Source organism: Actinoplanes sp. NPDC051346, from assembly GCF_040682215.1.
In the GTDB taxonomy this organism is placed as follows: domain Bacteria; phylum Actinomycetota; class Actinomycetes; order Mycobacteriales; family Micromonosporaceae; genus Actinoplanes.
Genome location: NZ_JBFBAJ010000011.1, coordinates 89,149 through 144,625, shown reverse-complemented (window position 1 = coordinate 144,625; position 55,477 = coordinate 89,149). Strand labels below are relative to the sequence as shown.

Here is a 55,477-nt window from a genome sequence, read left to right as displayed (position 1 = left end):
CTCGGAGGCGCCCGGCATGCGTTCACCGCCGGGTCCGGCGCCCAGCGGGTCGTGCTCGGCCGGATCGTCGCCGGCGTGCAACAGGCGTCCGTACGAGGTGAGCGCGCCGAGCCCGGTCAGGCCCAGCGCCGCCGCGCCGGCCAGGGCGTCGCGGTGCACCAGCTCCCGGCCGCGGGCCCGGCGCGGCGCCTGCCAGGCGAGCAGGCCGAGCAGATCCTCCGGCCGTGGGGCGGTTCCCTGGGGCAGCTCGAACAGCGCGGCCAGGACCTCCCGGCGCGCCTGCGGGGCGCCCGCCCGCTCGGCGTCCGGCGCCAGCGCGTTGATCGGGCGGTCGCGGTCGTCACGCTGCCCCACCAGGCCGGGCTGACGCGTCATGGCCAGCCAGGAGTTGGCCAGCGCCTCCCAGCGCTGGGCGATGCTCAACGCCCGCCACAGGTCGAAGGCTCCGGTGGGAAGGAAAATCTCGTCGGCCGCGCCGGACGCCCTGCTGGCCGTGACGCCGCGGCCGGTGCCCGCCACGTCGGACTCGCCCAGCAGGCCGGCGGCGTGCGCGACCTCCAGCAGCAGGGCCGTGCTGCCCTCGTCGAGGCCGGCGGTGCGGGCCAGGCGCTTGAGATCTCGGACGCCCAGGCCACCGGTCTTGAGCACCGTGGCGGGCTCGGCCGCGAGGGCCTCCAGCAGCGTCTCGGTCGTGCGTACGGTCTCCATGGCCTGCCCGGCCCCCGCCGAGTCGACGGCCTTCGGATCGCGGACCGGCCCGTCCGGGGCCGGCGGAATCGGCCGGAGCGGGCCGAGCGGTCCCGAGTCACGGCGCAGCAGCTGCCCGATCTCCCGGGGCAGTTCGACCAGCTCACCGTCGGGGCGAGGGGCCCGCCCGGCCTCGGTGACCGGCACCAGGATGTGGTTGTCGATCAGCCACTGCACCGGCTCGGCGACACCGCCGCCCGAGGTCAGCGCCCCGACCGGCGGCCCGGCCGCGAGGCGGTCCAGCACCGCCCGGGAGCCGGCGGGCGCGGCCAGCACCGTACGACGGAGCTTGGCCTTGTCCGCGCAGAGCGCCGCCGCCTGCGCGTCCAGGTAGTCGGCGGGACGGCCGAGACCCGCCGGGTACGGCGAGGTGACCTCGTCGACCGCGCCGACCACCTGCATGCCCTCCTCGGGACCGTGCAGCAGGAAGCGGCTTCGCAGGCGGCCGACGGCGACGCGCACGTCGTCGGGCGGGGCGGCCGAGGCCAGCGCCAGGATGGCGGAGACCGAGGTCAGCGCCGTGTCCTCGGCCCGGCTGAGCCGTGCCGCGTCGAGCACGGCGAGGGTGAACTCGTCCAGGGCGTCCAGGCAGCGAGCCACCGAACCCCGGGACTGGGCGCGGACGGCGAGCGCGGAGACGTCGGACGGCACGGGTACGACGAGATCGGGGCGCAACTGGATGAGCGCGCCCAGGGCGTCGTCGGAAAGCGACCGGAGCTGGTCGGCGAATGCGGTGGCCATCGCAGTCAACGCTAGCCGCCATGGGACCATTGGCGGGGGTCCGGGGCGTGGCCGGACCGACACAGAGACCAAGGGGAGTGACCTGTGGGGGCAAGCAACAAGATGCCGGGTACGGCGGTTCCGGCCGGTCGGGCCACCCAGAAGCAGGGCCGGGAGTCCTCGATCAAAGAGGGCCACCTAGCCGTGTCGGAGCTGGTGAGCGACCGTGCGGCCGCGCCGTCGCCGTTCGGTGACGACCAGACCTTCCCGCTGCCGGTGGAGCGCCTGACCTACACGCCGACCACCACGCCGTGACGCAGGTCTCCCGGTCAACTTGGTTGTCTCGGCCTTTCCGGCGTCCTCAGGGCTCTCGGCGCTCTCGGTCATGACGGCGGCGGTCGGGTTCGACCTGGACATGACCCTGATCGACTCCCGGCCTGGCATTCACGCGGCCTACCGGGCGCTGACCGCCAAGACAGGCGTGCACGTCGACGCCGACCTGGCGGTCACCCGGCTGGGGCCACCGCTGCGCACAGAGTTGCGGGAGTGGTTTGCCGAGGCGGACGTGGAGGAGGCGGTCAGCACCTACCGGGCCCTCTATCCGGACTACGCCATCGCGCCGACCGTGCCCATGCCGGGGGCGGTTGCCGCGCTGGCCGCCGTACGCGAACAGGGTCTTCGGGTCGTGGTCGTGACCTCCAAGCTGGGCCGCCTCGCGGAGCTGCACCTCGCCCACCTCGGCATGGAATATGACGAGCTGGCCGGTGACCTGTTCGCGGAGGGCAAGGCGACGGCGCTCGCCGAACACGGCGTGCGCTGGTACGTGGGCGATCACGTGGCCGACATGGTCGCGGCAACCACGGCCGGGATCCCGGGAATCGGCGTGACGACCGGTCCCTGCACGTCGGAAGACCTGGCCGGGGCGGGCGCGGCGCACGTGCTGCCGGACCTGACCGGGCTGCCCGTTCTGCTCGGCGAGATTACGGTTGGGTCCTGACCCGGCCGGTCGATAACCTAGCCGTGAGCAATCGAGTCCATTGAGTGAAGTTGAGGTCAGCGTGCCCACGGGTCGAGTGAAGTGGTACGACGCGGCGAAGGGGTTCGGGTTCGTCACCAGCGACGAGGGCGGGGACGTGTTCCTGCCCAAGGGCGCCCTGCCGGCCGGGGTCGCTGACCTGCGGGCAGGTCAGCGCGTCGAGTTCGGGGTGGTGGACAGCCGTAAGGGAGCCCAGGCTCTAGGCGTGAAGGTGCTGGACGCCCCACCGTCGGTCGCCGAACTGAGGCGTCGACCGGCCGACGAACTGCACGGCCTGGTGGAAGACATGATCAAGGTGCTGGAGGCAAAGGTCCAGCCGGACCTGCGGCGCGGGCGGTATCCGGACAAGCGGACCGCGCAGAAGGTTGCCCAACTCGTGCACGCGGTGGCGCGCGAGCTCGAAGTCTGAGGTTGTAGTTCGCTTGGCGAAGGCCGCCCTTCGGGGCGGCCTTCGTCGTTCCCGGCTATCCCAGCAGGCTCGGGGTCGTGGGCGTGAGGCCGGCCGCGGCGGCCCGGCCCAGTAGGGCGTCCGCCGCCGCGAGGCCCTCCTTGCCCAGGTCGAGGGTGAACTCGTTGACGTAGAGCGCGATGTGCCGCTTGACCACGTCGGGCTCCATCTCGTTGGCGTGAGCCAGCACGAACTCCCGGCTCGCGTCCGGATCGGCCCACGCCATGCTCACCGACGCGCGGATCCAATCGGTGGCGGCTCGCGGATCGACGACGCCCTTGCGGGCGAGGATCGCGCCCAGCGGAATGGGCAGACCGGTGTCCGACTCCCACCACTCGCCGAGGTCCGCGAGCGCGGTCAGGCCGTAGCGCGGATACGTGAACCTCGCCTCGTGGATTACCAGGCCGGCGTCGTACGTGCCGTCAGCCACGCCCGGCATGATCCGGTGGAACGGCACGACCTCGATCCGCTTCGGCGCGTTGTGCTGCGACCAGAGGCGGAAGAGCAGATAGGCCGTCGTCCGGTCACCGGGAACCGCGACGGTGGCATCGGTGAGATCACCGTCATGGCCGTCCCGGGTGAGCACGAGCGGGCCACAGCCTCGCCCGAGCGCCCCGCCGCAGGGCAGCAGCTCGTAGTCGTCGAGCAGCCACGGCAGGGCCGCGTAACTGACCTTGACCAGGTCGAACTCGCCCCGCTCGGCCGCGGTGTTCGTCACGTCGACGTCCGCGAACGTCAGATCGACGGTTGCGGCGCCGGGGATCAGGCCGTGCACGAGGGCGTGGAATACGAAGGTGTCGTTGGGACAGGGCGAGACCGCCAGTGAGAGCGCCACGTCTCTCACGGTAACGACGGGAGCGGTGGGAAACCCGTACCGGACGGTGTCTGCATCGCCACACCGTCGCCGGCTTCGGTAGATCCGGGAGCTTGTTGGCGATCGGCTGGATCGGTCGGCGGCGTCGCGTCGGTCAGACAGCCGTCGCCCGATTAGCGCGGGAGGCGCCGGATTGGCGCGGGAGGGGTGTCGCCGGATTGGCGCGGGAGGGGTGTCGCCGGATTGGTGCGGGAGGGGTGTCGCCGGATTGGTGCGGGAGGGGTGTCGCCGGATTGGTGCGGGAGGGGTGTCGCCGGATTGGCGCGGAAGGGGCGTCGCCGGATTAGCGGGACGGGTATCGCTGGATTAGCGCGGGATGGTCGTTGCCCGATCAGCGCGGGCCAGGCGTCGCCGGGCAGGCGTCGCGGGTTCGTCCACAGGGCTATCCACAGGGTTATCCACAGGCCTTCGCGGCGGCGGCGGTGAGGGCGGAAAATGCTTCCTTGAGGCGCCAGGAGGCCCGATCGCGGGGACCGATCGGGTTCGAGATCGTCCGCAGCTCGGCGAAGGGCACCCCGGCGGCCCGGGCGGCGCAGGCTACTCCGTAACCCTCCATCGCCTCGGCCACCGCCCCGGGGAAACGGGCGCTCAGGGCTGCGGCCGTCCCGGCGGTGCCGGTGACCGTGGCGAGGGTGAGCACGTCACCGATGACGGCGTGCGGCAGAGCGGCAGAAAGGGTGGCGAGCAGGGCGGCATCGGCCTCGGCGATGCTGCTGCCGAAGCCGAGCTCTTCGATGGGCAGGAAGCCGTCCGGTGTCTCGGCCCCGAGGTCGGCGGCGATGCTGCGGGCGGCCAGGACGGTCGCGCCCACCTCCACCCGCGAGACGAAACCGCCCGCGATGCCGGCGCTGAGCACGGCCCGGTAGGGGACGCCGCGCGCCTCGGCAAGCGCGAGCAAGCGCGCGGTGCCGGCGGCCGCGGCGGCGGGCCCGACCCCGACCGGCGCGACGTCGACGGTGACGGAACCGCGTCCGGCTTCCGGCCCGGAATGGGGACCGGGACCGGGTCGGAAGCCGGCGGTGGGATCCGAGCCGGGGCGGGGGCCGGGACCGGGTCGGGAGCCGGTGGCGGGATCCGAGCCGGGGCGGGGCCCGGGATTGGAGCCGGGCCCGGGATTGGAGCCAGGCCCGGGATTGGAGCCGGGCCCGGGACTGGGGCCGGGACTGGGGCCGGGACTGGGGCCGGGGCCGGGACTGGGGCCGGGGCCGGGACTGGGGCCGGGAGCGGGATTGGAGCCGGGCCCGGTTTTGGCATCGACTCCGGCCCTGACTGCGGCTGCCTCGGCCTCGACCGCAGTGACGATGAGCAGGCGTGGCGTAGTCATCGTCTGGTCTCGGGCGTTGGCGGCCCGCTCTCGGTTGACGTTGTTCATCGACCGGCCTCGTCGGGGTGCGCCTTGTCTTTGACGGACGACGGCCGGTAGACGTGGAAGCCCGGCGGAGCGAGGTCGTCGTGAGGTTGGTCCGGGGCCGGCGCCGACGGCGAGGACGCGGACGCGGGCGCCGATGGCGGGGACTCGGACGCGGGTGTCGATGGCGCCGCAGAGGTTGCCGATGGTGGATGTGCGGGTGGCGACAGGTCTTGGGGGGCGGCGCTGGAGCGGGAGAACAGGCGGCGCTTGCGGCCGGCCGGTTTTCTCGGCGACGGGGGTGCGGCCGGACGGGATGCCGGGGACGCGGACGGATGTTGCGGGGATGGGGCCGCTCCTGGGAACACCGGGATCGGTTCCGTGGGTGGTTCGGCGGTCCTGGGTGGTTCGGAGGCCCTGGGTGGTTCGGGGGCCCTGGGTGGTTCGGCGGCCGTGGGTGGTTCGGCGGCCGTGGGTGGTTCGGCGGCCTTGGTGGGTTCCTCCATTGCGAGGGTGTCCTCCGCGGCGATGTCTGGGCGACCGTGCAGTCGCTCGCCGCGGAGGCGGGTTGCCGCGATCGTGCCGCGGATCGCCGCGGCTACTGCGAAGAGGGCGGCCACGAGGATGCCCAGGCGGCCGTTGAGCGGGATGATGCCGACCGCGCCGCCGACCACCCAGGCGATCATCAGCACGGTTTCCGAGTGGGCGAACGCGCTGGCGCGCAGGCGTTCGGGGACGCGTTCCTGGATGCTGGCGTCGACGGCGAGCTTTGAGATGCCGCTGAAGACGGACGCCACCAGGGACAGCAGGGCCACCATCGGCAGGGTGAAGAAGAGCGCGGTCAGCACCGCCACGGCGGCCGTGATGGTGAGGCCGATTGATTGCAGGGCTGCCGGGCGGTGGATGTGCAGCCGGGTGCCGATCGCGGTGGCGAGGAACGTGCCGACCGCCAGGGCGCCGCCGACCAGGGCCACAGCTCCCTGGCTGCCGATGTCGCGTCCGAAGAGTTCGGTGCCGAGGCCCTCGGCCTTCACCGCGAACGCGAGATAGAGCAGGAGGAAGCCGTACAGGCAACGGAAGCTGGCGCTGCCGATCAGGGTGCCCACGACCAGGCTTCCCGACAGCGGCCGGTCGGGGCCGCGGCGCAGGCGCAGCATGGCGCGGAACGGGCGGGGCACCTCCTCGGGGGGATCCGAGTCGGCCCTCGGCGGCAGGCGCAGCGCGATCACCATGGCGACCAGGAAGATGATCGATGAGACCCGCAGCGGCCACTGCGGACCGATCTTGAACGCGAGCAGGCCGACTGGTGCCACCACCGCGCCCGCGAAGGTGCCGTAGACGCTGGCCCGGGCGCCGACCTGGGAGAGACCGACGCCTTCCGGCAGGAGGCGGGGGACGGCCGCGGACCGGGCCACACCGTACGCCCGGGAGAGCGCGAGCACGCCGAATGCCGCCGGATAGAGTCCCCAGCCGAGCAAATTGTCGGAGATGACGTATGCCAGGAATGCGCGGCCGAGCATCGCCGCGGCGAGGGCATACCGCCGGCCGTGGCGGAAGTGGTCGAGCAGCGGGCCGACCACCGGCGCCAGCAACGCGAACGGCACCATCGTGATGAGCAGGTAGAGCGCCACCTTGCTGCGTGCCTCGCCGAGCGGCACGTTGAAGAAGATCGTCCCGGCCAGGCCGATGGCGATCAGGGTGTCGCCGGCGCAGGAGAGCGCGTGCAGGTCGAAGAGGCGGATCATGCCGATCTCGCCGGCCGCGCCACGGGCTCGGGCGGCGCCCACCCGGCGGGTCGCCCAGGCGCTGCCGCGCAGCCCGCCTCGCACCAGCATCCGCAGAGCCTTGATGCCGGTGCCGACGGTGCGTCCGAGTGTAGGAAGCAGCGGCATCGCCCCATCCTGTCGCATCGCCGCGACCCGCGTCGCCTCCCCCTGCCCGACCCCGCGCCCGCGCCGGGCGTCCGCGCCGTCGCCGTGCCATACCCCAGTGCCGGACGTCTGCGCGTGGTCTCTGAGCCGGACTCCCGTGCGTGGCCTCTGGGCCGGACTCCTGCGCTCGATCCCCGCGCTCGATCCCCGTGCTCGATCCCCGCGCTCGATCCCCGTGCTCGATCCCCGTGCTCGATCCCCGTGCTCGATCCCCGTGCTCGATCCCCGTGCTCGATCCCCGTGCTCGATCCCCGTGCTCGATCCCCGTGCCAGACCCCCGTTCAGACGTCTGTGCTGTTGCCGTGCCGGACACCCGTGTGGGACGTCTGCGTCGATACCGTGCCGGATTTACGCGGCCGGTCCCGGTGCCGGGCTCCCGTGCCTGGCGTCTGTGGTTGCCGTGCCGGACGCCTGCGTTTCCGCCCTTGCCGGGCGTTCGCGGAGAGCGCTCACGGCGTGCCGGCACCCATGTGGGGGAGTCGTTGCCACGGAGGTTGGTCGGTGGGGGACAATGAGCCGGTGACGACCAGGACCGCTGCGAACCGTGCCGCTCGACTCGACCAGGTCTGTGCCGACGCGGTCGGTGTGGCGCGAGGTGCCATCACCGATGTGGACCAGGCCGACATTGGCGAACATCTGGAGGCGGTGGCCGAGGGCGACCGGATCGTCACCCACTTCTTCGAGAGTCACCTGGCCGGTTATCAAGGCTGGCGGTGGGCGGTCACCGTGACCCGGGTGCCCCGGTCGCGACACGTCACCGTCTGCGAGACCGTGCTGCTGCCCGGCCCCGACGCGCTGATGGCCCCGGGCTGGGTGCCGTGGAACGAGCGGGTGCAGCCGGGCGACCTCGGTGTCGGCGACCTCATGCCGACCTCGCCCGATGACGACCGGCTCGCGCCCGGCTATGTGCTCAGTGACGATGCCGCGGTCGAGAGCGTCTCGTGGGAGCTCGGGCTGGGCCGGTCCCGGGTGATGTCGCGCGAGGGCCGCATCGAGACGGCTCAGCGGTGGTACGAGGGCGACTCCGGCCCGGAGGCCCCGATCGCCACCGCGGCGCCCCGCAACGCCCGCTGCGGCACGTGCGGCTTCTACCTGCCGTTGGCCGGGGCCATGCGGTCGATGTTCGGCGTGTGCGGCAACCTGTATGCCCCCGACGACGCCCGGGCGGTCAGTGCCGACCACGGCTGCGGCGCCCACTCGGAGGCGCTGCTCGGCGCGGCGGAGCAGCCGGTCGAGGAGCTGCCGACCGTCTACGACGACAGTGAAGTCGAGGCGGTGGCCGTGAGCCGCGGCCACGGCTCCGTGGAGGCGAGCGAGCCCGCCGAGGACTACGGCCACAGCTGACCCCGGAGCCGGCCACAGCGAAAGCGCCAGCACCGTCCGAGGCAAGACCGGTCCGACCGCAGCGACTAAAGCCCGCACTGCGGCGACTAAGCCGGGGCACCGCAGCGGTCAAAGCCGGCCGAGGCCGGCGCCATGAGATCGGTCGGGCGTCATGAGATCGGGCGGGCGCCTTGAGGCCGGGCGGGTGCCAAGACGGGCGCTCAGCCCTGCTCGGTTACCTTGAACTCGGGGTGGCTCAGGGCACGCCGGCGACGGCGGTTGGCGTCGTGTCGGAGCATGGTGAGCAGGCCGGGGATGCCGAGGAGGAAGCCCGCCAGGCAGGTCCACTGCCAGTCGTCGGGTGCGTCGGCCAGGAGCAGGATCACCCCCACGACGGCGAAGGCCGCGATGCCGCCCAGGGCGAAGGGCACCATCGGCGGGTCGAGGGGTTCGGGCCGTGGCTTGGTGCCGGTCACCGCGTCCAGCCCGGGCACGTGCGACTCCTCGGCGGTGCCGGGTGGGGCTGCGTGCGGTGCGGGGGACAGGTCGGCCACGAGAATGAGGGTACGTCCCGTGAGATCGCCCGTCAGGAGTCGTGACGGTTGTAACAGTTCTGATCTTCTGTCGGGCCCGAGGTTCTGCTTCGATGCGCCTAACACCCGCTACTGCCGTGTGGAAGGGCTCCGATGTCCACTGCCTCCGCCGATGCGAATGACGACACTTCTCCGCGTACCCATCGCAATGGTTTTGATCGGTTTTTTGAGATCTCGGCCCGTGGTTCGAATCTTGGCCGGGAGGTCCGTGGCGGCCTTGCCACCTTCTTCACGATGGCTTACATCGTGGTGCTCAACCCGCTGATTCTCGCCGCGGGCGTGGACGCGACCGGTGCGCGGCTGCCGATCGCGGCCCTCGCCGCCGGTACGGCCCTGGTCGCCGGCGTGATGACGATCCTGATGGGCGTCGTGGCCCGGTTTCCGTTGGCGCTCGCGGCGGGGCTCGGGGTGAACGCGCTGGTCGCGTACGAAATCGCGCCCGAGATGACCTGGGCCGACGCGATGGGTCTGGTGGTCATCGAGGGCGTGGTGATCGCGGTCCTGGTGTTGACCGGGCTGCGGACCGCGGTGTTCCGGGCGGTGCCGACCCCGTTGAAGACCGCGATCGGCGTGGGGATCGGCCTGTTTCTGATGATGATCGGTCTGGTGGACGCCGGGTTCGTGCGGCGGATACCGGACGCGTCAGGCACGACAGTGCCGGTCGAGCTGGGCATCGGCGGCAAGCTGACGACCTGGCCGCTGCTGGTGTTCTGCCTGGGGCTGCTGTTCACGCTGATCCTTTTCGTCCGCCGGGTGAAGGGCGCGATCCTGATCGGCATCCTGGCGACGACCGTGCTGGCCGTCGTCGTCGAGGCGATCGCGCACGTCGGCCCGTCCTTCGTCGATGGGAAGCCGAACCCCGATGGCTGGTCGCTGAACGTTCCTACGCTGCCGGACAAGGTTCTGGCCGTCCCGGATCTGTCGCTGCTGGGCGAGTTCAACGTGCTGGATTCGTGGAGCCGGGCGGGCTGGCTGGTCGTCATCATGTTCGTGTTCACGCTGCTGATCACCGACTTCTTCGACACCATGGGCACGATGGTGGCCGTGGGTCAGGAGGGTGACCTGCTGGACGCGGAGGGCATGCCGCCGCGGACGCGGGAGATCCTGCTGGTCGACTCCGTCGCGGCGGCGGCGGGCGGCGCGGCGAGCGTTTCCAGCAACACGTCGTTCATCGAGAGCGCGTCGGGTGTGGCCGAGGGGGCGCGTACGGGCGTAGCCAACCTCGTGACCGGCGTGTTGTTCCTGCTGGCGATGTTCCTGGCGCCGCTGGTCACCGTGGTGCCGTTCGAGGCGGCGTCGACGGCTCTGGTGGTGGTCGGCTTCCTGATGATGACGGCGGTGCGGCAGATCGACTGGACGGATCCCGAGATCGCGATCCCCGCGTTCCTCGCCATCACGCTGATGCCGTTTACCTATTCGATCTCGAACGGCATCGGCGCGGGCGTCGTCTCGTACGTCGTCATCAAGCTTGCCGTCGGCAAGGCCCGGCAGGTCACACCGCTGTTGTACGGCGTGGCCGTACTCTTCGTCCTGTACTTCCTGCGTGGCCCGCTGGAATCGGCGCTGTTCTGAGCGCCGGGCCCGGTGACTACGGTCATAGTCGAATCAGATGTCGTTAGCCAAGCTCATTAGCTAGGCTAATCAACGTGATGGAGCGGTCGGTCGTGGAGCTTTCAGCCGAGCAACTGGCCATCTCGCTGCGCGAGGCGATCACCCGGCTCAGTCGCCGGGTGCGCCAGACCCGGCCCATCGGTGATCTCACGTTCAGCCAGCTCTCGGCGCTGACCAGCCTTCAGCTGTCCGGGCCGCTGACTCCGCGTGAGCTCGCCGATGTGGAGCGGGTGCAGCCGCCGACGATGACCAAGATCGTCGGCAAGCTGGAGGAGCGCGGCCTCGTGGCGCGTACGCCCCACCCGACCGATGGCCGTCAGGTGTTCCTGATGGCGACCGAGCGGGGCCGGGTCGTCTACGCGCAGTTCGAGGAAGCGCGCAACGAGTGGCTGGCGAGGCAGCTGGCCGAGCTCACCCCGGAGGAACGCGACACGCTCGAGCGGGCCGCGCGGATCCTGCAGCAGGTCGCCCGGTCCTGAAAGACCCCGCTCCTGTCGTTCCGTCACATGGCGATGACGCGTACGACACCGAGGGGGAGGCGCAGCCGAGTGCGGGCAGTGCTGAGCACGACATTCCGGTCCTTGCAGGTTCCTAACTACCGCATCTTCGCGACCGGTCAGCTCGTGAAGCTGGTCGGCGTCTGGATGATGTTCACGGCGCAGGACTGGCTGGTGCTCGACCTCTCCGGCAACTCGCCGGGCGCCCTGGGCCTGGTCACGGCCGTGCAGTTCCTGCCGGTGCTGCTGCTGACCCTCTGGGGCGGCAAGCTCGCCGACCGGTACGACAAGCGCGCCCTGCTGATCGTCACGAACGCGATCTTCGCAGTCACCGCGATCGTCTTCGCCGCCCTCGTGGCCGGTGGCGTCGTGGTGCTCTGGCACGTGTTCCTGTTCGCCCTGTTGCTCGGCGCCGCCAGTGCCGTCGAGACCCCGGTCCGGCAGGCGTTCGTGTCCGAGTTGGTGGAGCTGCCGCTGCTGCCGAACGCGCTGGCGTTGTCCGCGGCGACGTTCAACACCGCTCGGATCGGCGGGCCGGCGCTGGCCGGTGTCGCCCTCGCGCTGTTCGGCACCGGCCCGGTGTTCCTGATCGCCACGGTGCTGGCGATCGCGCCGGTGTTCAGCTACTGGCGGATGCGCCCGGCGGACCTCCACCGCTCCGGCAAGCCGGTCAAGGCCGGCGACGCGAAGATCATCGACGGTCTTCGGTACGTCTGGAAGCGGCAGGATCTGTTGCTGCCGATCGGGCTCATGGCGGCAATCGGCATGATCGGTTTCAACTTCCCGGTCACCCTGGCCGCCCTCGCGAAGATCAACTTTCATGCCGGGCCGTCGACGTTCGGCCTGCTGACCACGGCCCTGGCGGCCGGAGCGCTCGTCGGGGCGCTCGCCGGCAGCGGGCGGCGCAGCAGGCCGGGTGCCTACCGGGTGCTCGGCGCGGCGCTGGCCTTCAGCGTCTTCGAGGTGGCGGTGGGCTTCGCGCCGACGTTCGTCGTCGCGATGATCCTGCTCGTGCCCACCGGCTTCTTCTCGATCTACCTGGCCCAGGCCTGCAACCACCGCGTGCAGATGGGCGTGGACGCGCGCTACCGGGGTCGCGTGATGGCGCTCTACGTGCTGGTATTTCTGGGTACGACACCGCTGGGCGCGTCGCTGTCCGGCTGGTGGGGCGAGCACTTCGGGGTGCCGTCGAGCATCTGGGCGGCGGGCGTCTTCTGCCTCTTGGCGACCGTGGCGGCCCTGCTCTGGCAGCTGCGGGCCAGCGGTGACCGGTTGAGCGTGCAGGCCGACCCGCGGCCTCGGCTGACCCTGATCCGCACCCCCGAGGCGGAGGAAGACCGGCCCGCCGTCGCTGCCTGATCGCTCAGTGGGTGGTCTCGCAGGATGACGTGTACGAGGCGGCTTCCGCGGTGGCGATCGCGGCCTCTCCGGCGCGGATCGCCGCGAGAAGGGTGTGGTGCTCCTTGTATTCGTCCGGGCTGAGCGTGGCGCCGAAGTGGCCACGCAGCGACTCCCTGATCACCTGGCCCAGGTCGGCGTAGAGCTCGATCAGCACCTCGTTGTGGGAGGCCGCCACCACGGCCTGGTGGAATGCCGCGTCGGCGTCCACGAACGCGTCCCGCTCGCCCGCCGACCAGGCCCGCTCCCGCAGGGCGTAGAGCGTCTCCAGCCGGCTCAGGTCGTCCTCGGTGCGCCGGCGTGCGGCGAAGCCCGCGGCGGCCGCCTCGAGCGTGCCGCGGAGCTCCCGCACGTGGGCCGGGTCGGCGGTGGCGAACCGGCGTTGCATGACGCCAGCCAGCTCGCTGGTGGCCACGACGTAGGTGCCCGAGCCCTGCCGGATGTCCAGGAGGCCGTTGTGGGCCAGCGCCCGCACGGCCTCGCGGACCGTGTTGCGGGCCACGCCGAGCAGGGTGACCAGCTCGGGCTCGGTGGGGATGCGGTGGCCGACCGGCCACGCGCCCGAGGTGATCTGATGCCGCAGCTCGGCGATGACGCGGCCGGACAGTGATTCCGCTCTCGGGACCGGACCCAGATTCATCCCATGATTCTATGATGGGTCCATGACGTTGACCAGTACCGTCCGCCCGGTTGTCGGCAGCATTCCCGCCGCCGATAGCAGTTCCATCGCGAGCGGTGGTGGTGGCGGCCGCTTCGCGGTGCGCGGCCGGGGCCTGGCCATCGCGGCGCTGGTGCTCGCGGCGATCAATCTGCGTCCCGCCGTGGCCAGCCTGGGGCCGGTGCTTGCCGAGGTGCGGGAGAGCTTCGGCATGAGCGCGACCGTTGCCGGTCTGCTCACGTCCGTACCGGCGCTGTGCTTCGCGGTGGTCGGTGCGACCGCGCCCCTGCTCGCCCGCAGGTGGGGCACGGCCGGAGCCGTCGCCGTCGGCGCGACGGCCCTGGCGCTTGGATTGGCGGTGCGCCCCTGGGCCGGCGGCACGCCGCTGTTCCTGGCGATGTCCGCGCTGGCGTTCGCCGGGATCGCGCTTGCCAACGTGCTGCTGCCCGTCGTCGTCAAGCAATGGTTCCCGGACCGGGTCGGCGCCATGACGGGCCTCTATTCGGTCGCCCTCAACCTCGGCGCGTCCACCGCGGCCGCGGTCACGGTGCCGCTGACCGGGGCGTTCGGCGGCGACTGGCGGCTCGGCCTCGGCGTCTGGGCGGTGGCGGCGGCGCTGGCTCTGCCACTTTGGATCCGGCTCGCGCGCGACCGCACCCGGGAACGCCCGCTGCCGGCGGCCGCCGGAACCGTCGCGGCCGCCCGACCCGCCGGGCCGCGGCTGTGGCGTGAGCCCGTGGCCTTGGCGCTCGCCGTCTTCTTCGGGCTTCAGTCCACCGCGGCGTACGTGATCATGGGCTGGCTTCCCCAGATCTTCCGGGACGCGGGCCTGCCGGCGAGCACCGCCGGCCTGTTGTTCGCGGTCATCGCGCTGCTGGGAGTGCCGTTGTCGTTCGGGCTGTCCGCGGTGGCGGGTCGGCTGCCGCGCCAGAGCGGGGTCGCCGTCGGCCTGGGGCTGTTCGGCCTTGCCGGTTTCGCCGGACTGGCCGTCGCGCCCGCCGCGGCGCCCTGGGTGTGGGCGGTTCTGCTGGGCATCTCCAACAGCGCGTTCCCGCTCTCGCTGACGATGATCGCGCTGCGCGGTCGCGACGCCTCCGTCGTGGTGCGGCTGTCCGCCTTCGCGCAGAGCGCCGGATATCTGCTGGCGATCCCCGGGCCGATCGTCGTCGGCGCGCTCTACCAGCACAGCGGGAGTTGGCGGGTGCCGCTCGCACTCATGACGGCCCTCATGGTGCCGCAGATGATCGCCGGTTACCTCGCCGGCCGCGACCGTCGGATCGGCTGACCGCGGGAGGCGATGTCAGTCGGGAACCTGGCAGACCCAGTCATCCGAACGGCCCTCTCGGTCGCGGCCCACGACCGCCTAGCGTCATGCCGTGGGCATCACGCACCTCATGGTCGTCGCGGCGCTGCTGGTGTTGCTGTTCCTCCCGTGCGCGGTCGCCATTGTGGCCTGCGCCGACGGGCTCACCGGGCGCCGCTTCCAGGGCCGGGACCCTCGGCAGGAGACCCGCGCCCTGCGTAGCCTCGACCGCCGGCTCAACGCCGAGGACCCGCCGCTGCCGCCGGTGCGTGGCCCCGGCGTCGAGGAACTGGCCGCCGACCTGCGGCGCCTGGGGCGGCAACGACGCAGCGGTCCCACCGCCGAGTCCGCCGCCTGGTTGGCCGCGGTGATCCGGGCGTACGACCGCCGCCTGTCGCTGGCCAGTGAGGCCCTGGGCCTCCCGCATCACCTGAGCGCGCTCGACGGGATGGACCTCGACCTGGAGCGGATGCGGGTGGAGGAGGAGCTGCGGGCCGCGGGGATGCGCCTGCGCTAGGGTCACCCGCGTGCGACTCTTCGTGGCGATCTATCCACCGGACGACGTCCGCGGAGACCTGAGGCAGCGACTCGACTCCGCGGCGCACCGGGTCCGCCTGACGGCGGTGGAGAAATGGCATGTGACGCTCGCGTTCCTCGGTGAGGTGTCCGAGGAGTGCCGGCCCGGCCTCGAAGACGCCCTCGGCGGGGTCTCCGTGCCGCGCGGACGCGAGCTGCGCCTGCGTGGCGGTGGTGGATTCAACGGCCGGGTGACGTGGGCGGGAGTTGACGGAGAGCTGGGTGATCTCAGCGCGGACGTTCGAGCGGCCGCGCGAAGCGTCGGATTGTCACCGGACGACCGGCCGTACACACCGCATCTGACCGTCGCATATGCACACGACGACGCCCTGCGGCAGACGCTCGAGAGCTATGCCGGCTCACCCTGGACTCTCGATGAGTTCGCGCTGGTGCGCGTGGAGCCGGACGGCGCCTACACCACCCTGCGTGCCTGGTAGCTCAGGAGCTTTCGCGGGCCGCGGGGCCGCCGCCGAACAGCACGTCGTCCCAGCTCGGCAGGCGCTTGCGGGGCTTCGCCGTCTCCTCGGCGTCGGACTCGCCGGACTGGGCGCCCACGGTGCGCCTCGGCCGCAGCACGGCCAGGCTCGGCACCGCGGGAACCTCCTTGGGCAGGTCCGCGTCGTCGTCGAAGGCGGAACCGGCGCCACCGCCGAGCAGCGCCGCGGCGCCGCCCGCGACCGGGCGCCGGGACTCCTGCGCCGCCGGCTCGAGGCCGCGGCCGGGACGGTCGCCGCCCAGCGGGCGGTCGAGCGAGGCCAGCAGGGCGTCGCGTCCGGCGCGGATCGGGTCGCGCATCGGGCGAGGCGAATCCGCCGCCGCCGGCAGGCCGCGCCCGCCGCGGCTGGGCTCCGCCGTGCGGCTCGGACCGGGCAGGCCGTGCCCGCCACGCTCGTGTCCGCCCCGCTCGGGGGCGGGCTCCTGGCCGAGGATCTGGGTCGGACGCTCGGCGCACAGGTACTGCGCCATGTCGTCGTGCGGCGAGACGACCTGGCGGCCCTTGTCGAGGTCCCAGAGCGCCTGCGCGGTGGCCTTGCCGGACGGCCACGTGGCGACGATGCGCCAGGTGCCGTCGTCGCGGCGGAACGCGTCCCAGGAGATCTTTTCCGTGTCGATGCCGTGTTGGGCGAGGCGACTGTCGACCACCTCGGCCAGCGGCGCGCCGGAATCCGACGTCTTCAGTCGGGTGCGGCGGGCGTGCTGGGCAAGCATGGCCCGCTCCTGCAGCACCGGGCCGGCGTAGCGCAGTACCCGGTCGACCGGCACACCCGCGACGCGCGCGACGTCCTCGGCGGACTCGCCCGAGCGGATCCGTGCCTGGATGTCGCGTGGCGACAGTGTCGCCATGGACTCGCCAGACAGGGCCACCGCCGTGCTGTTCGGGGTCACGGTGCCGGCGCCGCCCTCGTGATGCAGGGCGCCGCTGACACGGTCGTCGATGGGGAGTGCCAGGAGCCGGCCGACCTCGTCGGCGAGCACCAGGGCCTGACCGTCCTCGGAGAGAGCGACGAAGCGTACTGGCCGCATGCGTTGCCTCCGTCCCGTCGCTGGCCTGTTCCCGAGAGTCAGCCACCCGGGCGCGATTCTCCAACACGGTACGCGCCTCGGTCACCCAATGGTGGTATGCCACGCCGTCGAAGTCATTGACCAGCGAAGATGATCTTCAACGGATAACGCCTTGCCCCGGTGCGGCGGGGGGCCTAGAAAGGCGGCATGACCGTCGAACTCCGCCCGGTGACCAAGGACGACTTCCGCGCCATCATCAAGCTGGAGGTCGCGCCCGAGCAGGCCGGGTTCGTGGCGCCGAACGTCGTCGGCATCGCCGAGACCCACATCTATCCCGAGGCTGAGCCGCGCGCCGTCTACGCGGATGGCGAACTGGTCGGTTTTGTACTGTTGCACCCCGGGGAGCGGCCTGGGGAACACGTCCTCGTCCGGCTGATGATCGACCACCGGTTCCAGGGGCGCGGGCTCGGGCGGCAGGCGCTCGAGGCCGCCGTCGGCTACGCCGTCCGCGAGCACGAAGCCGAGACCGTACGCCTCAGCTTCGTGCCGTCCAACGACCGCGCCCGAGCGCTCTATCTCTCGGCGGGCTTCACGGAGACCGGGGAGATCGACGACGGGGAGACCGTCATGGTCCGCAAGGTCACAGGCGACCGACGATGAAGTCGATGCAGCGGGTGAGCGCCTCGACGTCCGCCGGGTCCACGGTGGGGTAGAGGGCCACGCGCAGCTGGTTGCGGCCCAGCTTGCGATAGGGCTCGGTGTCCACGATCCCGTTGGCGCGCAGCACCTTGGCGATCACGGCGGCATCCACGCCGTCCACGAAGTCGATCGTGGCGACCGCATTCGAGCGCAGCGCCGGGTCGGCGACGAAGGGGGACGCCACGGCGGAGCGGTCCGCCCAGCCGTAGATGGCCGCCGCGCTCTCGGCGCTGCGTTTGCTCGCCCAGGCGAGGCCGCCCTGCGCGTTCATCCAGTCGATCTGCTCGGCGGCGAGGAAGACGGTGGCCAGCGCGGGGGTGTTGTAGGTCTGCTCGAGACGGGACTGCTCGATGGCGGTGACGAGGTCGAGGAACTGCGGGATGTAGCGGCCCGACGCCTTGATCTCGTATGCCCGCTCGATCGCCGCCGGCGACATCAGGGCGATCCAGAGTCCACCGTCGGAGCCGAACGCCTTCTGCGGCGCGAGGTAGTAGACGTCGGTCTCGGTGAGGTCGACCTCCAGGCTGCCGCCGCCCGAGGTGGCGTCGGTCAGCAGCAGCGCGCCCGGGTCGGCGCCCGCGACCCGCTTGACCGGCACGGCGACGCCGGTCGACGTCTCGTTGTGGACGCTCGCGTACGCGTCGACGCCCGCCTCGGCACTCAGGTAGGCCGCGCTGCCACCCGGCGCCTTGTGCACGGTCGGCTCGGCGAGGAACGGCGCGTCGGTGACCGCCTTGACGAACTTGGCACCGAACTCACCGAACTCGGCGAACTGGGCCTTGTCGCGGATCAGTCCGAACGTGGCGGTCTCCCAGAAGGCGCTGGTGCCGCCGTTGCTGATGATCACCTCGTATCCGTCCGGAAGGGAGAAGAACTCCCCGATCCCCGCACGCAGGCGGGCCACCTGCTCCTTGACCGATTTCTGTCGGTGCGAGGTGCCCAGGAAGGTCGTCGCCACCCGGCTGAGTGCCTCGACCCCCTCCGGGCGGACCTTGCTCGGCCCGGACCCGAACCGGCCATCGACGGGCCTGAGGTCGTCGGGGATGCGGATCGGATCAGTCACGGGGGGTCCTTCCAAGCGGTGGCGAAGCGATTACAGATTATGCGGGACCGCGTCCCAGCCCTCCACGTCCTGCGGCTTGCGGGTGGGCGGTCCGACATAGAGCGCACTCGGCCGCACGATGCGACCGAGCTTCTTCTGCTCCAGGATGTGCGCGCTCCAGCCGGCCACCCGGGCACAGGTGAACATCGAGGTGAACATGTGCGACGGGACCTCGGCGAAGTCGAGCACCACCGCGGACCAGAACTCCACGTTGGTCGCCAGCACCCGGTCGGGCTTGCGCGCCTGCAACTCGGCGAGGGCGGCGCGTTCCAGCGCCTCGGCCACCTCGAAGCGGGGAGCACCCAGCTCCTGGGCCGTGCGCCGCAGCACCCGCGCCCGCGGATCCTCGGCGCGATAGACGCGGTGGCCGAAGCCCATCAGGCGTTCGCCGCGGTCGAGGACACCCTTGACGTATCCCTCCGCGTCGCCGCTGCGCTCGACCGCCTCGATCATGTGCAGCACGCGGGAGGGCGCGCCGCCGTGCAGCGGCCCGGACAGCGCGCCGATGCCGGAGGAGATGCAGGCGGCGGCGTCCGCGCCGGTGGACGCGACGATCCGCGCGGTGAAGGTGGAGGCGTTGAGCCCGTGCTCGGCGGCGGAGATGAAATAAGCGTCGACCGCCTTGACGTGCCGGGGATCCGGCTCGCCCCGCCAGCGCTTCATGAAGCGCTCGACGATCGTCTGTGCCTTGTCGATGTCCTTCTGCGGCACCGCCGGCAGACCCAGCCCGCGAGCGGCCTGCGCCACGAACGACAGGGCGGTCACCGACACCCGCGCCAGGTCGGTGCGGACCTGCTCGTCGTCGATGTCCAGCAGCTGGGAGAGCCCCCAGTACGGCGCGAGCATCGCGACAGCGGACTGCACGTCGACGCGGATGTCGCCCGAGTGCACCGGCACCGGGAACGGCTCGGCGGGCGGCAGTCCCGGCCCGAACCGGCCGTCGACCAGCAGCGCCCACACGCTGCCGAAGGACACCTGGCCGATCAGGTCCTCGATGTCGACTCCCCGGTAGCGCAGGGAGCCGCCGTCCTTGTCGGGCTCGGCGATCTCGGTCTCGAAGGCGACGACGCCCTCGAGGCCCGGCTTGAAATCGGACACGACGCCTCCTGGGGAGTCCGGCTGGTCGAAGCCGTGGGTGTCTCATCTTGCCCGCCGGCGACCTGGCGGTCGACCCGCAGGAATGTGCTGTCTGCGACACCTATCCTTCCCGAGGGGACGCGGCGGCGTACACGACTTAGGTTCGTTGGGTCGATCGGGGGAAGGAACGCATGTGACGTCGGACCAGCAGTCACCTGCCGCGATGCGGCGCGACTACACCGAGCGCGGGGAGCTGCTCGAGAACGACCTGGCCGCGACCTGGCCGGAGCAGTTCTCCCGTTGGTTCTCCCAGGCGCTGGAGTACGCCCTGCCCGAGCCCAACGCCATGATCGTCGCGACAGCGGACGCCGCCGGCCGGCCGAGCGCCCGCACCGTGTTGCTGAAGGACTATGACGAGCGCGGCTTCGTGTTCTTCACCAATTACACGTCGCGCAAGGGCGCCGAGGCGCAGGCGAATCCGCAGGCGAGCCTGGTGTTCCCGTGGTTTGGAATGCAGCGGCAGGTCATCGTCTGCGGCGAGGTGGAGAAGGTGGACCGGGCCGAGACCGAGGCCTACTTCGCGAGCCGGCCGCGCGGTTCCCGGCTCGGCGCCTGGGCGAGTCCGCAGAGCCGGGTGGTGCCGGACCGGGCCGCCGTCGACGCGGGACTCGCGGCCGCCGCCGAGCGCTTCGGCGACAGCGACGTGCCCGCACCGCCGCACTGGGGTGGGCTGCGGGTCGTGCCGGAGACCGTCGAGTTCTGGCAGGGGCGCAGCAACCGCCTGCACGACCGGCTCCAGTATCGCCGTGCCGGCGGGAACTGGGTCGTCGAGCGGCTGGCTCCGTGAGCCAGGAGCCCGTCGAGGCCGCGGAGAAGGTCGTCGAGGAGCGCGACGGCAAGGGCTGGATGATCGACGTACGGCCGCTGCGCGAGCGCGCGTACCGGCGGATGTGGGTCGGCAACGGCGTCTCCTACTTCGGCTTTCAGTTCACCGCGGTGGCCGTGCCGGTCGAGATGTTCGCGATCACGCACTCGTCCGCCTGGGTGGGTCTGCTCGGCATCGCCGGGCTCGTACCCCTGCTGATCTTCGGTCTCTGGGGTGGCGCCGCCGCCGACGTGGTCGACCGGCGCAAGCTGCTGCTCGCCAGTTCGACCCTGGCCTGGCTGTCCACGGTCGGCCTGCTGGTGCAGGCGCTGCTCGGGGCGCGCAGCGGGGTGCTGCTCCTGGTGCTCACCGCCGTGCAGTCGGCGGGTTTCGCGATCAGTTCGCCGGCCCGGCAGGCGATCATCCCGCGGATCGTGCCCGCCGCGCTGGTGCCCGCGGCCAACACCCTCGCCTACACCACGACGACCGCGGGCGGAGTTCTCGGCCCGCTCGCCGCGGGCCTCATCTTCGGCACCTGGTCGACCGGCACCGGCATCACCATCGCGTACGCCGTGGACGCCGCGCTTTTCACCATCTCCTTCTGGGCGGCGTACAAGCTCCCGCCCATCCCTCCGGTGCATGACGACCACCCCGAGAAGCCCACCGCGGGTCTGCGCGGCATCGTGGACGGCCTGCGGTTCCTCGCCACCCAGCCGGTGCTCCTGCTCTCCTTCGCGATCGACATCGTCGCGATGGTCCTGGCGATGCCCCGGGCGCTGTTCCCGGAGATCGCCGAGGACCGGTTCGGCGGCGGTGCCGCCGTCGGCTGGCTGTTCGCCGCGATCGCGATCGGCTCGGTGCTCGGCGGCCTCACCTCCGGGTGGATCGGCCGGGTCCGGCGCCAGGGCGTCGCCTTGATCGTGGCGGTGATCGGCTGGGGCGTAGCGGTCGGCCTCGCCGGGCTGGCGACCTCGCTGTGGCTGATGGTGGCGTTGCTGGCGGTCGGCGGCGCGGCGGATCTCGTCAGCGCGGTCTACCGGCAGTCGATCCTCCAGGTCTACGCGCCGGACCGGCTGCGCGGACGGCTCCAGGGCGTCTTCACGGTCGTCGTAGCCGGCGGCCCGAGGCTGGGCGACCTGCGTGCGGGCGCCACCGCGGACTTCGCGGGACCGACGGCGTCCTGGGCGGGCGGTGGATTCGCCGCCGCCGGGCTGGCCGTGGTGCTGGCCCTCGCCTTCCCGGCACTCGGTCGCTACCGTCCCCCCGCCGACGCTGACGCGAACCGATAATGTCCCATGCATGACAGATGTCGTGGCGGCGAAGTCTGGGACTCAGTGGACGATCGAAGCGGACGGCCATCGGGCGACGGTCGCCGAGGTCGGCGGTGTGCTGCGCGGCTATGCCGTGGGCCCGGTCGAGGTGGTGGACGGCTTCGGGCCGGATGAGATCTCGCCCGCCTCGGCGGGTCAGCTCCTCGCACCGTGGCCCAATCGCATCCGCGATGGGCGCTACACCTTCGAGGGCACGACACATCAGCTGCCGCTCACCGAGCCGGGCAAGCACAACGCGATCCACGGACTGACCAACTGGTCCCGCTGGCGGCTCGCCGAGCGGACGCCGGAGTCCGTCACGCTCGAGTTCGATCTGCCGGCGCAGGTCGGATATCCGTGGTCGCTCACGCTGCGGACCCGGTGGAGCGTCGGCGCCGACGGGCTCCGCTCGGACCAGGAGGTCACCAACACCGGCGACGCCAACGCGCCGTGGGGCTTCTCGGTCCATCCCTACCTGCGGTTGCCGGGCGTGGCGGTGGACGACACCCTGCTGAGGGTGCCGGGCCGCAGCAAGGTGCTCACCGACAACAGGCTGCTGCCGATCGGCGCGGTCAAGGTGGCCGGCGGCGAATTCGACTACACCGAGCCACGCCGCATCGGCGCGGCCGCGCTCGACACGACCTGGGGAGACCTGATCGCCGACTCGGACGGCGGCTCGTCGGTCACCATCGCGGCGCCCGACGGCAGCCGGTCGGTGACCGTCTGGGGCGACGGGAGCTTCAAGTGGTGGCAGGTGTTCACCGGTGACACGCTGAGCGGCGAGCGGTTCCGGCGATCGTGCGCGATCGAGCCGATGACCTGCCCGCCGGACGCGTTCCGGTCCGGGCGTGACCTGGTGGTGCTGGCGCCCGGGCAAGGCTGGCGGGGGTCCTGGGGCATCCGGGTGGCGGGCTGAGCCGTGGAGTTCGACGAGGTCCTGCGCCGGCGCAGAATGATCCGCACGTACGACCCCGACCGTCCCGTGCCACCGGAGCTTGTCGACAAGCTGATCAAACACGCGCTGCGGGCGCCGTCGGCGGGCTTCTCCCAGGGCTGGGGCTTCCTGGTGCTTCAGCGGCCGGAGGACCGGGAGCTCTACTGGTCGGTCACCGCCGCCGAGGGGCTCGCGGACGGCTGGCTGCGGCGGATGAGCACCGCGCCGCTGATCATCGTGGCGCTCTCCAACAAGTCGGTCTATCTCGACCGGTACGCCCAGGCCGACAAGGGCTGGACCGACCGCGACGAGCGGCGGTGGCCGGTGCCGTACTGGGACGTCGACACCGGCTTCGCCGCGCTGCTCATGCACCTGACCGCCGTCAACGAGGAGCTGGGTTCGCTGTTCTTCGGCGTACCGGCGGATCGGGTCGGTGCCTTTCGGGAGGCCTTCGGCGTGCCGGAGGAGTTCACGCCGGTGGGAGCGCTGGCGGTGGGGTACCCGATGGCCGATAAGAGGTCACCGTCACTACGCCGTGGGCACCGTCCGGTGGACGAGGTGGTGCATCATGGCCGATGGAACGCCACGGGGGCGTCTGGTGGGAACAACACCTGAGCACAGGTGACGGCGTCGAGGACGGCGCCGGTCGTTAGGCTGGCGGCTCGCTAGGCTGACAGGCGTACCTGCCCGTTTGCCGGGTAAGGCCAGAGCGAGGACCTGAGGGGAGCGTGCCGTCGTGATCTTCAAAGCGGTGCGGGACGGAGCGCCGTACCCCGACCATCACACGACGCTGAAGGCGTGGGCAGAGATCCCACCCCGGCCGATCCGGCTGGCCGACCTCATCACCACCAAGCGTGAGCTGGCGCTCGACAAGCTCCTCGCGGAGGACTCGACGTTCTACGGCGACCTGTTCCCGCACGTCGTGGAGTGGAACGGCGGCCTCTATCTCGAGGACGGGCTGCACCGCGCGTTGCGGGCGGCCCTGCAACAGCGCAACCAGATCCACGCCCGAGTACTCGTCATCGACAACTAACGCTGTTAGTTTTACTCCATGGCCGTCTCACCACTGGATCTGCTCGACCTCGACGAACTCCTGAACGACGAGGAACGCGACGTCCGGGCGCTGGTGCGCCGGGTCGCCGACGAGCGGGTCCGCCCGCACATCGCCGACTGGTACGAGCGCGGCGAGGTGCCCGTCCGCGAGCTCGCCCTCGAGTTCGGCAAACTCGGCCTGCTCGGCATGCACCTCACCGGGTACGGCTGCGCCGGCGCCTCCGCGGTCCAGTACGGCCTCGTCTGCATGGAGCTGGAGGCCGCCGACTCGGGCGTCCGGTCCCTGGTGTCGGTCCAGGGCTCCCTGGCCATGTATGCCATCTGGAAGTTCGGCAGCGAGGAGCAGAAGCAGCGGTGGCTGCCGGGCATGGCCGCCGGCGAGCTGATCGGATGCTTCGGACTGACCGAGCCCGATCACGGCTCCGACCCGGGCACGATGGCGACCCGGGCCCGCCGCGACGGCGACGACTGGGTGCTGCACGGCGGCAAGATGTGGATCACCAACGCGCCCCTCGCCGACGTGGCGGTGATCTGGGCCCGCGCGGACGAGGGCGTGCTCGGCTTCGCCGTGCCGACGACCACCCCCGGCTTCTCCACGCGCGAGGTGAAGAAGAAGCTTTCGCTGCGCGCCTCCGCCACCGGTGAGATCACCCTCGATGACGTACGCGTGCCAGACTCCGCCCGGTTGCCGCTCGCCCGCGGCCTCAAGGGTCCGCTGACGTGCCTCACCGAGGCCCGGTTCGGCATCGTCTGGGGTGCCCTCGGCGCGGCCCGGGACTGCCTGGAGACCGCCATCGCGTACGCGGGGGCCCGCGAGCAGTTCGGCCGCCCGATCGCCGGGTTCCAGCTCACCCAGGCGAAGCTGGCCGACATGGCGCTGGAGCTGCAGAAGGGCTACCTGCTGGCGCTGCACCTCGGCCGGCGCGCCGATCTCGGCGGGCTGCGGCCCGAGCAGGTCAGCGTCGGCAAGCTCAACAACGTCCGGGAGGCGATCAAGATCGCTCGGCAGTGCCGGACGATCCTCGGCGCCAATGGGATCAGCGGTGAGTATCCGGTGCTCCGGCATGCCAACAACCTCGAAAGCGTGCTCACGTACGAGGGAACTTCGGAGATCCACCAGCTCGTCATCGGGCAGAAATTGACGGGTTTGAACGCATTCGGAGGTTGAGCGGCTGCGACTGTCGTACCCCTTCCGTACCTTGGGAAGCAGGGCAGCGAGAGGAAGAGGTGTCCGGCGATGGCAAATCCGTCCGGCGTCGACGAGCCGACCAGCGAATATCCGGCCATCGAGGAGCCCACCTCGGTGACCGCGCCCACGACAACATCGCCGACCGAGGCTCCCGCGGCCGAGCCGCGAGGACCCGGCGCGTTCGCCCGGGTGGTCATCTTCACCGGGGTCGTCTTCGCGCTCATCGTGGCGCTGTGCCTCGGCCTTCGGGCGATGAACGTGCTACCCGGCTTCGACAACCCGTTCTCCGACAAGACCACCGACCGCAGCCAGCCGGTCCTGCTGCAGTCGATGCGCGACCTGAGCCGCTACGTGGCCGCCGACGGCACGTTCCAGGTCATCGTCGACCTGCAGGAGAACAAGGAGAACGTCCCCGACTTCCTGCTCAACAAGCGCACACTCTTCGTCGGCTCCGGCACTGTCGAGGAGTACGTCGACTTCGGCCAGCTCTCCTCGGGCGCCCTGACGGTCGACGAGGAGAACAAGACGGTCCACCTCAAGCTGCCGGCCCCGCAGCAGGGGCAGGCTGCCCTCGACATGCAGCGCAGCTATGTGGTGGCGGAGGAACGGGGTCTGCTCAACCGGATCGGGGACGCCTTCTCCAGCGACCCCAACCAGCAACAACGGGTCTACCAGCTCGCCCAGGAGCGGATCACCGAGGCCGCCCGGAGCAGTGGGCTCGACCAACGTGCCCGGCAGAACACCGAGAGGATGCTGGTCAGCCTCTTCGAACGGCTCGGCTATACGAAGGTCACCGTCGAGTTCACGAGTCCGTGACCCGATGACGACGGTGGCCGACGCCCGGGGAGGGACGCCGGCCACCGCGCGGGTGTTGCGCCGGCCGCGACCCGTCAGGCGACGCTGCCCGGGACGCGTTTACTCGGGCGGTGAGCTGGACGAGTGGCAGGACGCGTTTGCGGTCACTCGTTGGGGAGCATGGCCCACAGGACGAGGTAGACGAGGAACTGCGGGCCGGGCAAGAGGCAGGAGATGACGAAGATCAGGCGCATCGTGCCCGAGCCGATGCCGAAGCGGCGGGCGAGGCCGGAACACACGCCGGCGATCCATCGGTCGTCGCGGGGGCGAGCCAGACGGCGGGCCATGTCATCCACTCCTTCAATGTCGGCCGGGCGGGGTGCCTGACCTGCAATCCACAGTACGAGCGCGCCGCCGCCCCGACCTCGGTCCGCAGGGGGAGAAGGCGGCTCGCGTTCCCGTAAGGGCTCCCCGTAGCCGGCCCTCGCCGCTGTTAACATTCGGGGCGAATGCCGCCCCTACTCTCTGCGACTGGGCGGTTCTGGTGGGAGGGATGCCGCGGTGACGCTCGCCGTGTTGTGCGGCAGCGCCGGCAACGATCTCGACCCGGCCGCAGCCGCCAGGCTCGCCGGCGAGCTCACCGCCGGACTGACCGCGGCCGGAGCCTCGGCCGTGCTGACCGTGGGCGGTGATGATCTTCCGCAGCAGCTCAGGGAGATCGCCAGGATCGTCGCCGAGGCCGGCGAACCGGTCCTGTTGTGCGCCGACGACCTGGTCGCGCATCCGAGTCTGCTCTGGACCCTGGCTACCGAGCCGGCCGGGCGCAGCACCGCCCTCGTCGTCGCTACGGAGCGTGGCACCGGAGGCGACCTCAGGGAGGATCGGGGTCGGCTGGTCGCGGCCACGGACGGCCCCACCCGATTCATGGGCGCGCTCTACCTCGCACCCGGTGACCTCCGCCTCACCGCGGCCGCCGCCGAGAAGGCGATCTCCACCGCCGGAGCCGCGGTCGGCGCAAACAACGCCGCCGGGAATGGCGCCGCCCGGACCAACGCAGCCCGGACCAACGCGGTGGGGGTCAGCGGGGCTGGGGCCAACGCCGCTGGGAGCGGTGTCGTGGCTGGGGGCGGCGGCGCGGGCGGCGGGAACGCGCTCGACCTCCTGCTTCCCGCGCTGCTCGATGCTGGGATGGTGCCGATCGCGACCCGGGTGCGGCTGCTGCGTGCCGCGCGGGTGCGCACCGACGCCGAGCTCGCCGCGGCGAGCTCGGCGGTCGAGGCCGTTGACGAGGACAAGGCCCTGCTGCGGCTCGCCGTCAAGGAGAAGGACGACTTCTTCACCACCTATGCGGTGAGCTCCTGGTCCCCGCTGGTTACCAAGCTCTGCGCCCGCGCCGGTCTGACACCGAGCGGCGTCACCGCGCTGTCCGTGCTCTTCGCCGTGGCCGCCGCGCTCGCCTTCTGGCAAGCGTCGCGTCCCGCGATGGTGGCCGGCGCCGTCCTGCTCTATCTCGGTTTCGTGCTCGACTGCGTCGATGGCCAGCTCGCCCGATACACCCGCCGGTTCGGGGCTTTCGGCGGGTGGCTCGACACGATGGCCGACCGGGCCAAGGAGTACGCCGCCTACGCCGGGCTGGCCGCCGGTGCCGACCGGGTGGGCCTGCCGTACGCGTGGCCGCTGGCCATCACCGCGATCGTGCTGCAGACGGTGCGGCACATGACCGACACCTGGTATGGCGCCCTGCACGACGAGGCCGCGGCCCGGCAAGCCGTGGGCACCGCGGGCAATGCCGACGCCGGTGGTGGGGTGGGTGCCCGGCTCAGCCGCGCCTCCAACAAGGTGCAGGCGGACACCGGGTCGGTCGCGTACTGGCTGAAGAGGATCGTGGTTTTTCCGATCGGCGAGCGCTGGGCGTTGATCGCGATCCTGGCGGCTCTGACGAACGGCAGGGTGGCGCTCGCCGCCGTGGTGACGTGGGGGCTGCTCGCCGCGGCGTACACGTTGGCGTTGAGGTCTCTGCGCTCGCTCTCGATGCGCGTCGGTGTGCTGGAGACGGTCGACACGTCGCGGCACCGCGACGACGGCAGGTTGGTGCGCGGCACCGTGAGCGCGGCGGACCTGTCCCGGCCGCTGCTCTGGAGCATGGTCGCGGCGGTCGCCCCGCTGGCGCTGATCGCGGCCGTGGGCTTCGGGTGGGTGCCGGGTGGCACGCGGTGGGGTTCGTGGTGGGGCGGGGCCGCGCACGTCGAGCTGGTGCGGGCGGGCGAGGCCTCGGTCTGGCTCGTGGCGGTTGCCGCGCTGGTGCTCGGTGCCGGGCTGGCGGCCCGGTCCCGGCACGACGGGCCGCTCGACTGGCTCGTGCCGGCCGGGCTGCGTGCCGCGGAATACCTGCTGGCGGTGGCCGTCGCGGTCATCTGCGCGGTGCCGCCGCCGGTCGTGTTCGCGCTGCTCTTCGCGCTGGCGCTGCATCACTACGACCTGACGGCCCGGATGGAGAAGGCCGCGCCTGACCTGGAGGCGAAGCGCGCCCTGCTGGGCTGGGACGGGCGGGTCGTGTTGCTGGTGCTCTTCGCGCTGGCCGGTGTCGCGACGGCCGGCGAGTTGCTGATGGCGGCCGGCGTCGGCCTGCGATTTCTCACGGGAGCGGTCCGGGACTGGCGGACCGGGGGGAACCGATGACGCTGCTCAGCGTGGTCGTGCCGGTCTACAAGGTGCAGGGCTACCTGCGGCAGTGCCTGGACTCGCTGGTGGGGCAGAGTTTCACCGACTTCGAGATCGTGGCGGTGGACGACAGCTCGCCGGACAACAGCGGCGCGATCCTCGCCGAGTACGCCGCCCGCGATCCGCGTGTGCGGGTGGTGTCGCTGCGGGAGAACGTCGGCCCCGGCCGATCCCGCAACGCCGGACTCGAGCACGCGGTGGGCGATTACGTGTGGTTCGTCGACGGCGACGACTGGCTCGCGCGGGGCGCGCTGGGCGCGGTCGCCGCCCGGATCGCCGAAACCGCCGTGGACGTGCTCGTCGTCGGATTCGACAGGGTGCACTGGGACGGCCGCGTCGAGAGCCAACAGGACGGCCGGCTGCTCGCCGAGGCGCCGCAGATCTTCACGGCGCGGGAATACCCGCGCATCATGAACGTGCTGCACGTCGCCTGGAACAAGGTCGTGCGCCGCGAACTGTTGCTCAAGCTGGAGCTTCGCTTCGACGAGGGCTGGTACGAGGACGTCTCCTTCACCTTCCCCCTGCTCGCCGCGGCGCCGAGGATCAGCAGCCTGAGCCGGATCTGCCTGCACTACCGGCAGCGCCGGACCGGGGCGATCACCCGTACCCTCGACGATCGGCATTTTGAGATTTTCGGCCACTGGGCGCAGGCGATGGCGCTGGTGGACGGGCACGCCGACCAGGCTGAGGCGCTGCGTCCGGTGCTCTTCCGGCGCATGATGTGGCACTACTTCGTCGTGCTGAGCAACGCCCAGCGGGTGCGGAAGGCGTCGCGCAAGCGCTTCTTCGACCGGATCACCGAAGACTTCCACCGCTACCGGCCCGTCGGCTACCGACGCCCGGCCGGGGCGATGGGGCTGCGGCACAGGTTCGCGGCCCGTGGCTCCTTCTTCTCGTTCCAGGCGATGCAGCGGGCCATCGGCCTGATCCGGGCCGTCGACCGGGTGCGCCGCGCCCCGGTCGTCAAGGCCGTGAGAACCGCCAAGCGGGTACGGCAGGCCGCCTACCGGTCCTACTACCGACTGCAGCTGCGGCTGCCGGTGGACGAGAAGCTGGCACTGTACGCCGCGTACTGGTATCGCGGGGTGAGCTGCAATCCGGCGGCCATCGCGACCAAGGCCGCCGAGCTCGTGCCCGGTATCCGCACGGTGTGGGTGGTCGGCCGGGGGCGGGAGAAGTCCGTGCCGCCCGGTGTGGAGTATGTGGTGGCGGGCTCGCCGGCGTACTTTCGCGCGCTGGCCCGTGCCCGCTGGCTGGTCAACAACGTGAACTGGCCGAACTGGGTGCGTAAGCGGACGGGCTCGACGCACCTCATGACCCATCACGGCACCCCGCTGAAGATGATGGGCATGGACCAGGCCGACCATCCGGCGGCGGCGAAGGACCAGAACTTCCACGCCCAGATGCGCCGCGCGGACCGCTGGGATTTCAGCGTGAGCGCCAACGCGCACACGACGATCGCCTGGGAGCGCGCTTATCCCTGCCGGTACGAGACGCTCGAGGTCGGCTATCCGCGCAACGACCGGCTGGCGTGCGCGACGGCGGCGGACACCGCGGCTGTCCGGGACAAGCTCGGCCTCGCGCCGCACGAGCGGGTCGTCCTCTACGCCCCTACCCACCGCGAGTGGCTGCCGCTGGACCGGCAGGTGCTGGACGTGGAGGCCTTCGCCGACGCGCTCGGTCGGCATACCGTGCTGCTGGTCCGCGCCCACTACTTCGCCGTGTCCGCCGACCAGGTGCCGACGCGGCGGGGGCGCATTGTGGACATGTCCCCGTACCCGGTGGTGGAGGACCTGTATCTGGCGGCGGATGTGATGGTGACCGACTATTCGTCGGCCATGTTCGACTTCGCCGTGCTGGACCGGCCGCTCGTGATCTTCGCGCCGGACTGGGCGGTGTACCGGGAGCTGCGCGGGGTGTACTTCGACCTGATGAAGCTGCCTCCGGGCGAGGTCGCGACGACCTTCGGCGACCTGGTCGACGTCTTCCGAAGCCGGACCTACGAGGGCGCCGGCGCGGCGACGAAGCGCGCCCGGTTCCGGGAGCGGTTCTGCTATCTCGACGACGGTAGGGCAGCGGAGCGGGTCGTTCGTCGGGTCCTGCTCGGGGAGACCGCGCATCGATAGCTGTGACGGCGCGGTGACGGGCGGTCAATAGCCGTTCACCCGATGGCAGTCCTGCATGCGTCTGGTCACGCTAGGCCATCGTCGCAGCTCGCATGCAGGAGGTTGACGGTGTCCACCGTCGCGCTCAAGGACGTCACGAAGATCTGGCCGGACGGAACGGTGGCGGTCGACAAGGTCGACCTCGAGGTGCGGGACGGCGAGTTCCTGGTGCTGCTCGGCCCTTCGGGCTGCGGCAAGTCCACCATCCTGCGGATGATCGCCGGCCTGGAGGACCCGACGGCGGGCAGCATTCTGCTCAACGGCGAATCGGTGGCGGAGCTGGCTCCCCGCGACCGCCAGATCGCGATGGTCTTCCAGGATTTCGCGCTCTATCCACATATGACGGTCGCCGGCAACATCGGCTTTCCGCTCAAGCTCTCCGGTGTGGAATCCGGTCCCCGTGGTGAGCGGATCGGTGACGTGGCCGCCGCCCTGGGCATCGGCGACGTTTTGGCCCGCAAGCCCACGCAGCTATCCGGCGGCCAGCGTCAGCGGGTGGCGATGGGGCGGGCGATCGTGCGCCGCCCGGGCCTGTTTCTCATGGACGAGCCGTTGTCGAATCTCGACAGTGGGCTGCGGGCCGAGCTGCGTACCGAAATCACGGCTTTGACCCGGGAACTCGGCGTCACCACCATGTACGTCACCCACGACCAGGCCGAGGCGCTGACCATGGCGGACCGGGTCGCGATCCTGCGCGGGGGCGTGCTGCAGGACGTGGGCACCCCGACCGAGGTGTACGGCCGCCCGGCCACCCTCTATGTCGCCGCGTTCCTCGGTTCTCCACGGATGAACCTGCTCGAGGCGTCGGTCTATGTGCACCTCGACCGCTATGTCGTGCTCGACCTTGGTGAACAGGTGCTCTACCTGCCGTGGAGCGACATCCGCGCCCGGGCGATCGCGCGCTATCACGGCGAGCGGATCGTGGTCGGCATGCGGGCCGAGGCGCTCACTCCGGTCGCTCCCGACGCCCCGGGCGACGTGCTCCGCGGCAGGATCCGATATCTGGAGCACCACGGCCACGAGTCGCTGGCCTTCCTCGACATCGGTGCGACCGCGATCGTCGTCGACGAGGCGGGCAAGGGTGTGGCCGACGCCGTGCCCTCGGGTGGGGCGTTGAGCCGCGTCGGCGGTGCCTTGCAGCGGCTTGCCGGGCGGTCGGACCGGGCCGTGCGCGAACGCCCCGAAGCGCAGCGGGTCTCGGTGCTCAGCGACCCGGGACGGCATCACCGGCGGCCGGCCGAGGTGGCGGTGCGGCTGGCTCCGTACCCGGCCGTGTCGCCCGGACATTCGCTGGCGGTCGGCGTACGGATGGATGCATTGCATTTCTTCGACGAGCGCGGCGACCGCATTGATGTCGGTTGGCGCTGAGAACGACATTTCGCTCATTCGGATAAGACGGTTCCGTGTCGTTGACACGGTGTCGTATCGTTCGCCGCACGTCGGTGCGAGGGCGTATCGACGTCACAACCCGAAGGGTGGCGGGCATGGCGAACGCATCCGGATTGCTGGTGATCGAGCGGATCCTGCGTGACAGGCAGGGGATCTGGCAGCAGGTCGTCGAGGATCGATCTCTGTCGAAGCTCACCGGGCAGATGCTGATCAGTGCGGTGATCGCCCTCGCCTGTTACGGCGCGGTGCTGGGTTCCTTCCACAGTGTGCTGATGGCGCTGACCTCGGCGGTGAAGCTGCCGCTGCTGTTCCTGGTCACGCTGGCCATCTGCCTGCCGACGCTGTACCTGTTCAACCTGGTTTTCGGGGCGCGGTTGTCCGTACGCCAGTCTCTCGCCCTGGTCATGGTGGCGCTGACCGTGACCGCCATGCTGGCGCTGGCGTTCGCCCCGATCGCGCTCTTCTTTCTGATCACCGCGCCCGACTACGGCTTCTTCAAGCTGTTGAACGTGGTGATTCTGGCGCTGTCCGCCCTGGTCGGCCTGCGGTTCCTCACCGGCGGCATGCGGGTGCTCAACGAGAACGGCCTGCTGGCGCCCGAAAAGAAGGAAATCCCGGCTCCTCAGCCGGCCACCGCGCCGGCCCCCGAGCCGGTCCCGGTGGGTGCCGCCGCGAACGGCACGCCGGCGGCGAACGCCGCGCCGGCCGCCGCCGCGCAGCCCGTCGTCTCGGTGCCGCCGGGTTACATGCTGACGCCGATCGGACAGCAGCGCCCCGCGCCCCAGCCGGTGCGGCAGCCCGCGCCGCCCAGCATGACCCTGCTCTATGTCTGGATCCTGCTGTTCGGCTTCGTGGGCACCCAGCTCGCGTGGACCCTGCGGCCGTTCTTCGGCAGCCCGGGCATGAAGTTCAGCCTCTACCGCGACATCGACGGAAACTTCTACGCCGAGATCCTGCGCACCCTGTCTCACCTGTTCTGATCTTGAATCTCGCGCTTCGGCAACTGCCACGGAGGCGGTACACAGCGTAGGCTGCTCGGCGGTGGAGGAAACCGTCGGCCACGAGGTGCTGCGTCCGGCTCCGGGCAGGGAGTCGTCGGACGCTCCTTCATCGCAGGCAAAAAATGGCGGCGTTCTCCTCGACCGGGTCTTCGGCCGGGACGACATCACCGTGCTGCGTCACGAGGTCATCCAACAGCTCACGCCGGGCCTGCTGGGCGACCGGCTGGATGGCTTCGTGCTCGCGGTCAACGAGGTGATCACGAACGTCGTGCTGCACGCCGGCGGAAGCGGGCGGCTCCGGCTGTCCCGCACCGCGACGTCGCTCTGGTGCATGGTCACCGATTCCGGGCCGGGCATCCCCGAGGAACACCAGCGGCCACCGGCGGCGCCCGAAGCGTTCGAGGACGGTGGCCGGGGCATCTGGCTGGCGTACCAGCTGTGCGACGAGGTCACCATGGCCACCGGTCCGATCGGGACGACCGTCGGCCTGAGGATCGATCTTCCCGGTCGGGTTTCCGCCTCTGACCTGCTGGACGGGGTAGCAGCCGGCGGTTGAACCCGGCATGAAACGCCGTGGAAATGTCGTCATCGGCATTCAAGCGTGTTCGTCATCCGAGGCGACTACATTAGGCCGGTGCTCGGACTACCTCCTCATGTGACGGCATGCCTTTTCGATCTCGATGGCGTGCTGACCCAGACCGCCCTGGTCCACAACGCGGCGTGGAAGTCGACCTTCGACGCCTACCTGGAAAGGCGGGCGGCCCAGCTCGGGCAGCCATTCGTGCCGTTCGACCCCGGTGCCGACTATCATCTGTATGTCGACGGGCGACAGCGCGCCGACGGTGTCCGCACCTTCCTCGCCTCGCGGGGCATCACCCTGCCCGAGGGACTGCCGGCCGACGGTCCTGACGAAGAGACCGTCAACGGCATCGGAAACCGCAAGAACCTGCTTGTCTTGCAGAAAATCTCTGAAGGGGCTGTGCAGGTCTACCCCGGTTCGGTGGATTACCTGCGCGCCGCCGAGCAAGCGGGACTGCGCCGGGCCGTCGTGTCGGCGAGCGCCAACTGCAAGGACGTGCTGGAGGCAGCCAAGATCGACGGCTTCCTCGAGGTACGGGTGGACGGCGTCACCGCACGTGCGGAAAACTTGCCCGGTAAGCCCGCGCCGGACACGTTCCTGCACGGAGCGAAGCTGCTCGGTGTCCCGCCGGAGAATTGTGCGGTCTTCGAGGACGCCCTTGCCGGCGTCGCGGCCGGCAGGGCCGGCGGGTTCGGCATCGTGATCGGTGTGGATCGCGTGGGCCAGGCCGACGCGTTGCGCGCGAACGGCGCCGACATCGTCGTGCAGGACCTCGCCGAGCTCCTCCTCACCCGGTAACCCCCCATCTGACTTCTTCTTCTCAGTTGCGAGAGGCACCACCGTGATCCGTGAACGGGCTTACCCCGTAGACCCCTGGCACATCCGGGAAACCCGGCTGGACCTGGAACTCATGGCCCAGTCCGAGTCGGTCTTCGCCCTGGCCAACGGCCACATCGGCATCCGCGGCAACCTGGACGAGGGCGAGCCCCACGGCCTGCCCGGTACCTACCTGAACTCGTTCTTCGAGCTGCGGCCCCTGCCGTACGCCGAAGCGGGGTACGGCTTCCCCGAGTCGGGTCAGACGATGGTCAACGTCACCAACGCCAAGCTCATGCGCCTGCTCGTCGACGATGAGCCGTTCGACGTGCGCTACGGCGAGCTGCGCTCCCACGAGCGCACCCTCGACCTGCGCGCCGGCACCCTCGAACGCATCGTCGAATGGGTGTCCCCGTCCGGGCAGGCGATCCGGGTACGCACCCTGCGCATGGTGTCCTTCACCCAGCGCGCCGTCGTCGCCTTCCTCTACGAGGTCGAGCCGATCGACTCCACGGCCCGGCTCATCCTGCAGTCCGAGCTGGTGGCCAACGAGCAGCTTCCGCCGACCAGCAAGGACCCGCGCGTCGCGGCCGTGCTGGACCACCCGCTGCAGGCCGAGGAGATGCTCGAGCAGCGCACCGGTGGCCTGCTGGTGCACCGTACGAAGGCCAGCGACCTGCGCATGGCCGCGGCGATGGAGCACCTCGTCGAGGCGCCCGGCAAGCACGCCGTCACCACCGAGGGCCACCCCGACTGGCTGCGGACCACCGTCGCCTGCAAGCTCGAGCCGGGGCAGAAGCTGCGGGTCGTGAAGCTGGCCGCGTACGGCTGGTCCAGCAACCGCTCCCTGCCCGCCGTGCGGGACCAGGTGGGCGCCGCCCTCGCCAGCGCTCGGCTGGACGGCTGGGAGGGTCTGATCGAGGCCCAGCGGGAATTCCTCGACGAGTTCTGGGACCACTCCGACGTGCGCGTCGAGGGCGACCCCGAGGTGCAGCAGGCGGTGCGCTTCGGGCTCTTCCACACGTTGCAGGCCGGTGCCCGGGCCGAGAAGCGGCCGATCGGCTCCAAGGGCCTCTCCGGCCCGGGCTACGACGGTCACACCTTCTGGGACGCCGAGACGTTCGTGCTTCCGGCGCTGACCTACACCCAGCCGTCGGCGGCCGCGGACGTCCTGCGCTGGCGGCACTCGACGCTCGACCTCGCCAAGGAGCGGGCGCAGACGCTGGGCCTGCAGGGCGCGGCGTTCCCGTGGCGCACCATCCGCGGGCAGGAATGCTCGGCGTACTGGCCGGCCGGCACCGCCGGATTCCACATCGGCGCCGACATCGCCGACGCGGTCCGTCGCTATGTCTCGGCCACGGCCGACTGCGACTTCGAGCGGGAGGTCGGCCTCGAACTGCTCGTCGAGACCGCCCGGCTGTGGCGCTCGCTGGGTCACCACGACCGGCACGGCCGCTTCCACATCGACGGGGTGACCGGTCCCGACGAGTACACCGCGGTGGTCGACGACAACGTCTACACCAACCTGATGGCACAGCAGAACCTCATGGCGGCGGCGGACGCGGTCAACCGCCACCCCGACCTGGCCCGCAAGCTGGGGGTGGACGACGAGGAGTCGGCGTCGTGGCGGGACGCGGCGGCCGCGGTGCACATCCCGTACGACCGGGAGCTGGGGGTGCACCAGCAGTCGGAGGGGTTCACCCGGCTGCAGGAGTGGGACTTCGAGAACACTCCGCCGGAGGCGTACCCGCTGCTGTTGAACTACCCGTACTTCGACCTTTACCGCAAGCAGGTCGTCAAGCAGGCCGACCTCGTGATGGCGATGTACGTGCGCGGCGACGCCTTCACCCCGGAGGAGAAGGCCCGCAACTTCGCCTACTACGAGGCCCGGACCGTACGGGACTCGTCGCTGTCGGCGTGCATCCAGGCCGTCATGGCCGCCGAGGTGGGCCACCTGGAGCTGGCCCACGACTACCTCGGCGAGGCCGCCCTGATGGACCTGCACGACCTGCACCAGAACGCCCGGGACGGCGTGCACGTGGCGTCGCTGGCGGGCTCCTGGATCGCGCTGGTCGCGGGCCTGGGCGGCATGCGGGACTACAACGGCCGGCTCTCCTTCTCGCCGCGGCTGCCGAGCCGGATCAACAGCCTGGAGTTCTCCCTGTTGTGGCGGGGGCTGCGGGTGCGGGTCGAGGTGACGCCGGACGAGGTGACCTATTCGCTGCGCAACGGCGGCGGCTCCGCCCGGCTCGAGCTGCTGCACCACGGCAAGGAGGTGACGGTGACGCAGGTCAAGCCGGTGGTTCTGGCTATCCCGCCCGCGCCGCCGACCGGTCCGGCCCCGACCCAGCCTGCGGGCCGGGCGCCGGTGCGCCGGGCCAGCCACCAGTAGGAGCCCAGCAGAGAGCCCCCGCCTCCTCATCGATCAAGGGGAGCGGGGGCTCTTCGCGCGCGTGGTGCCTGGCTACAGCATGGATATGTGCACGTGGTCCGTGTGGTCGCTGGCGCCGGAATACGAGCTCCAGCCGGTCGCCGGGAACCAGATCATCTTGTTCCAGATGACGTACAGGATTCCGAGCCGGTCGGCGTTGCGGACCGCGAAGGCCATGAGGTTGTTGCCGTACTCGCGGGTGTCCTGGTTGTGCCAGGGCGAGAATCCGCTCTTCTGCAGCGACCAGTCGCAGGCGCGACCCTTGGGATGCTCGAACGGCCCGCCGGGGCGGAAACAGCCCACAAAGCGGGTGAAGCCGGCCTTCCTGACTTCCTTGTACATGTGCATCGTGCGGGCGGTGATGCAGCCGCCCGTCGTCTCGTCGTCGACGTTGCACGACTCCGAGCTGAACTCGCCGTCGCGGTTGCGGGGCGCGGGCGCGGCCACCTTCGACTTGAGATTCACGAAGCCACCCGTCACCGTCTTGCCGCCGACGAGTTGGAGCGCCTTCTCGGCGGACTCCTTGTTCTTCTCCATCGCTTCGAGGTTCTGCTTCTGCGACTTGATCTCTTGGTCCAGGCGAGCCTTGGAGGTGGCTACCCGGTCGATCGCGGCCTCGAGCTCGCTCAGCTTGCCGTCGTTGACGGAGTTGATCTCCTCGAGCGAGACGGCCTTCTCGAGGAAGCCGTCCGGCGACCGCACGTTGAGCAGGAAGCCCATGGTGGTCAGGCCGCCCGTGCGGTACTGCTGGGCCGCCACGGCACCCACCTGGGGCAGCAGGGCGTCGCGCTGAGCCTCCGCGTTCCTCACCTGCACGGCCAGGTTGGCCTGTGCCTTGGTGGACTTGGCGACGGCGGCCTTCGCCGCCAGATAGCGCCGACCCGTGCTGTCGAGCACGTCGTTGAGCATTGGGTTGTTCTCGCCGTCGTCGGGGGTCGACGAGTTTCCGCCACCGGGCGCCGCGGTCGCGGGGGCGCCGGGAGAGACGATCATGGTGATCGCGATCAGCGGTGCCAGGGCGAGGACCAGCCACCGGCCGGGTCTTGCCGTCATGCAGTTTCCTTCCGTGTTGCCGCCTACCGGGTTAGCTGACGGGTTCGGGACGGAAGCGATCCCTACCGCTGGTTCAGCGGATTCACCCCATTTTCCAGGTGGTTCCCCGGTTCGTCTTTCGGCGATTGAGCGGTGGTCCGCCGGCACCTTGGGGGCGGTGCCTTCTTGGCGGTGACCGGCGGAAAGCTTACCTGACTTCGGGCCTTGCATCAGCTGTCTAGAGGGGGAGAAAACTGTTACTGGACAACGACTTTGCGTTACTTTTCGATGAGTTGACGCAGGTCGTGGTCGGTGGCGGCGCATCAATGTGAGTCGTTCCACTCTCCCGGTGGAATAACTGTTTGTGTGCACTCGAATGCGCAGAGTGCGACACCTGTCGATGACGCGATTCCCTGGGTAGTCTTCGTCACGGTTCCATCACGGAACCGCCGCTCAATCGCCGAAAGGCGAGCCGGGGACCCAACCGGTAATGGGGTGAATCCGCTGAGTCAGCGGTAGGGATTGCTTCCGTCCCGAACCCGTCAGCTAACCCGGTCGGCGGCCGACGGAAGGAACGCACGTGAGGCTCGACCCTCTCCGCCGACGATTAGCGACCGTGCTCGCGGTCCTCGTCGCCACCTCGGGGCTGGCGCTCGCCGCTCCGGCAGCGGCCATGGCCGCACCCCGCCCGCTCGCCGCGCCGGGAGATTCCGGCGATGACGGGGAAGGTGGTTCGAAGTCGCTCGTCGAGCAGCTCGAGGCCGCCTCGAAGGGCTTCGTCGAGGCCAGGGAGGCGCTCGACCGCTCGAAGAAGCGCCAGCAGCAGATGACCGCGAAGCTCAAGGCGCTCGACGCCGAGCTCGGTCCCAAGCAGGGCGCCCTCGACGACATCGTCCGGCAGTCCTACCGCACGGGCCGGCTCGGTCCGATGAGCGCCCTGATCACGGCCGACTCCGCGCAGGGCCTGCTGGACCGTGCCGCGACGCTGGAGACCGTCGCGGTGAAGCAGGATCACGCGATCAAGGAGCTGAAGGACGCCCGGGCGAAGCAGGCGCAGGCGAAGCTCGCCATCGACGCCGAGGTCCGCGACCAGCAGCGCCAGGTCACCATCATGGCCAAGCGCAAGGCGCAGGCGGAAAAGGCGCTGAAGACGGCGAACGCCGCGGCCGGCGGTCCGAGCAGCGGCGCCTCCGGCGGCGGCAACAGCTCGCAGGCGGCGGCCGCCCGGCGCAACTCGGACGGTTCGCTGCCCGACGAGTCGTGCAGCGGGAACGACCCGACGACCAGCGGCTGCATCACGCCCCGCACCCTGCACGCCATGCAGGAGGCCCAGGCGGACGGCTTCACCCGCTTCGTCTCGTGCTTCCGCCCGCAGGGCAGCGGCGAGCACCCACTGGGCCGGGCCTGCGACTTCGCGTCCGACAAGACCGGCTTCGGCGGCGTCGCGACCGGCAGCAGCAGGGACTACGGCGACCGCCTGGCGAACTACTTCATCGACAACGAGGGCCGGCTGGGCGTGCTCTACGTCATCTGGTTCAAACGGATCTGGTTGCCGAGCAGCGGGTGGCAGCCGTACCTACGCGGCAACGGCGATCCGTCCAGCGACCACACGAACCACGTGCACCTGTCGATGCGATGAGGTCCGGGGCCTACGTCATTTCTTGACGTAGGCCTCGTACTGCTTGAGCACCTCGTCGGTCGGGCCGTCGGCGCGGATCAGCCCGGACTCGAGCCAGATGCTGCGCTCGCAGGTGTCCCGGATCGACTGCTCGCTGTGGCTGACCAGGAAGACTGTGCCGGCCTCGGCGCGCAGGTCGCGGACCCGCTGCTCGCTGCGCTTGCGGAACTTCGCGTCGCCGGTGGCCAACGCCTCGTCGATGAGCAGCACGTCGTGCTTCTTCGCCGCCGCGATCGAGAAGCGCAGCCGGGCGGCCATGCCGGAGGAGTACGTCCGCATCGGCAGCGAGCTGAAGTCGCCCCGCTCGTTGATGCCGGAGAAGTCGATGATCTCCTTCACCTGGGACTTGACCTGCTCCGGGGACATGCCCATCGCCAGGCAGCCCAGCACGACGTTGCGCTCGCCGGGCAGATCGTTCATCAGGGCCGCGTTGACGCCGAGCAGCGAGGGCTGGCCGGCCGCGTAGATCGCGCCCTTCTCGACGGGGAGCAGGCCGGCGATGGCCCGCAGCAGGGTCGACTTGCCGGAGCCGTTGGTGCCGATCAGGCCGATCGCCTCGCCCTTGTACGCGACGAAGCTCACGCCCTTGATCGCGTGCACCTCCCGCAGCGTGGCGGGCTTGGCGCCGGTGACGATCCGTTTGAAGGCGGCGACCGGGCTGTGCGTCCCGGCGCCACCGGCCTGGTGCACCCGGTAGACGACGTGGGCGTCGTCCACGATCACGGTGGGTTCACGCTGGTCAGCCACGGCCGTACCCCTTCTCTCCGCGCCAGAAGTAGATGTAGCCGCTGACCCCGACCACGAGGGTCCAGGCGATGGCCTCCAGCCACAGCACCAGCGGGGACGCCGCGAGCTCCACGTTCTCCATCAGGGCGTGCCGCATCAGCTCGATGAAGACGAGCAGCGGGTTGGCCTCGACGACCGCGAGCTTCCAGCCGTCGAGCTTCTCGGCGAACACGCCCACCGGGTAGAGGACGGCGGAGCCGTAGAACCAGATCCGCATGATGAAGGGCACGAGCTGCTTGAAGTCGGCGACCTTCGAGCCCAGCCGGGCCACGAACATGGCGAGACCGGCGTTGAAGATCGCCTGGAGCAGGAAGATCGGCACGATCAGCAGCCACTCCAGGGTCACCGGCTCGCGGAACCCGAGGGTGATCAGCAGCAGGACGGACATCGAGGCGAGCGTGTTGCGCACCTCGATCGTGGTGATCGCCAGGGGCAGGCTCGCGCGGGGGAAGTGCAGCGCCCGGATGAGCCCGAGGTTGCCGCTGATCGACTGGATCCCGGCCTGCACCACCGACTGGGTGAACTGGAACAGAAAGACACCGATGCACAGGTACGGCACGAAGTTCTTGATGTCCCGGTCTGTACCGAGGACGAACCCGAAGATCACGAAGTAGACGGTCGCGTTGATCAGCGGCGTCAGCACCTGCCACACCAGGCCGAGCCGGGTCTTGCCCAGCGACGAGGTGACCTTGGCGTTGGCGTACGACGCGATGAAGTGCCGGTAGGACCACAGCAGCCGCGTGTACGCGGGGAGGCTCGGCAGCTTGCCCGCCGCCGAGAGGCCGTGTCGTCGGGCCAACTCTCTCAGCGAGAGGCCGGTGTCGGAATCGGCGACCGCCGTCTGGGGCATGGGGTAGCGCTCCGATCTCGTCGGTCCGTCGGGGGTGGTGGACCTGGGTGGCTTGCGCGGGAACACAGTAATCAGTCTGCCGCGATGAAACGCCAGCGTATCGACGTTAGCTCGAAATGTAGCCGAAGGGACGTCGAAACGCAACCGTTGCGTCCTCGCGTATAGTGTCTCCCGTGGCAACAGCGAAACGTGCGCCCGCCGGGGCGGCAGTGCTCCGCGGCGACATCACCGCGGCGATCCGGAACGCGGTGATGAACGAGCTGGCCGAGGTCGGCTACGGCCGTCTCTCCATCGAGGCGGTGGCGCGCCGGGCCGGCGTTGGTAAGACCGCGGTCTACCGCCGGTGGAGCAACAAGCTGGAGATGGTCCTCGAGATCGTCTCCGGTGTGGCGGAGCGTAGCGTGCCAATGCCCGACACCGGAAGCTTCGCCACCGATCTACAGCTCTTGATGTTCGTCGTCAGCAAGGCGCTGCAGCACCGCATCGCCTCGCAGATCATTCCGGATCTGATGGCCGAGGCGGCCCGAAACCCCAAGATCGCCGAGACGCTGCAGCGGGCCCTGCGCACCCATCAGCGCTCGATCGGCGAGAAGATCGTCGGGCAGGCAGTCCAGCGTGGTGAGCTGCCCGCTGGCGCCGATCCGGAGCTCGCGGTGGACCTGATGGTCGGCCCCCTCTACTGGCGGCTGGCCGTGTCGCGCACGCCGATCGGCGACGATTACCTTGAGACGCTGGCGGCAGCCGTCACCGCGGCGTTGCGAGGGAGTCCGCCGGCTCGGTGATCGCGGCGGCGATCTGCTCCGGGCTCATCGGCCGGGCGAAGTGGAAACCCTGCGCCCGGACGTAACCGAGATCACCCAGCTTCTCCGCCTGCGCCAGAGTCTCGACACCCTCCGCGACCGCCTCGACACCCATCGCCCGGGCGATCGACAGGACGGCCCCGGCGATCGCGTCCGGGCCCGGAACCGGTGCGAACGACCGGTCCAGCTTGATCTGGTCGACCGGACAGTTCGCGAGCAGGCTGAGGGTCGACGCCCCGGTGCCGAAGTCGTCCAGGGACAACCGGACACCCATGGCCCGCAGCGCCCGCAGGGTCTCCTGCGTCGCGCCGCCGCCGACCGCGGTGGACTCGGTGATCTCGATCGTCAGCCGCCGCGGATCCATCCCGGTCTCGCGCAGGACAGCGGCGACGTCGGTCGCGAACGAGACGTCCTGAAGTTGGCGCGCCGAGGCGTTCACCGACATCGTGCCGGGTGCCTGGTCGCCGAGCTCCGCCGCCCACGCCACGGCCTGACGGCAGGCCTCGCGCAGCACCCAGCGTCCGAGCGGCACGATCATGCCGGTGAGCTCGGCGCCGGGGATGAAGTCGCCCGGACCCAGCAGCCCCCGCTCCGGGTGGTTCCAGCGCACGAGCGCCTCGACCCCGGTGAGCCGTCCTTCCGGCAGGGCCACCACGGGCTGGTAGTGCAGCACGAGCTCGTTGCGCGCAAGGGCGGCGGTGAGCGCCGAGGTGATGCGGCGCCGCTCGGCACCCGGAGCCTCAGAGCCCGGCCGATAACGCTGGTAGCCGCCCTCGCCGCGCTCCTTCGCCTCGTACATGGCGATGTCGGCCTGGCGCAGCAGGTCGCCGACGTCGTCGCCGCCCCGGCCGTCGACGACGCCGTAGCTCGCGCGCACGGCCAGGAGATGCCCGGAGATGTCCATGGGTACGGCGAGCGCGTCCGCGATCCGGTCCAGCACCCGGTCGACGTCGCGGCTGCCCAGGCCCTCGAAGAGGATGGCGAACTCGTCGCCGCCGAGCCTCGCGACGGTGTCGGTCGGGCGTACGACGCCGCGCATCCGCTCGGCGACCTCGACCAGCAGGCCGTCGCCGACCGCGTGTCCCAGGGTGTCGTTGACCGTCTTGAAGTCGTCCAGGTCGATGAGCACGATGCTGATCGGCTGATGTCCGGCACGGGCGACGCCGTCGGCGACCCGGGCGCCGAAGAGGGTCCGGTTGGCGAGGCCGGTCAGCACGTCGTGGCTCGCCTCGTAGCTGAGCCGCTCGTGCGCCCGGACCGTCTCGGTCACGTCGCGGCAGTTGCTCACGATGCCGAGGATGCTCGGCTCGTCGAGCAGGTTGACGCTGATGATCTCCAGCGTCCGGTACGAGCCGTCCGCGTGGGCCAGGCGCACCCGGCACGAGGAGGTACCGCCGGCGCGGGCGGCGACCTCGGCCAGATGAGCGGTCGCGATGGCACGGTCGTCGGGGTGCACCCGGCGGCCGAGATCCGTGTCCGTCATCGAGGCCGGCTCGCTGCCGAGCATGCGCAGGACCGCGGGGCTGGCGTACGTCAGCCGGCCGCCCGCCTCGGTGATCAGCACGATCTCGGTGGAGTTCTGGGCCAGCCGCCGGAAGCGGCGCACCTCGAGCTCGGCGGCGTCGAGCTGGGCGCGCAGGCGCCGGGCACCGAAGTGGCCGAGCAGCGCCGCCGCGCCCATGGCGGCCGGCGTGAGGATGGACAGGGCGGCTCTGCGCTGGTTCATGTCGCTCCTCTCCTGCTCCGGCGGTGTCGCCCAGCAGAATCGGTTCCGACTGGCGCGGCATGAGCTTTACCTCGTCTTGAGGATTGCTGCCCGAGATGCTCAAGAACGGCTCAAGGCGGCCGAAAGGAGAGGTCCCCGCCCCCCGGACGCCCCTGGAGCCTCATGCGTACCAACCGCCTCGACGCGACCATCTTCACCTCGGCGTCACTGATCGCCCTCGCCTTCGGCGGGAAGCCCGACAACGCCGTCACCCTCGCGCTGCCCCACCCCGACGGCGAACCGGACGAGTTCGCCGGCATCTGGCGTAACGCCGACGACACCGTCCGGCTCTGCCTGGGCGAGGACTGGTCGTACGAGGGCAGGATCGCCGGCCGCCGCCGCAGCGCGAAGGGCGTCTACCGCCCCGACGGCGCCGGCCTGATGCTCAGCGACGAGTCCGGTCTGCGTACCCGCGTCGAGCCCGCCGAGTACGGCCTCCAGATGGCCGGGCACCAGCTGTTCAAGGTCGCCGAGCGCCGCGGCTAACGGATTCGCCCGCTGGGCCGAACCTTCTGGCATGCGGCTCATCAAGTTCCTGTTGCCGGTGCTCGCCATCCCGTTCGCCGTGGGCGGGTGCGGAGTGCTGGGACTGGGTTCGGCAACGGGCACGCCCGCATCCTCCGCCAGCGCGACGCCCGCGCCCGGCGACGCCTGGATCGTGGTCGCCTCCGGCAGCGCCACGCCCAGCCCGAAGGTCACCTATTCCGGGTCCCTCAAGCCCGCGCTGCCGCCCGTGTCGTTCCTGCCGACACCGCCGGGAGATTGCGCCAAGGAGTGGACCGTCGATCCGGTCCTGATCCCGCTCGAGGTCACCCCGGGCGTCGGCAAGCTGACCGTCACCTGGCCCCGGCAGTACGACTCCGACTACCGCATCACCGCGGTCAAGCAGCCGCTGGTCTCCGGCAAGCAGCCGGCCTACACCTGGCAGTACGTGCCCGCGGGCACCGGCTGCACGATCACCGCCACGATCAGCGGGCTCCTCCCGGGAGTGCCGTACGTGGTCTGGCTGGACGCCCCGAACACCGGGCATGAGCGCGATGGCACGAGGCACCCGTACAGCGGCCGCTCAGAGGTTGTCTATCCGCTTCAGTAGCCGGGGTCCGTCGGAGCGTCGCCACCCTCGCCACCCTGGCCCTCGGCCGGGACGGGCTGGATCGCGTCCGGCAGCGGCCTGGTCTTGCCACCCTCGGGACCCACGGCGAACCAGGTGCCGTTGACGCCCTGCCCGAGGATGTCGCCCGGCTTGGTGTCCTTGGCGAAGTAGTAGACCGGCCAGCCGTTGATCGTCACCTGGCACGTGCCGTCGGCCCGCTCGACATAGCCGAGGATCTTGGCGTCGAGGCCCTTGGGAAAGATCTTGCCCGGCGACTTGATCAGCAGCGGCGGCCAGGCACGTGCGCAATCGCCGTTGCAGGTCGCGGCCGGCGGCTTGTTGCTGTCTTTGTCGAAGCGATACAGGGTACGGCCGGCGCCATCGGTCACGTACGTGCCGATCTGCTCGTTCCTGGTCGCGTTCAGCTCGACCGTCTTGCTGCCCGTACGGATGCTCTTCGGCGCGGTGACGTCCTTGCGGGACGGGCCGCTGTAGATCTTCACCCACCGCTGGGTCTTCGCGACGGTCGGCTCGGGAACCGGGGTCGCCGGCGGATCGGGCGTTTCGGCGCCGGCCAGGTCCGGGCCGCGCTCGGAAACCTCGGGCGTGTCCGCGCTCGGCGGTGCCGTCGGCGTGGCGGCGACCTCGACGGTGGCGGTGGCGGTATCTGCGGGCCGGGCACAGGCGCTGAGCCCGAAAGTCATGGCGATGGCCACCGTGACGATGCTGGTGCGCTTCATTTTCTCCCCCTTGCGAAGCGGATGCACTCCACACGGAGCTCTGCCGAACCCGGTTCAGTGAGGTTTGCTTGAACCGATGTGACGCCGCATACGTGTGTGGAGAGTCAGAGCGACGAAACGGGGTTCAGATGGGAACCACCGTCACCGGGGAGAAGAGATGCCGGGGTTGAGACTCCACCGTCGCCGGGAGGTGGCTGATGAAGCACTGGTCAGATCGTTGTTCGAGGAACATGGGCGCGCGATGCTCGCGTACGCCACCCAGCTGACGCGCGACCGCGCCGCCGCCGAGGACGTCGTCCAGGAGGCTCTGGTCCGCGCGTGGCGGCACCCGGACAGTCTGGTCAACGGCAAGGGTTCGGTGCGCGGCTGGCTGCTCACCGTTTGCCGCAACATCGTCGTCGACCAGGTGCGCGCCCGTAACGCCCGCGCCCCCGAGGTGCGGGAAAGCCCGGTCGAGGTGGCGTCCGAGGACGACCACGCCGAACGGGTGGTCAATTCGATGGTGGTCGTGGACGCGCTGAGCCGGCTCTCCGCCGAGCACCGCGAGGTCCTCGAGCAGATCTATCTGCAGGGCAGCACGGTGACGGAGGCGGCGAAGGTGCTGGGCATTCCACCTGGAACCGTCAAGTCACGCTCTTTCTATGCACTCCGGGCATTACGCGAGCAGAGGTCGCTGAGCCCCGCCGGAACGGAACGGTCTGCATCATGAACACGAATCATCACGTGGACCTCGCCGGCTACCTGACGAAGTCATTGGACGCGGACCAGATCCGCGAGGTCGATGAGCATCTCGCCGACTGCGACGAGTGCCGGGCCGAGGTGGAATCCCTGCGGGAGTGGACGATGGCGCTCGAAGCGGTGCCCGAGGCAATGTTGCTGGACGGGCCGCCGGACGACGCGGACCTGCTGTTGCAGCGCACGCTGCGACAGATCCGGAACGAATCGGCCGGGGCGCGACATCGGCGTACGGGCCTGGTGGGAGTCGCCGCCGCGGCGGTGATCGCGGCGTCGGTCGCCGGCGGCATGGCGCTCGGCCAGTCGACGGCGGGCCCGAACGACGCCCTGCCGCCGCCCCAGCTACCGGGCCAGTCGGCACCGGCAGTGCCGGGGACCAGGACGGCGGCCGCACAGGACCCGGGGACGAAGGCGAAGATCGCGGTCGCGGTCGCGCCCGCGCCGGGCTGGGTGCGGATCAAGGCGACGGTCTCCGGGATCCCGCGGGGCGAGCGGTGCCGGCTGGAGGTCGTGGCCAAGGACGGCACGGCGATCCTGGCCGGAAGCTGGGTCGTCTCCGAGGCGGGCGCCGCAGAGGGCACGACGCTCGACGGCAGCGCGCTGGTGCCACCGGACCAGGTCGGCTCGGTCCGGGTGGTGACCGAGGGCGGAAAGCAGTACACCAGCGTCACCGTGTGACGCCCGTCGTGCCGGCACCCGTCCTCCTCCTCCGGGTGTCGGCACGGCGGTGTGGTCAACAGACCGGCAGGCCGGCCGACTGCCAGGCGCTGAAGCCGCCGTCGAGGTCTGTTGCCCGCAGCAGTCCGAGGTCCTGCAACGCGGCCGCCGCCAGGCTGCTCGTGTAGCCCTCCTGGCAGGTCACTATCGCTTCCAGGTCGTAGTGCGTGAAGCCGAGGCGGGCGTCGCTGCGGGGGTCGAGCCGCCATTCGAGCACGTTGCGTTCGATGACGATCGCGCCGGGGATCTCGCCGTGCTCGGCCCGTTGCGCCGCCGGGCGGATGTCGATCAGGACGGCACCGCGGGCCATCGCGCTGTAGGTGTCGTGCGGGCCGAGGCGCACCAGGCGGGCCCGGGCCCGCGCGAGCAGGTCGTCGATGCCCTGGGATCCGGGCGGCGGCGTCGTGGTCACCACTGGGATCCGGCGCGTTCGACGGTCTTCACGTCCAGGCCGGTGGCGCTGATGCGATAGCGGGTCATGACGGTCAGCGCGGGGCCGTACACGTGGATGCTGACGGCCGGGCGGTCCGAGCGGTTGGTGATCCGGTGGATGTGCCGGGTGCCGAATCGGCGGCCGGCGCCCTCGCCGAGCTCGCGGGCGGTGACCCGGGGCGGGCCGCCGGGGGAGAGCGTGACGGTGTCCTCGATGAGGCTTCCCGAGAACACGTGGAACGCTCCCGCCGAGCCGCCGTGGTCGTGCAGGTCGGTGCCCTGGCCCGGCAGCCAGGTCAGCAGCCACACCTCGTGGTCCGGCTCCGTGGCCAGGCGGTGATACCAGCGGTCGACGGCGTGGAAGCGCGGCATCACCGGCCAGGCCCGCGGGTCGGCGGCCAGGCGCTGGGCGATGGCGAGGTGGTCGAGGCGGATGTCCACGGCGGTCATGGCGGCTCCCCGTTGCATATAAAACCTATGAGTCCACTAGGTTATACCCCCGAGCGGGGCCGGCGCACCCGGCGCGCCGACGGCACTCGCCGCCGGCTGCGGTGCTTGCCGTGAAATCCAGATCCGAATTAATTGATCAACGACTTCTTAATTGATCAACGATGGCATTTCGCGCTTCCGGGTGTTCGCGTGGGACACGAAAGAGCCTCATATGCTTTGCTTCTTTCTCGCGAGCGCGAAAATCTGCCCTACAGCGACCGGATAGATACGCAGGGTCGATTTCATTGGCCGATTGTTCACCGGATCGGCCCACGACCTCCACCGATCAGGCGGAATGGTCGCTCGACCGCAGCCACCGGTATCCGCAGCGTTATATGGTCGGCGTCGCCTGCGAGAGCCGGTGCCCGGAGGTCACCCCTCGTCCCTCCCTCCGAGCTCCCCCCGAGAACGAGGACGGACACGTGTCGAACTCCCGCCGCGGTTTGCTCGCCGCCGGCCTTGCCACAGCCGTAGTCGGCTCCATGGGAATCGTGTGGACCCTGAACGCCAGCGCTGAGGAAGCGTCGGAATCGGTTCCCACGGTGATCGCACCCGCGGAGACAGTCGCGGCGGAGGCGGACAACCTCGGTTTGCCGGCGTTGGGGACCGCGGGGGCGGAGAAGGCGCCGGCTCCCGCGCCGCCGACTCTGCTGCCGTGGGGTGAGCGGCCGACAAAGCTGAAGAGAGCGTGGGCGGGTGCCAGCAGTGCCGCGGTCACGGCCGCCGGGGCGGACGCCGCGTCGGCCGACCCGAGCGGTTCGCTGGTCCCGGTGCCGGAATACGCGCCGAAGGGCCACAACTCGCGAGCCGGCATCCTCAGCCAGACCCACACCTCGATCGTGCCGCCGGCACCCCCGCCGGCCGGGCCCGTGGGCAGGGCGGCGACCGGCGACGTGTTCTTCCACTACGCGGTGGGCACCCAGGTCGGCGAGACCGACGGCACCTGGGCCAACGTGAGCATCGCCAGGCCCGCGCTGGCCCAGGGCGACTTCCACACGCTCGCCGAGATCGCGGTGCAGTCCGCGGACGGCCGGCAGATCGTCGAGGTCGGCTGGACGGTGGACCGGCAGGTGAACGGCGACAACGACCCGCACCTGTTCGTCTACTACTGGAAGAACCGCGAGCCCAGCTGCTACAACGCGTGCGGCTTCGAGGTCTACAGCGCCGCGTCGATCAAACCGGGCGACACACTGCCGACCGGTGTGCAGAAACGGTTCGGCATCCAGCACTCCAGCGGGGCCTGGTGGATCGCGTACGACTCGGAGTGGATCGGCTACTTTCCCGACCGGCTCTGGGACGGCGCCTACACCCGCGGCGGCCTGACCCAGTGGTTCGGCGAGGTCGCCGCGTCCACCGACCGGCCCTGCACCGACATGGGCAACGGCATCGTGGTGTCCGACGGCAGCGCGGCGCGCATCGGCACGATCTCGATGACCAACGGACCGGAACCCAAGGCGACCGTACGGGCCACGAGCGCGCACTACGGCGTCCTCTCCCTCAGCGACCGGACCTTCCGCTTCGGCGGCCCCGGAGCCTGCTGAGCGAGCCCCAGGCCCGGTCCCGTTCGAGGGACCGGGCCTTTTTCGTGGCGCGCTGAGGCGAACCCGACGGGCTCCGCGGGTGTACAACGAGGCGGGGCCCCGACGGGAGGCAGTGATGAGGCGACGCGTCAGTCCCGACGAGGAGCTGATGACCGCGCTCTACACCGAGCATTACTCGGTGCTGCTCAGCTTCGTCTCCCGCTATGTGCACGACCGCCACAAGGGCGAGGACCTCGTGCAGGAGACCCTGTTACGAGCCTGGCGGCACATCGACCGCCTCGACCCGGACCCGGGACGTACCCGCTCCTACCTGCTCACCATCGCGCGCAACGTGGTGACCAACGCCTGGCGGGCCGAGCAACGCCGGCCCCGTCTCGTCGCCGACGAGGCGGCGGTCGAGAGCGCGCCGTCCGCCGACAGCGTCGACCAGATGGTCGAGGGCTGGCTGGTCGCCGAGGCACTGGAGCGCCTCTCGGCCGACCACCGGGCCGTGGTACGCGCCATGTACTACGACGGGCTGACCGTCGCGGACGCGGCCCGGAACCTGTCGGTGCCCGAGGGCACGGTGAAGTCGCGGGCGTACTACGCCGTGCGTGCGCTGAGGCAGGCGTTCGAGGAGATGGGGGTGCTGCGATGAACCCCGCCCACGACGAGCTGCGCAGACTGTTGGGCGGCTATCTACTCGGCGGCCTCGACGACACCGATACCGATCGGCTCGACGGCCACCTGCTGCACTGCGACGGCTGCCGTGCGGAGCTCGAGCGGCTTGGGCCCGTACCCGAGCTGTTGCGGACCTTGCCGGACACGCCGCCGGCGGCGGTGGCACCCGGCGCCCGACCCAGCGCGGACCTGGTCGAGAGCCTGCTCGCTCGGATGCGGGTGGAGCGTGCCCGGCAACGCCGCCGCAGCGGCACGCGCTGGCTCGCCGCCGCGGTCGTCGCGCTCGTCGCGGGTGTCACGGCCGGGCTGGTTCTCGATCGTGACGAGCGGCCGCCCGCGCCCCCGACGCAGGCGGCGCCCAGCCAGCCGGCGCCGGTCACCGCGGTTTTTCGGCCCGCGGTGGGCAGCGGCCTCTCCGGTCAGGCCGTGCTCACCGGCAAGACCTGGGGAGTCTCGATCGACCTGACCGTGTCCCGGTTGAGCGGCCCCGGTCCCTTCGTCTGCCAGGTCCGCAAGGCCGGTGGCGGGACGGTGGAACAGGCCGCGACGTGGGGGCCCACGCCAAGCGGGAACGCCAGGGTGACCGGCGCGAGCTCGATCCAGTTGCGGGACGTGGGCATGGTGGCGGTGGCTGACGTGCAGGGGCACGTCCTGGGCACGGCTCAGCTGGACTGAGTTAGGGCCTTTCGGAGGTCAGCCGGCTTCCGGGCCGTAGAGCCGATCGCGTTGGGCCTGCGGCAGGGAACACGCCGCCGTGCCGCCCGGCAACATGTGGCGGTGGCCCGCGATCCACCGATACACCGGCCAGGCCAGCAGGCCGAAGGGCTTGAGCTGCAACGCCCGGCCCGGCACCTCCCAGAGCCGGCCGGCGTCGCGCAACAGCCGCGCGATGGCGTCCGGACCGGAGGCGATCGTGCCGTCCGTGCCCACCCACTGCACGGCCTCTTCCACCTGATCGAGCGTCAGGCCGAGGGCGTCGAGATCGGCGAACTGCCAGGGGACCAGCGTCGCCCGTGACGGGATGCGGCGCTCGATGAACTGCGCGCAGGTGGTGCAGAAGGCGCAGTCGCCATCGTACACGAAGGTCGGCTCGATCATGGGGTTGATCTTTTCAGATCGTCTTCTTTTACGTCACGCTGCGGAGGCGGACGAGATAGGTCTGCGTGACGACCACCACAGCGAGGAACGCCCCGCTGATCACCTGTTGGTAGCTGCTGGGGACGCTGCCGACCTGATTGATCATGTTCTGAATCACCCCGAGCAGCAGAACGCCGGCGATCGTGCCCGCGATGGTCCCCGCGCCGCCGGTCAGCAGCGTGCCGCCGATGACCACCGCCGCGATGGCGTCCAGCTCCATGCCGATGCCCAGCACCGTGACCCCGGAGCCGAGCTTGGCCGCGTTGATCGCCCCGGCCAGGCCCGCGAGCAGACCGGACAGGACATAAACCCAGACTTTGGTACGCCGGACAGCGACGCCCATGAGTCTCGCGGCGTCCTCGCTGCCGCCGACCGCGTAGACCGCGTGCCCGAACCGGGTGCGGGACAGCAGGATCATGCCTACCGCGAAGGCCGCCGCCACCAGCCATACCGGGTAGCCGATGCCGAGGAACGAGCCGGTACCGAATGCGCGGAACGCGTCGTCGCCGACCAGGAAGGTGGTGGAGCCCTCGTCGCTGATGGCGCGCATGAGGCCGCGAGCGCCGAGCAGCGCGGCCAGGGTGACGATGAACGGCGCCATCCCGGTGTGGGCGATGAGCAGTCCGTTGATCACGCCGATCAGTCCACACACGACCAACGGTAAGAACAATGCCGGAATCAGACCCCACTGAGAGGAATAGGCTGAGGTCACCCCACCGAGAACATAAAGAGAACCCACCGAAAGGTCGATGCCACCTGTGATGATGACAAAGGTCATGCCGAGGGCGAGAAGGGCGGGCGGCGCGGCGGCGACGAGGATCGTGCCGGCGTTGTCATAGCTGCGGAAATGGGGAAACACCGCCGAAGCAATGATGACGACCATGATGAGTACGGCCAGCGCTCCCTGCCGTTGCATCAGGTCCACGAGGCGGTCGGTGCGTTGTGCGCGGCGCTCGTCGGCGGCTGGGTCCGTGGGGGCGGGCGGCTTCGTGGTGATCTGAGTGGTCACCGAGCTTCCTCTTCCGGGCTCTGACGGGTCGCCGGAGCTTTCTCTTCGGGGCTCTGGCGGGTCGCCGGGGCCTTCTCTTCCGGGATCGGACGGGTCGCCGGGGCTTTCTCTTCCGGGATCGGGCGGGTCATCGGGGCTTCCTTTCCCGGGCGGCGAAGACGGCGATGAGGATGATGACGGCCTGGACCATCTCGGTGGTGGATGGTTGCAGGTTGTGCTTGATCATCGTGGCCACCACCAGCTGCATGAGAAGGGCGCCGGCCACGGTGCCAACGATGCGAATCGTGCCGCCGGTCAGCGGCGTGCCGCCGACCACCACGGCGGTGATGGCGGAGAGCTCGATGAGCATCCCGACCGAGGAAGCGTCGCTGGACTGGATGCGAGCAACGGCCAGCAGGCCGGCCAGGGAGGCAAAGACCGAACAAACCATGTAGACGGTGACCAGGACCCGGGTGACAGGTATGCCGGCCAGTTCGGTCGCGGCACGATTGCCGCCGATCGCCAGGAGACGCCGCCCGAGAACCGTCCGGCGAACCACGAAGGCGACGACGCCGACCAGCAGCGCGGCGATCCACACGAGCACAGGAATGCCGAGGAGGTCGCCGGAACCGAGATAGAGCAGGTTCTCGTTGCGCACATCCTTCAGCTGCCCGTCGGAGATGACCAGGGCAAGCCCCCGGCCGCCGACGAAGAGCGCCAGGGTCGCCACGATGGGTTGCAACCCGACCCGGGCCACCAGGACGCCGTTCACCAGGCCGACCGCGAGGCCGGCGAGGAGCGAGACGAGAATGGCCGCGATCACGCCGTACCCGAGGTAGAGCGGGATGAGCGCGGCCGCCAGAGCCATCACCGACCCGACCGACAGATCGATGCCCTCAGTGCCGATCACCAGCGCCATGCCAAGCGCCACGATGACGATCGGCGCGACCTGGATGAGCTGGATGCGCAGGTTGCTCCAGGTCAGAAAGTTCGGGGTGAAGAGGAGGTTGTAGGCGACGAGGACCAGGATCGCGACGTAGACGCCGTACCGCGGCAGCCAGGCACGAACCCACGCCCGATCCACACCAGACCGCCCGGCGGCCACGACCTCAGTCGTCATCGCCAACCCTCTTCCCCTCGTCCGCAGCTGCCTGGGTTGCCGTTGTTTCGTCTGCTGGGCTTGGCGTTGTCTTGGGCGTCGCTGTCTCGGCCGCTGCCGCGATCGTCTCCAGGAGCGCTTCGGTCGTGACGTCGTCGCCGCGCAGTTCGCCGACGACCGTGCCGTCGCGTAGGACCACGACTCGGTCGGAGCCCTCGATCAGCTCCTCGGCGTCGGAGGAGACCAGCACGACGCCGAGCCCCTCGGCGGCCAGCTCGTCGATCAGGGCCTGCACCTCGGCTTTGGCGCCCACGTCGATGCCGCGGGTCGGCTCGTCGAGCAGCAGCACCCGAGGCCGGGTAGCCAGCAGACGGGCCAACAGGACCTTCTGCTGGTTGCCACCGGAGAGGTCACCGACGCGCTGGTCCGGGCTCGACGCCTTGATCCGCAGGCGGGTCATGAACCAGTCCACGATCTCGTCAATCTTGCGATCGGACACCAGACCCATTCGCGACACCCGAGGCAGAACCGCGAGCGCGATGTTCTCCCGCACGGACAGGCCAGGCACGATGCCCTCCACCTTGCGATCCTCGGGCAGCACGGCAATGCCGGCCCGCACAGCCCGGACGGTGGTGGGCCGCTTGAGCTCCCTGCCATCAACCTCGATGGCGCCGCCGTCGATCGGGTAAGCACCGCCGATCGCCTTGATCGTCTCGCTCCGCCCGGCGCCGAGCAGACCACCCAACCCAACAACCTCGCCCGGCCTCACCGCGAAGCCGATGTCATGCAGCCGGCGCCGGCTGCTGAGGCCGGTGACCCTCAACACCGGGTCTCCGACCTGCGCGTTGCCCGCAACGGCTTGCTGGCTGCCCGCAACGATTTGCTGGCTGCTAGCGGCGGCTTGTGTGCTGTTCGCAGCGACTTGTGTGCTGTTCGCGGTGGCTGCGGTCTGGTTGGCCTCGGCCGGGCTCGCGATGGGTTGCGTGTGGTCCGCGGTGGCCGCGGTCTGGCTGGCCTCGGTCGGGCTCGCGATGGGTTGCGTGTGGTCCGCGATGGCGCCGGTTTGGAGGGCATCGTCCATGATGGACCGACCATAGGTCGCATGCCGTAAGCCGCCGGCGGTTGGTCGGTCGGATTTCCGGCTGCTGCCAATGGTTGGGCTGTCGACAACCGGATTGTCTGTGTCCTGGCCGCTGACGTCTTGGCCGCCGACGTCCTGGCCGCCGACGTCCTGGCCGCCGACGTCTTGGCCGCTGGCGTCGTGGTCGCCGGGGTTCTGGGCGCCGGGGTTCTGGGCGCCGACGTCGTGGCTGGCGTGGCGTGTGCTGGCGAAGTGGGTGAAGCCTTCGCGACGCACGGCGGACATGTCGCGGCCGAGCATGAGGGCGACGAGTTTGAGGCGTGCGAGGTCTGCGAGCTTGCCGGTGTGCACTACCTTGCCGTCGCGCAGGATCGTGACGGCGTCGCAGATGCGGTACAGCTCGTCGAGGCGGTGGCTGACGTAGACGATGCCGATGCCTCGGGCGTGCAGGTCGCGGATGACTCCGAAGAGGGTTTCGACCTCGCGGGGCTCGAGGGACGAGGTGGGCTCGTCCATGATGACGACCCTCGCCTCGATCATGACCGCTCGGGCGAGCGCCACCATCTGTTGGGCGCCTAGGGCGAGGGTGCCGAGTTGCCGGCGGACGTCGGTGGAGACGCCGTAGCGGAGCAGGATTTCGTGGGCGTCGCGGACCATGCGTTTCTCGTCGAGGAGGCCGAGGGTGGTGCGTGGTTCCCTGCCTAGGAACAGGTTGTGGGCCACGCTCATCAGCGGGATGAGGTTGACCTCCTGGTGGATCGCCGAGATGCCGGCTCGCTGAGCGTCCATGGGGGAGTCGAGTCTGGCCGGCTCGTCCCGATAGCGGAGCTCGCCGCCGTCCGGCCGGTGGACGCCGGTCAGCACCTTGATCAGCGTGGATTTCCCCGCACCGTTCTCCCCGACCAGGGCATGCACCTCGCCCGCCCGCAGGGTGAAGGACACGCCATCCAGGGCGCGCACGCCGGGGAACGTCTTGGAGACGTCGATGACCTCGAGCAACGCCATGAACGCATTCACCCACTTCTCAACACAATCCGGCAATACGGCGCGAACATCATCGGTGCGGTGCGGTGCGGTGCGGTGCGGTGCGGTGCGGTGCGGTGCGGTGCGGTGCGGTGCGGTGCGGTGCGGTGCGGTGCGGTGCGGTGCGGTGCGGTGCGG

55 protein-coding genes and 2 riboswitches (1 of these 57 cut by a window edge) are annotated in these 55,477 nt (G+C 70.4%); of the genes, 34 read left to right on the top strand and 21 right to left on the bottom strand.

Annotated elements, in window-relative coordinates:
* Positions 1-1,488, bottom strand: partial view of a helicase-associated domain-containing protein gene (locus AB0M36_RS26150; protein ID WP_364162007.1) — the 5' portion only. Its footprint begins 945 nt before the window's first position; the window shows 1,488 of its 2,433 coding nt (coding positions 1-1,488); its start codon is at positions 1,486-1,488; its stop codon lies off the left edge, out of view.
* Positions 1,489-1,572: 84 nt separating this feature from the next.
* Here AB0M36_RS26150 and AB0M36_RS26145 point away from each other — a divergent pair, with 84 nt between their 5' ends.
* The 3 genes from AB0M36_RS26145 to AB0M36_RS26135 all read left to right on the top strand — a co-directional run bounded on the left by AB0M36_RS26145 (position 1,573) and on the right by AB0M36_RS26135 (position 2,912).
* Entirely contained in the window at positions 1,573-1,782 is a 210-nt protein-coding gene (locus AB0M36_RS26145) for a hypothetical protein (RefSeq protein ID WP_364162004.1), read from the top strand.
* 70 nt (positions 1,783-1,852) lie between these two features.
* Positions 1,853-2,464, top strand: coding sequence for an HAD family hydrolase (locus tag AB0M36_RS26140; RefSeq protein ID WP_364162001.1), 612 nt, complete (start codon positions 1,853-1,855; stop codon positions 2,462-2,464).
* A gap of 61 nt (positions 2,465-2,525) precedes the next feature.
* Positions 2,526-2,912, top strand: coding sequence for a cold-shock protein (locus tag AB0M36_RS26135; protein WP_364161998.1), 387 nt, complete (start codon positions 2,526-2,528; stop codon positions 2,910-2,912).
* A 55-nt stretch (positions 2,913-2,967) separates the two neighbouring features.
* Here the strand turns inward: AB0M36_RS26135 and AB0M36_RS26130 are convergent, their stop codons facing one another.
* The 3 genes from AB0M36_RS26130 to AB0M36_RS26120 all read right to left on the bottom strand — a co-directional run bounded on the left by AB0M36_RS26130 (position 2,968) and on the right by AB0M36_RS26120 (position 7,065).
* A complete protein-coding gene (locus tag AB0M36_RS26130) occupies positions 2,968-3,786 on the bottom strand; it encodes a 1,4-dihydroxy-6-naphthoate synthase (protein WP_364161995.1) in 819 nt (272 codons plus the stop codon).
* Between the two features lie 433 nt (positions 3,787-4,219).
* Positions 4,220-5,149, bottom strand: a complete 930-nt coding sequence (locus tag AB0M36_RS26125; protein ID WP_364162391.1) for a futalosine hydrolase — start codon at positions 5,147-5,149, stop codon at positions 4,220-4,222.
* 44 nt (positions 5,150-5,193) lie between these two features.
* A complete protein-coding gene (locus AB0M36_RS26120; RefSeq protein ID WP_364161992.1) occupies positions 5,194-7,065 on the bottom strand; it encodes an MFS transporter in 1,872 nt (623 codons plus the stop codon).
* A 507-nt stretch (positions 7,066-7,572) separates the two neighbouring features.
* Between AB0M36_RS26120 and AB0M36_RS26115 the strand changes: the two genes are divergently transcribed.
* Positions 7,573-8,448, top strand: a complete 876-nt coding sequence (locus AB0M36_RS26115; RefSeq protein WP_364161989.1) for a DUF3027 domain-containing protein — start codon at positions 7,573-7,575, stop codon at positions 8,446-8,448.
* Between the two features lie 200 nt (positions 8,449-8,648).
* Here AB0M36_RS26115 and AB0M36_RS26110 read toward each other — a convergent pair whose 3' ends face one another.
* Positions 8,649-8,861, bottom strand: coding sequence for a DUF2530 domain-containing protein (locus AB0M36_RS26110; protein ID WP_364162388.1), 213 nt, complete (start codon positions 8,859-8,861; stop codon positions 8,649-8,651).
* A 252-nt stretch (positions 8,862-9,113) separates the two neighbouring features.
* On the opposite strand from AB0M36_RS26110, the gene AB0M36_RS26105 reads away from it, so the two are divergent.
* From AB0M36_RS26105 to AB0M36_RS26095, 3 genes are all read left to right on the top strand, one after another.
* The gene (locus AB0M36_RS26105) at positions 9,114-10,592 is read left to right on the top strand and encodes an NCS2 family permease (protein WP_364161986.1); all 1,479 of its coding nucleotides are present in this window, start codon (positions 9,114-9,116) and stop codon (positions 10,590-10,592) included.
* A 77-nt stretch (positions 10,593-10,669) separates the two neighbouring features.
* Positions 10,670-11,110, top strand: a complete 441-nt coding sequence (locus AB0M36_RS26100; RefSeq protein ID WP_364162385.1) for a MarR family transcriptional regulator — start codon at positions 10,670-10,672, stop codon at positions 11,108-11,110.
* A gap of 69 nt (positions 11,111-11,179) precedes the next feature.
* The gene (locus AB0M36_RS26095; RefSeq protein ID WP_364161983.1) at positions 11,180-12,487 is read left to right on the top strand and encodes an MFS transporter; all 1,308 of its coding nucleotides are present in this window, start codon (positions 11,180-11,182) and stop codon (positions 12,485-12,487) included.
* Positions 12,488-12,491: 4 nt separating this feature from the next.
* Here the strand turns inward: AB0M36_RS26095 and AB0M36_RS26090 are convergent, their stop codons facing one another.
* Positions 12,492-13,166, bottom strand: a complete 675-nt coding sequence (locus AB0M36_RS26090) for an FCD domain-containing protein (protein WP_364161981.1) — start codon at positions 13,164-13,166, stop codon at positions 12,492-12,494.
* Between the two features lie 22 nt (positions 13,167-13,188).
* On the opposite strand from AB0M36_RS26090, the gene AB0M36_RS26085 reads away from it, so the two are divergent.
* From AB0M36_RS26085 to thpR, 3 genes are all read left to right on the top strand, one after another.
* Entirely contained in the window at positions 13,189-14,469 is a 1,281-nt protein-coding gene (locus AB0M36_RS26085) for an MFS transporter (protein ID WP_364161978.1), read from the top strand.
* A gap of 91 nt (positions 14,470-14,560) precedes the next feature.
* On the top strand, positions 14,561-15,004 hold the full coding sequence (locus tag AB0M36_RS26080) for a hypothetical protein (RefSeq protein ID WP_364161975.1): 444 nt from the start codon (positions 14,561-14,563) through the stop codon (positions 15,002-15,004).
* 10 nt (positions 15,005-15,014) lie between these two features.
* Entirely contained in the window at positions 15,015-15,500 is a 486-nt protein-coding gene (thpR, locus tag AB0M36_RS26075; RefSeq protein WP_364161972.1) for an RNA 2',3'-cyclic phosphodiesterase, read from the top strand.
* Between the two features lies 1 nt (position 15,501).
* Here thpR and sepH read toward each other — a convergent pair whose 3' ends face one another.
* Positions 15,502-16,587, bottom strand: coding sequence for a septation protein SepH (gene sepH / locus AB0M36_RS26070; protein ID WP_364161969.1), 1,086 nt, complete (start codon positions 16,585-16,587; stop codon positions 15,502-15,504).
* A 186-nt stretch (positions 16,588-16,773) separates the two neighbouring features.
* On the opposite strand from sepH, the gene AB0M36_RS26065 reads away from it, so the two are divergent.
* Positions 16,774-17,226 carry a GNAT family N-acetyltransferase gene (locus AB0M36_RS26065; RefSeq protein ID WP_364161966.1) on the top strand — a complete coding sequence of 151 codons (453 nt, stop codon included), beginning with the start codon at positions 16,774-16,776 and terminating at the stop codon, positions 17,224-17,226.
* Here AB0M36_RS26065 and serC read toward each other — a convergent pair.
* Positions 17,207-18,328 carry a phosphoserine transaminase gene (serC, locus tag AB0M36_RS26060; protein WP_364161964.1) on the bottom strand — a complete coding sequence of 374 codons (1,122 nt, stop codon included), beginning with the start codon at positions 18,326-18,328 and terminating at the stop codon, positions 17,207-17,209. The two genes, AB0M36_RS26065 and serC, sit on opposite strands and share 20 nt — an antisense overlap.
* Before the next feature lie 30 nt (positions 18,329-18,358).
* Positions 18,359-19,465, bottom strand: coding sequence for a citrate synthase 2 (locus tag AB0M36_RS26055; RefSeq protein ID WP_364161961.1), 1,107 nt, complete (start codon positions 19,463-19,465; stop codon positions 18,359-18,361).
* 202 nt (positions 19,466-19,667) lie between these two features.
* Here AB0M36_RS26055 and pdxH point away from each other — a divergent pair, with 202 nt between their 5' ends.
* The 7 genes from pdxH to AB0M36_RS26020 all read left to right on the top strand — a co-directional run bounded on the left by pdxH (position 19,668) and on the right by AB0M36_RS26020 (position 25,611).
* Positions 19,668-20,291, top strand: a complete 624-nt coding sequence (gene pdxH, locus AB0M36_RS26050) for a pyridoxamine 5'-phosphate oxidase (RefSeq protein WP_364162382.1) — start codon at positions 19,668-19,670, stop codon at positions 20,289-20,291.
* Between the two features lie 59 nt (positions 20,292-20,350).
* Positions 20,351-21,598: an MFS transporter gene (locus AB0M36_RS26045; protein WP_364162379.1), complete on the top strand. Its 1,248-nt coding sequence runs from the start codon at positions 20,351-20,353 to the stop codon at positions 21,596-21,598.
* 10 nt (positions 21,599-21,608) lie between these two features.
* Positions 21,609-22,535, top strand: a complete 927-nt coding sequence (locus AB0M36_RS26040; RefSeq protein ID WP_364161958.1) for an aldose 1-epimerase family protein — start codon at positions 21,609-21,611, stop codon at positions 22,533-22,535.
* A 3-nt stretch (positions 22,536-22,538) separates the two neighbouring features.
* Positions 22,539-23,168: a nitroreductase family protein gene (locus tag AB0M36_RS26035; protein WP_364161955.1), complete on the top strand. Its 630-nt coding sequence runs from the start codon at positions 22,539-22,541 to the stop codon at positions 23,166-23,168.
* Positions 23,169-23,289: 121 nt separating this feature from the next.
* Complete coding sequence (locus tag AB0M36_RS26030) at positions 23,290-23,586, top strand: type II toxin-antitoxin system VapB family antitoxin (RefSeq protein ID WP_189205918.1); 297 nt, start codon at positions 23,290-23,292, stop codon at positions 23,584-23,586.
* A gap of 18 nt (positions 23,587-23,604) precedes the next feature.
* Positions 23,605-24,774, top strand: coding sequence for an acyl-CoA dehydrogenase family protein (locus tag AB0M36_RS26025; RefSeq protein ID WP_364161950.1), 1,170 nt, complete (start codon positions 23,605-23,607; stop codon positions 24,772-24,774).
* A 69-nt stretch (positions 24,775-24,843) separates the two neighbouring features.
* A complete protein-coding gene (locus tag AB0M36_RS26020) occupies positions 24,844-25,611 on the top strand; it encodes a DUF4230 domain-containing protein (protein WP_364161947.1) in 768 nt (255 codons plus the stop codon).
* A 143-nt stretch (positions 25,612-25,754) separates the two neighbouring features.
* Here the strand turns inward: AB0M36_RS26020 and AB0M36_RS26015 are convergent, their stop codons facing one another.
* Positions 25,755-25,937, bottom strand: coding sequence for a PspC domain-containing protein (locus AB0M36_RS26015; protein ID WP_364161944.1), 183 nt, complete (start codon positions 25,935-25,937; stop codon positions 25,755-25,757).
* Between the two features lie 214 nt (positions 25,938-26,151).
* Between AB0M36_RS26015 and AB0M36_RS26010 the strand changes: the two genes are divergently transcribed.
* The 7 genes from AB0M36_RS26010 to AB0M36_RS25980 all read left to right on the top strand — a co-directional run bounded on the left by AB0M36_RS26010 (position 26,152) and on the right by AB0M36_RS25980 (position 36,654).
* Positions 26,152-28,269: a DUF5941 domain-containing protein gene (locus tag AB0M36_RS26010; RefSeq protein ID WP_364161941.1), complete on the top strand. Its 2,118-nt coding sequence runs from the start codon at positions 26,152-26,154 to the stop codon at positions 28,267-28,269.
* Positions 28,266-30,437, top strand: coding sequence for a CDP-glycerol:glycerophosphate glycerophosphotransferase (locus tag AB0M36_RS26005; protein ID WP_364161938.1), 2,172 nt, complete (start codon positions 28,266-28,268; stop codon positions 30,435-30,437). Before AB0M36_RS26010 ends, AB0M36_RS26005 begins: the two co-directional genes overlap by 4 nt.
* Positions 30,438-30,545: 108 nt before the next feature.
* Positions 30,546-31,844 carry an ATP-binding cassette domain-containing protein gene (locus tag AB0M36_RS26000; protein WP_364161935.1) on the top strand — a complete coding sequence of 433 codons (1,299 nt, stop codon included), beginning with the start codon at positions 30,546-30,548 and terminating at the stop codon, positions 31,842-31,844.
* Between the two features lie 116 nt (positions 31,845-31,960).
* The gene (locus tag AB0M36_RS25995) at positions 31,961-32,845 is read left to right on the top strand and encodes a hypothetical protein (protein WP_364161932.1); all 885 of its coding nucleotides are present in this window, start codon (positions 31,961-31,963) and stop codon (positions 32,843-32,845) included.
* A 61-nt stretch (positions 32,846-32,906) separates the two neighbouring features.
* Complete coding sequence (locus AB0M36_RS25990) at positions 32,907-33,422, top strand: ATP-binding protein (RefSeq protein WP_364161930.1); 516 nt, start codon at positions 32,907-32,909, stop codon at positions 33,420-33,422.
* Positions 33,423-33,500: 78 nt separating this feature from the next.
* Positions 33,501-34,244 (top strand): beta-phosphoglucomutase family hydrolase, encoded by a 744-nt coding sequence (locus AB0M36_RS25985; protein ID WP_364161927.1) that lies wholly within the window; start codon positions 33,501-33,503, stop codon positions 34,242-34,244.
* Between the two features lie 43 nt (positions 34,245-34,287).
* Positions 34,288-36,654 carry a glycoside hydrolase family 65 protein gene (locus tag AB0M36_RS25980; RefSeq protein WP_364161924.1) on the top strand — a complete coding sequence of 789 codons (2,367 nt, stop codon included), beginning with the start codon at positions 34,288-34,290 and terminating at the stop codon, positions 36,652-36,654.
* A gap of 72 nt (positions 36,655-36,726) precedes the next feature.
* On the opposite strand, the gene AB0M36_RS25975 is transcribed toward AB0M36_RS25980, so the two are convergent.
* The gene (locus tag AB0M36_RS25975) at positions 36,727-37,746 is read right to left on the bottom strand and encodes a hypothetical protein (protein WP_364161922.1); all 1,020 of its coding nucleotides are present in this window, start codon (positions 37,744-37,746) and stop codon (positions 36,727-36,729) included.
* Between the two features lie 4 nt (positions 37,747-37,750).
* A riboswitch (cyclic di-AMP (ydaO/yuaA leader) is annotated at positions 37,751-37,888 on the bottom strand.
* Between the two features lie 277 nt (positions 37,889-38,165).
* Positions 38,166-38,302, top strand: a riboswitch (cyclic di-AMP (ydaO/yuaA leader).
* A gap of 39 nt (positions 38,303-38,341) precedes the next feature.
* Here AB0M36_RS25975 and AB0M36_RS25970 point away from each other — a divergent pair.
* Positions 38,342-39,364: a hypothetical protein gene (locus tag AB0M36_RS25970; RefSeq protein ID WP_364161920.1), complete on the top strand. Its 1,023-nt coding sequence runs from the start codon at positions 38,342-38,344 to the stop codon at positions 39,362-39,364.
* A gap of 15 nt (positions 39,365-39,379) precedes the next feature.
* Here the strand turns inward: AB0M36_RS25970 and AB0M36_RS25965 are convergent, their stop codons facing one another.
* Complete coding sequence (locus tag AB0M36_RS25965) at positions 39,380-40,150, bottom strand: ABC transporter ATP-binding protein (RefSeq protein ID WP_364161917.1); 771 nt, start codon at positions 40,148-40,150, stop codon at positions 39,380-39,382.
* A complete protein-coding gene (locus tag AB0M36_RS25960) occupies positions 40,143-41,039 on the bottom strand; it encodes an ABC transporter permease (protein ID WP_364161914.1) in 897 nt (298 codons plus the stop codon). The genes AB0M36_RS25965 and AB0M36_RS25960 overlap by 8 nt, the downstream gene beginning before the upstream one ends.
* A gap of 173 nt (positions 41,040-41,212) precedes the next feature.
* Here AB0M36_RS25960 and AB0M36_RS25955 point away from each other — a divergent pair, with 173 nt between their 5' ends.
* Positions 41,213-41,821: a TetR/AcrR family transcriptional regulator gene (locus tag AB0M36_RS25955; protein ID WP_364161911.1), complete on the top strand. Its 609-nt coding sequence runs from the start codon at positions 41,213-41,215 to the stop codon at positions 41,819-41,821.
* On the opposite strand, the gene AB0M36_RS25950 is transcribed toward AB0M36_RS25955, so the two are convergent.
* Positions 41,784-43,565, bottom strand: a complete 1,782-nt coding sequence (locus tag AB0M36_RS25950) for an EAL domain-containing protein (RefSeq protein ID WP_364161908.1) — start codon at positions 43,563-43,565, stop codon at positions 41,784-41,786. The two genes, AB0M36_RS25955 and AB0M36_RS25950, sit on opposite strands and share 38 nt — an antisense overlap.
* Positions 43,566-43,727: 162 nt before the next feature.
* Here AB0M36_RS25950 and AB0M36_RS25945 point away from each other — a divergent pair, with 162 nt between their 5' ends.
* Positions 43,728-44,090 carry a hypothetical protein gene (locus AB0M36_RS25945; protein WP_364161905.1) on the top strand — a complete coding sequence of 121 codons (363 nt, stop codon included), beginning with the start codon at positions 43,728-43,730 and terminating at the stop codon, positions 44,088-44,090.
* 31 nt (positions 44,091-44,121) lie between these two features.
* On the top strand, positions 44,122-44,697 hold the full coding sequence (locus AB0M36_RS25940) for a hypothetical protein (protein ID WP_364161902.1): 576 nt from the start codon (positions 44,122-44,124) through the stop codon (positions 44,695-44,697).
* On the opposite strand, the gene AB0M36_RS25935 is transcribed toward AB0M36_RS25940, so the two are convergent.
* Complete coding sequence (locus tag AB0M36_RS25935) at positions 44,691-45,437, bottom strand: hypothetical protein (RefSeq protein ID WP_364161899.1); 747 nt, start codon at positions 45,435-45,437, stop codon at positions 44,691-44,693. The genes AB0M36_RS25940 and AB0M36_RS25935 overlap by 7 nt on opposite strands.
* 157 nt (positions 45,438-45,594) lie before the next feature.
* Here AB0M36_RS25935 and AB0M36_RS25930 point away from each other — a divergent pair, with 157 nt between their 5' ends.
* Both AB0M36_RS25930 and AB0M36_RS25925 read left to right on the top strand, forming a co-directional pair.
* Positions 45,595-46,146, top strand: a complete 552-nt coding sequence (locus tag AB0M36_RS25930; RefSeq protein ID WP_364161896.1) for a sigma-70 family RNA polymerase sigma factor — start codon at positions 45,595-45,597, stop codon at positions 46,144-46,146.
* Positions 46,143-46,850, top strand: coding sequence for a zf-HC2 domain-containing protein (locus AB0M36_RS25925; RefSeq protein ID WP_364161893.1), 708 nt, complete (start codon positions 46,143-46,145; stop codon positions 46,848-46,850). The genes AB0M36_RS25930 and AB0M36_RS25925 overlap by 4 nt, the downstream gene beginning before the upstream one ends.
* A gap of 55 nt (positions 46,851-46,905) precedes the next feature.
* On the opposite strand, the gene AB0M36_RS25920 is transcribed toward AB0M36_RS25925, so the two are convergent.
* The gene (locus AB0M36_RS25920; protein ID WP_364161891.1) at positions 46,906-47,304 is read right to left on the bottom strand and encodes a rhodanese-like domain-containing protein; all 399 of its coding nucleotides are present in this window, start codon (positions 47,302-47,304) and stop codon (positions 46,906-46,908) included.
* The gene (locus AB0M36_RS25915) at positions 47,298-47,771 is read right to left on the bottom strand and encodes a cysteine dioxygenase family protein (RefSeq protein ID WP_364161888.1); all 474 of its coding nucleotides are present in this window, start codon (positions 47,769-47,771) and stop codon (positions 47,298-47,300) included. The genes AB0M36_RS25920 and AB0M36_RS25915 overlap by 7 nt, the downstream gene beginning before the upstream one ends.
* A 521-nt stretch (positions 47,772-48,292) precedes the next feature.
* Here AB0M36_RS25915 and AB0M36_RS25910 point away from each other — a divergent pair.
* The 3 genes from AB0M36_RS25910 to AB0M36_RS25900 all read left to right on the top strand — a co-directional run bounded on the left by AB0M36_RS25910 (position 48,293) and on the right by AB0M36_RS25900 (position 50,686).
* Entirely contained in the window at positions 48,293-49,351 is a 1,059-nt protein-coding gene (locus AB0M36_RS25910; protein WP_364161885.1) for a neprosin family prolyl endopeptidase, read from the top strand.
* Positions 49,352-49,466: 115 nt separating this feature from the next.
* A complete protein-coding gene (locus tag AB0M36_RS25905; RefSeq protein ID WP_364161882.1) occupies positions 49,467-49,988 on the top strand; it encodes a sigma-70 family RNA polymerase sigma factor in 522 nt (173 codons plus the stop codon).
* Complete coding sequence (locus tag AB0M36_RS25900) at positions 49,985-50,686, top strand: zf-HC2 domain-containing protein (protein ID WP_364161879.1); 702 nt, start codon at positions 49,985-49,987, stop codon at positions 50,684-50,686. The genes AB0M36_RS25905 and AB0M36_RS25900 overlap by 4 nt, the downstream gene beginning before the upstream one ends.
* Positions 50,687-50,704: 18 nt before the next feature.
* Here the strand turns inward: AB0M36_RS25900 and AB0M36_RS25895 are convergent, their stop codons facing one another.
* The 4 genes from AB0M36_RS25895 to AB0M36_RS25880 all read right to left on the bottom strand — a co-directional run bounded on the left by AB0M36_RS25895 (position 50,705) and on the right by AB0M36_RS25880 (position 55,321).
* Entirely contained in the window at positions 50,705-51,109 is a 405-nt protein-coding gene (locus AB0M36_RS25895) for a DUF393 domain-containing protein (RefSeq protein WP_364161876.1), read from the bottom strand.
* A 28-nt stretch (positions 51,110-51,137) separates the two neighbouring features.
* The gene (locus AB0M36_RS25890) at positions 51,138-52,157 is read right to left on the bottom strand and encodes an ABC transporter permease (RefSeq protein ID WP_364161873.1); all 1,020 of its coding nucleotides are present in this window, start codon (positions 52,155-52,157) and stop codon (positions 51,138-51,140) included.
* A gap of 127 nt (positions 52,158-52,284) precedes the next feature.
* Positions 52,285-53,256, bottom strand: a complete 972-nt coding sequence (locus AB0M36_RS25885) for an ABC transporter permease (RefSeq protein ID WP_364161870.1) — start codon at positions 53,254-53,256, stop codon at positions 52,285-52,287.
* Positions 53,246-55,321: a sugar ABC transporter ATP-binding protein gene (locus tag AB0M36_RS25880; protein ID WP_364161868.1), complete on the bottom strand. Its 2,076-nt coding sequence runs from the start codon at positions 55,319-55,321 to the stop codon at positions 53,246-53,248. Before AB0M36_RS25880 ends, AB0M36_RS25885 begins: the two co-directional genes overlap by 11 nt.
* Positions 55,322-55,477: the final 156 nt, after the last annotated feature.

What these genes read in the sequence shown, in the direction of transcription:
- AB0M36_RS26140 (WP_364162001.1), top strand. Translation starts at nt 1,853, where the DNA reads ATGACGGCGGCGGTCGGGTTCGACCTGGACATGACCCTGATCGACTCC.
- AB0M36_RS26125 (WP_364162391.1), bottom strand. Translation starts at nt 5,149, where the DNA reads ATGACTACGCCACGCCTGCTCATCGTCACTGCGGTCGAGGCCGAGGCA.
- AB0M36_RS26120 (WP_364161992.1), bottom strand. Translation starts at nt 7,065, where the DNA reads ATGCCGCTGCTTCCTACACTCGGACGCACCGTCGGCACCGGCATCAAG.
- AB0M36_RS26115 (WP_364161989.1), top strand. Translation starts at nt 7,573, where the DNA reads ATGTGGGGGAGTCGTTGCCACGGAGGTTGGTCGGTGGGGGACAATGAG.
- AB0M36_RS26110 (WP_364162388.1), bottom strand. Translation starts at nt 8,861, where the DNA reads ATGGTGCCCTTCGCCCTGGGCGGCATCGCGGCCTTCGCCGTCGTGGGG.
- AB0M36_RS26105 (WP_364161986.1), top strand. Translation starts at nt 9,114, where the DNA reads ATGTCCACTGCCTCCGCCGATGCGAATGACGACACTTCTCCGCGTACC.
- AB0M36_RS26100 (WP_364162385.1), top strand. Translation starts at nt 10,670, where the DNA reads ATGGAGCGGTCGGTCGTGGAGCTTTCAGCCGAGCAACTGGCCATCTCG.
- AB0M36_RS26090 (WP_364161981.1), bottom strand. Translation starts at nt 13,166, where the DNA reads ATGAATCTGGGTCCGGTCCCGAGAGCGGAATCACTGTCCGGCCGCGTC.
- AB0M36_RS26085 (WP_364161978.1), top strand. Translation starts at nt 13,189, where the DNA reads ATGACGTTGACCAGTACCGTCCGCCCGGTTGTCGGCAGCATTCCCGCC.
- sepH (WP_364161969.1), bottom strand. Translation starts at nt 16,587, where the DNA reads ATGCGGCCAGTACGCTTCGTCGCTCTCTCCGAGGACGGTCAGGCCCTG.
- AB0M36_RS26065 (WP_364161966.1), top strand. Translation starts at nt 16,774, where the DNA reads ATGACCGTCGAACTCCGCCCGGTGACCAAGGACGACTTCCGCGCCATC.
- pdxH (WP_364162382.1), top strand. Translation starts at nt 19,668, where the DNA reads ATGCGGCGCGACTACACCGAGCGCGGGGAGCTGCTCGAGAACGACCTG.
- AB0M36_RS26045 (WP_364162379.1), top strand. Translation starts at nt 20,351, where the DNA reads ATGATCGACGTACGGCCGCTGCGCGAGCGCGCGTACCGGCGGATGTGG.
- AB0M36_RS26040 (WP_364161958.1), top strand. Translation starts at nt 21,609, where the DNA reads ATGACAGATGTCGTGGCGGCGAAGTCTGGGACTCAGTGGACGATCGAA.
- AB0M36_RS26025 (WP_364161950.1), top strand. Translation starts at nt 23,605, where the DNA reads ATGGCCGTCTCACCACTGGATCTGCTCGACCTCGACGAACTCCTGAAC.
- AB0M36_RS26020 (WP_364161947.1), top strand. Translation starts at nt 24,844, where the DNA reads ATGGCAAATCCGTCCGGCGTCGACGAGCCGACCAGCGAATATCCGGCC.
- AB0M36_RS26015 (WP_364161944.1), bottom strand. Translation starts at nt 25,937, where the DNA reads ATGGCCCGCCGTCTGGCTCGCCCCCGCGACGACCGATGGATCGCCGGC.
- AB0M36_RS26005 (WP_364161938.1), top strand. Translation starts at nt 28,266, where the DNA reads ATGACGCTGCTCAGCGTGGTCGTGCCGGTCTACAAGGTGCAGGGCTAC.
- AB0M36_RS25995 (WP_364161932.1), top strand. Translation starts at nt 31,961, where the DNA reads ATGGCGAACGCATCCGGATTGCTGGTGATCGAGCGGATCCTGCGTGAC.
- AB0M36_RS25975 (WP_364161922.1), bottom strand. Translation starts at nt 37,746, where the DNA reads ATGACGGCAAGACCCGGCCGGTGGCTGGTCCTCGCCCTGGCACCGCTG.
- AB0M36_RS25960 (WP_364161914.1), bottom strand. Translation starts at nt 41,039, where the DNA reads ATGCCCCAGACGGCGGTCGCCGATTCCGACACCGGCCTCTCGCTGAGA.
- AB0M36_RS25950 (WP_364161908.1), bottom strand. Translation starts at nt 43,565, where the DNA reads ATGAACCAGCGCAGAGCCGCCCTGTCCATCCTCACGCCGGCCGCCATG.
- AB0M36_RS25945 (WP_364161905.1), top strand. Translation starts at nt 43,728, where the DNA reads ATGCGTACCAACCGCCTCGACGCGACCATCTTCACCTCGGCGTCACTG.
- AB0M36_RS25940 (WP_364161902.1), top strand. Translation starts at nt 44,122, where the DNA reads ATGCGGCTCATCAAGTTCCTGTTGCCGGTGCTCGCCATCCCGTTCGCC.
- AB0M36_RS25935 (WP_364161899.1), bottom strand. Translation starts at nt 45,437, where the DNA reads ATGAAGCGCACCAGCATCGTCACGGTGGCCATCGCCATGACTTTCGGG.
- AB0M36_RS25930 (WP_364161896.1), top strand. Translation starts at nt 45,595, where the DNA reads ATGCCGGGGTTGAGACTCCACCGTCGCCGGGAGGTGGCTGATGAAGCA.
- AB0M36_RS25925 (WP_364161893.1), top strand. Translation starts at nt 46,143, where the DNA reads ATGAACACGAATCATCACGTGGACCTCGCCGGCTACCTGACGAAGTCA.
- AB0M36_RS25915 (WP_364161888.1), bottom strand. Translation starts at nt 47,771, where the DNA reads ATGACCGCCGTGGACATCCGCCTCGACCACCTCGCCATCGCCCAGCGC.
- AB0M36_RS25910 (WP_364161885.1), top strand. Translation starts at nt 48,293, where the DNA reads ATGGGAATCGTGTGGACCCTGAACGCCAGCGCTGAGGAAGCGTCGGAA.
- AB0M36_RS25905 (WP_364161882.1), top strand. Translation starts at nt 49,467, where the DNA reads ATGAGGCGACGCGTCAGTCCCGACGAGGAGCTGATGACCGCGCTCTAC.
- AB0M36_RS25900 (WP_364161879.1), top strand. Translation starts at nt 49,985, where the DNA reads ATGAACCCCGCCCACGACGAGCTGCGCAGACTGTTGGGCGGCTATCTA.
- AB0M36_RS25895 (WP_364161876.1), bottom strand. Translation starts at nt 51,109, where the DNA reads ATGATCGAGCCGACCTTCGTGTACGATGGCGACTGCGCCTTCTGCACC.
- AB0M36_RS25885 (WP_364161870.1), bottom strand. Translation starts at nt 53,256, where the DNA reads ATGACGACTGAGGTCGTGGCCGCCGGGCGGTCTGGTGTGGATCGGGCG.
- AB0M36_RS25880 (WP_364161868.1), bottom strand. Translation starts at nt 55,321, where the DNA reads ATGGCGTTGCTCGAGGTCATCGACGTCTCCAAGACGTTCCCCGGCGTG.